Source organism: Variovorax endophyticus, assembly GCF_025376855.1.
Taxonomy (GTDB): Bacteria; Pseudomonadota; Gammaproteobacteria; order Burkholderiales; family Burkholderiaceae_C; genus Variovorax.
Window position 1 is genome coordinate 111,841 of record NZ_JAHUTH010000014.1, and the last position, 54,031, is coordinate 165,871.

Here is a 54,031-nt window from a genome sequence, read left to right on the forward strand (position 1 = left end):
CTGAACAGCCCCATGGCAGCGGACGCCACGCGCATCTACCGCAAGCACATGGACGAGCACCGGCTGAGCGCCGAACAGTGCGCCGCGATGCAGGGACAGACCATCATCGTCAACACGATCGAGGAATCGCGGCGGCTGAACACGCTGGACTTTCCTTCGATCATCGTGTCGGCCAGCGGCATGGCGACGGGCGGGCGGGTGCTGCATCACCTGAAGGCCTACGCGCCCGATCCCAGGAACACGATCCTGTTCACCGGTTTCCAGGCTGCTGGTACGCGCGGGGCAGCCATGGTGGCCGGCGCCGACGCGGTCAAGATCCACGGCGCCTACGTGCCGGTGCGCGCCGAGGTCGCAAGCCTCGAGACCCTGTCTGCCCATGCCGACCGCGACGGCCTGATCGCCTGGCTCGATGCCCAGCGGGCACCACGCCGGGTGTTCGTGACCCATGGAGAGCCGGTGGCTGCCGATGCCCTGCGGCTGGCCATCGAGGAGCGTCATGGCTGGCCGTGCATCGTGCCCAAATACCGGGAGTCGCACGAACTCTAAAACCCGCCGTGTGCTGGCTTCGTCAGGGCACGAGCACCGCGGCGCCCTCGATGCGACCAGCGCGCAGGTCGGCCAGTGCTTCGTTGGCCTGGGCGAGCGGATAGGTCTTCGCGTGCACCTGCAGCGGATGCTCCCGTACGAAATCGAGAAACTCCTTCGCATCGGCACGCGTGAGGTTCGCCACCGAAACCAGACCCCGCTCTTCCCAGAGCAGCCGGTAGGGAAATGCGGGGATGTTGCTCATCTGGATGCCGCCGCACACCACGCGACCGCCCTTGCGCACGACGCGCAGCGCGGCCGGTACCAGTTCACCGGCGGGCGCGAAGATGATGGCCGCGTCCAGCGGCTGCGGCGGTCGCTCGTTTGAGCCGCCGGCCCACGCTGCGCCGAGGCTGCGCGCGAACGCCTGCGTCGTACGGTCCGCGGGCCGGGTGAATGCGAAAACCTCGCGGCCCTGGGCGATGGCGGCCTGTGTCACCAGGTGCGCCGCAGCGCCGAAACCGAAGATGCCCAGCCGACGCGCATCTTCACCGGCCGCCTTCAGACTGTGCCATCCGATCAGTCCGGCGCAGAGCAGGGGCGCGATGCGGACCGCATCGGCCTCGGGCATGTCCAGCGGAAGGCAGAACGCGGCCTCGGCGATCACGTGGCTCGCAAAACCGCCGTCGCGGTGGTAGCCGGTGAAGCGTGGCGCATCGCAAAGGTTCTCGTGGCCGCTCGTGCAGTAGGCGCAGCAGCCGCAACTGTGGCCCAGCCAGGGCACGCCCACGCGGTCGCCCAGGCGATGGCCCGTCCCCCCCGAGCCGATCGCCTCCACGACGCCCACGATCTCGTGGCCGGGCACGATCGGCAGCACAGGCAGCGGCAACTCACCGTCGACGATGTGCAGATCGGTGCGACAGACGGCACAGGCCAGCACGCGCAGACGCAATTCGCCGGGGCCGGGCTCCGGGATGTTGCGCCACTCCATCTCCAGCGGCAGCAGCGGGGCGCTCAGCATCATGGCGCGCATGGTCGGCACGACCACGGCGGAAGCCGCGAAGTCAGCGGGAGTCGGGGAGGTGGAGGTCGTGTGCATGGAAGGTCTCGCTGGACGACGGCTTCGGGCGTTGCCGCCTCAGGCCATGTACTTGCCGCCGTTGATCGGCAGCGTGATGCCGTTGACGAAGCCCGATTCGTCGGCGACGAGAAACACCACGCCGCGCGCGATTTCCGCCGGTGTGGCCAGGCGCCCGGCCGGGATGGTCGTCAGGATGCGCGCCATCACCTCCGGCGCGACCGCGGCCACCATGGCGGTGTCGGTGTATCCCGGGGCCACCACGTTGGCGGTGATGTTGTGCGAGGCGCCCTCGAGTGCGAGCGACTTGGTGAAGCCGACGAGGCCGGCCTTCGTTGCCGCGTAGTTGGCCTGGCCAGCCTGACCGGACTGGCCATTGACCGAACCCATGTTCACGATGCGGCCGAAGCGCCGCTCGCGCATGCCGCCGATCGCGGCACGGCACATGTTGAAGCAGCCGCCGAGGTTCACCTCCAGCACCTCGCGCCATTGCGCGATGCTCATCTTGTGGAGCATCGCATCGCGCGTGATGCCGGCGTTGTTGACCAGCACGTCGATGGGGCCGAGTTCGGCCTCCACGCGCGCGACGCCGGCCTGGCAGGCATCGAAATCTGCGACGTTCCAGCCGAAGGTGGGGATGCCGGTGCGGGCGGCGAAGGCCTGTGCGGCCTCGCTGTGGCTGGCGAAGTTAGCCGCCACGCGGTAGCCCGCGGCCTGCAGCGCCTCGGCCGTGGCTGCGCCGATGCCGCAGGTGCCGCCGGTGACGAGCGCGACGCGCATGCTCAGGCGTCCACGAGCAGGTCGTTCACCACCACCGAGACGCCGGGCGTGGCCCATGCGGCGCCTTGCACCGCGTCGCGCTCGGTCCAGGAATGAACCGTGCCACGCAGCGTGACCTGCGAGCCGTCGACCGTGATGGAGAGTTTGTTGGCTTCGCGCTCGGCCTGGCGCGAGAGCGCCTCGTGGATCTTCTTCTCGACGTCAGCAGGCGTCACCTTGGGCTTGACCTTCACGAGGTTCGACACGCCGGTGACGCCCATCAGGTTGCGCACGGCGATCTCGGCGGCGCTGCGCTGGTATTCCCACTCGACCTCGCCGGTGAGTGTCAGCCAGCCTTTTTCCGCCATGGGGCGGATCTTGCCGTCGGGCACGAGCACGTTCCACTCGAGCGCGCGCTCGGCCGCCAGAGCGATGTCGGCATCGGTGCGCTGGTTGTCGAAGGGCAGCTTGACCGTCAGCTCCACCGCCAGTGCCTTGACGCCATGCACGCGTTGCACCGCGCGCTCGATGGCGTACTTCTCGGCGTAGTGTGCGAGATGGCCGGTGAGGGTGACCACGCCGTCCTTGACGATCACGCCGATGTCGGAGGACTTGACGTCCGGTGCCCAGGCCAGTTCGGCCTGGATGTCGTCGCGCAGTTGGGTATCGGTCTTCATGGGAGTTCCTTGCAGTGGATGGACGAAGGGGCGGTCGGCGCGCGGGATGGGCGGTAACCGTGGGATCCACTGTAGGAAGCGGGCGCCGGGCCCGTATTGCGCTGGATCAAGGAGCGCGCGGCACGTCCGGGCGCCGGGCTCAGGCGATGGCGTCGAGCAGCAGGGCCTGGAGCACGAAGCGCCGGTTGTCGGCCAGAGGGGTCTGGTCTCCGAGCAGTTCGGCGAGCCGGTCGGCAGGATGGGCTTTCATGGCGGCTCCGTTGAATACAGGTATGCCGGCGTGCTGGCCGATGCGCTGCACAAGCGCGGCGTCGAGGCCCTGGCATTCCACGGCGTCATAGAGGCGGCCGAGCATGCGGGCGGTGTCCTGTACTTCCTGCGGCGCGCTCGCGAGCGAAAGACCTGGACGCATGACGGCCACGTGTGCACCCAGTTCCTCGGCCGCGTTGCGGAACAGCGCCTGCGATTCGTCGGGTGCGGCGTCACACAGCAGCCCCAGGTTCTTGCCGCGCAGCAGCCGGGGAACACTCCCGTCCAGCGCCGAGCGCTGGAGCAGCCGGGCGCGACACAGCAGGCTCGTCACCTCCAGGGGAGAGAGCGATGACGGCACGGCCTCGAGGGCGCAGGTCTGCTGGGAGAAGGGCATGGCAATGGTCATATGTGACCTTGCGAGGCTAAGTGCGCCGGAGGCCCCGGACTTGATGCAGGTCAAGGAGCAGGGGCATGCAAATGTGATCTGCTGCACGCCGCGCGCCGCTGATACACGCCGGACACATTCCATTCACCGAGCGTTACCCATCGATTCCGGCCGTTGTCATTGCGTTGCCGATGGCTTCCTAGCATCCATCCATCGACACGCGACCGACCACCAAGGAGTGCCAGATGCTCAACACCGCCACCCCCTCGATGACCGCTGCAGTCCCGCCCGGCCCGGCTCCGTTCGGCATCGGCCGGGAGTGCATGGGACAAAGCACCGCCGACACGCTGAAGCTCCTCGGCGAGCACCTCAAGCCGCAGCGCCGCGTCGTGCACACGGGCGACACGATCTACCAGGCGGGCGAGCGCTTCGGCAACCTCTACATCCTGAACTCGGGCTTCTTCAAGATCATGAATCTTTCGGCCGACGGGCGCGAGCAGGTGGTGGGCCTCAAGTTCCGTGGCGACTGGCTCGGTTTCGACGGCATCGCCAGCGGACGCTATGCGTGCGACGCAGTGGCCATGGACACCGGAGAGATCTGGGTCGTGTCATACGAGGCACTGCTGGTCGCCTGCGCGGCGAATCCCGCCTTGCTGCAGGTGCTGCACGCCGCCATGAGCCGCGAGATCGCACACGACCGGGATTCGCTGATGTCCGTCTGCACGCTGCCGGCCGATGCCCGTGTGGCCGACTTCCTGCGCTACTGGGCCGAGACGCTGGCCGAGCGCGGCATGCGCACAGACGAGATCACCCTGCGCATGACGCGTGCGGAGATCGGCAACTACCTGGGAATGACGCTCGAGAGCGTGAGCCGTGCGCTTTCGCGGCTGGCACGAGACAACGTCATCGGCTTCACCACGAAAGGACGCCGCGACGTGCAGATTCCCGATGTGGGCGCGCTGTCGGCTTTCGTCCAGCGCTGCCTGGCACCGGCGCCTGCGATGCTCCAGTAAGAGAGCGCCGTGCCTGCGCGCTCAGGCGCGGCCGGCCAGCACCTTCGCCATGGCCCGCGCGAGTTCGGAGCGCGCATAGGGTTTGCGCAACAGTTCCCAGCTCTGCGGCACTTCGCGGTCCGCATCGAGAAGTTCCGACGAGAAGCCCGACATCAACAGCACTGCCATGCGCGGAAAGCGTTGTTGCACCTCGGAGGCAAGCCGTGTGCCGCGCATGCCGGCGCCCAAGGCGATATCGCTCAGCAGCAGATCCAGGGGCCCGACGCCCGCATCCAGCGCGGACAACGCCTGCTCGGCCGTGGCAGCGGTGAAGACCTCGCAGCCCAGCGTGGTCAGGAAGGTGTGCACGACTTTGCGGACCTCTGCATCATCCTCGACCAGCATTACGCGCAAGCCGGGCGGAATTGTCTCGTCAGCGCGTTCATCCTCATCGGTGGCCGCGGCCGCGGCGTCTTCCAGCTGCGGCAGGTAGAGCGTCACGGTAGTGCCCTGTCCGACCCTGCTGTCGATCGAGACTGCGCCCCGGGACTGGTTGACGAAGCCGTACACGGTGCTCAGGCCCAGGCCGGTGCCACGGCCGACTTCCTTTGTCGTGAAGAAGGGCTCGAAGGCATGTTCTTTCACCTCCTCGGACATGCCGGTGCCACTGTCGGCGATGGATATCGCGACGAAGCACGCGGTGGCATCGTTGCCCGGATCGTTGCGCTGGCTGCGCAGTGCCGGCGGCAACGCACTGCACAGTTCGGTGCGAAAGCGAAGCATGCCGCCATCGGGCATGGCGTCGCGCGCATTGATCGCGATGTTGAGCAGCGCCGATTCCAGCTGGCCCGGGTCCGCCATCACGGGCGGACAGCCGGGCACGGTGTCGATCTCTATGCGAATGCGCTGGTCCAGCGTGCGACGCAGCATGTCCGCCAGCGAGTGCAGCAGCGCTTGCGTGTCGACGGCGATCGGCTGCAGCACCTGCCGGCGGGAAAACGCAAGCAGCTTGCCGGTGAGCTCCGCGCCGCGCCGCGAAGCGCGGGCGGCGGCGCTCAGCAGCTGTTGAGCATGGCTGTTCTGCTCCAGGGCGGGGAGCTCCTCCAGGACCTGGAGGTTGCCCTGGATGACGGTCAGCAGATTATTGAAGTCGTGCGCGATGCCGCCCGTGAGCTGGCCGACGCTTTCGAGCCGCTGCGCATGGTTGAGCGCCTCCTCGGTCTGCATACGCTGCAGGCTGGTGGCAAGCAGGTTGGAGAGCGATTCGAGGAAGCGCACCTCCTCGTCCCCGAAGCGCTTGGACTCCTTCGAGCGCACCGACAGCATGCCGATCACGCGCCCCCGATCCGACAGCGGCACGGCGAGCGCGCTGACGAGGCCGGCGTCAAGGTAGGCCTGGGGCACGGAGAAACGGTTTTCCTTGCCGTAGTCCGGCACCACGACCGGCCGGCCCTGGGAGAACACGAAGCCCGGCGGGGTGTCGGGGCGGTTGGCGATGCGTGCGCCTATCTCCTCGCCGTCGACCAGGCCGACGCCGCTGGCCACGCGGAACTCCAGGCGGTTGCTGTCGAGCAGCCACACCACTGCGACTTCGACCTGCAAGGCCGTGGTGATGATTCCCGGCACATGCTGGAGCACCACCTGCAGGTCGCGCGTATCCACCGCCAGGCGCCCGAGCTGGGCCAGGTGTTCGCTGTAGCGGGCGCGTTGCAGCGCCTGCTTAACCCGCGGGTAGGCGCCGATGTCCCTGATGGCCGCCACGACGAACGGCAATCCATGGTTCTGCAGCGGGCTGAGCGCAATCTCGACCATGACCTCGCTGCCATCCTTGCGCTTGGCCACCAGCTCCATGTGCGTGCCCATCGGGCGGGGACGGGGAGCGCGGCTATAGGCCTCGCGGTAGGAAGCATGGCGCGGGCGGATGCTGTCGGGCACCAGCACGTCGACGTTCAGGCCTGCGAGCTCGTCTTCTGCATAGCCAAGCAGTGCTGCCGCCGAAGGGTTGGCGAGCATGATGGAGCCGAACTGGTCCACCACCAGGAGCGAATCCGGATAGGCGACGAAGAGCGAACGGAACACGCTGCCTTCGTCGAAGTCCGAGAGCGAGCCGGGGACGACCGCATCGGGCAGGAAGGGCGGGTTGTCCGCAGCGTCAGCCATGGGAAACTGGTAGCACCAGGATGTAGCCCGCGCCTCGCACCGACTTGATGAGTTGCGGGTCGTCCGCATCCGCCTCGATCTTCTTGCGCAGCCGGCCGACCTGCACGTCGATCGTGCGGTCGAATGGGGCAGCCTCGCGCCCGCGTGTCTGCTCGAGCAGGAAGTCGCGCGACAGCACGCGGCCGGGATGGCGGGCAAACGCCTGCAGCAGGTCGAACTCGCCACCGGTCAGGGCCACTTCCTCGCCCCGCGGATTCCTGAGGTTGCGCGCGGCGGTGTCGAGCTGCCAGCCGGCAAAGCGCAGCTTGTCGGGAGACGCCAAAACGCCGGCGGCGAATGCGGGTGTTTCCGGGGTCAAACGCCGCAGTACGGCCTTCACCCGCGCCACCAGTTCTCGCAGGTCGAAGGGCTTGGTCACGTAGTCGTCGGCGCCCACCTCGAGGCCCACCACCTTGTCCACCGCATCGCCCCGGCCGGTGACGATGACGAGGCCGCAACGCCAGCTGTCCCGCAGGCGGCGTGCAATGGAGAAGCCGTCTTCGCCGGGCAGGCCGAGATCGAGCAGCACGAGGTCTGCGGGGTCGGTATCCATCAGCGTGATGAGGCTGCGGCCGTTGTGGATCTGGGTGACGCGGAAGCCGTGGCTCTGCAGGTAGTTGGCCAGCAGCAGCGTGATGTCAGCCTCGTCGTCGAGGACTGCGATATGTGGGGCGGGTTTCATGTGCTGGCAAGGAAATTGAGCACGAATCTCTTGAACATTCTTTCTCAAGATGAGCGTAGCACGCAAGCGACGCCGACAGCACCTTGGGTACCCTTCGGCCGGCAGCTATCGTGTCCAGCGCCAGTTCTCGATCTCCGGCATGTCCCGGCCGTGGCGGGTGATGTAGGCCCTGTGCTCCAGAAGCCGGTCGCGCAGGTGCTGCTGCACATGGCCCGTGCTGTCGCAAAGCCCCGGCGTGCGAGAGATGGCGTCGGCCGCCAAGTGGAAGCGGTCGAGCCGGTTGAGCACCGTCATGTCGAAGGGCGTGGTGGTCGTGCCTTCCTCGCAGTAGCCGTGGACATGGAAGCCGGGGTGGTTGCGCCGCCTGTAGATCAGCCTGTGGATCAGCGCGGGGTAGCCGTGGAACGCGAAGATCACGGGCCGATCGGTGGTGAAGATGGCGTCGAAGTCCTCGTCCGCGATGCCGTGGGGGTGCGCGGAGGGAGACTGCAGCGCCATCAGGTCGATCACGTTCACCACCCGCACCTTCAGCTGCGGCACCTTCTCGCGCAGCAGGTCGACGGCCGCCATCGTCTCCAGCGTGGGCACGTCGCCAGCGCAGGCCATCACGACGTCGGGCGCACCGCCTTCGTCGTTGCTCGCCCAGTCCCAAATACCGAGGCCGGCAGTGCAGTGGCGCATCGCGGCGTCGATGTCCAGCCATTGGGGCGCGGGCTGCTTGCCGGCCACGATCACGTTCACGTAGTCGCGGCTGCGCAGGCAATGGTCGGTGACCGAGAGCAGGGTGTTGGCGTCCGGCGGCAGGTACACGCGCACGACCTCGGCCTTCTTGTTGACCACGTGATCGAGAAAACCCGGGTCCTGGTGGCTGAAGCCGTTGTGGTCCTGGCGCCAGACGTGGCTCGTGAGCAGATAGTTCAGCGATGCGATCGGCCGTCGCCATCCGATATCGCGCGACACCTTGAGCCACTTGGCATGCTGGTTGAACATCGAGTCGACGATGTGGATGAAGGCCTCGTAGCACGAGAAGAAGCCGTGCCGCCCCGTCAGAAGGTAGCCTTCGAGCCAGCCCTGGCAGAGGTGTTCGCTGAGCACCTCCATCACGCGGCCGTCGGGCGAGAGGTGGTCGTCGTCCGGCCATACCTGGGCGGTCGTGGTTCGTCCGGTCACCTCGAACAGGGCGGTGAGCCGGTTCGATGCGGTTTCGTCCGGCCCCATCACCCGGAAGTTGCGCTCCTGCTCATTTGCCCGCATGACTTCGCGAAGAAAGTTGCCCGCGACGCGCGTGGCTTCGGCATCGATGGCGCCCGGCGCTTCCACCGGGACGGCATGCACGCGAAAGGGCGGCATCGCCAGGTCCTTCAGCAGCAGCCCGCCGTTGGCGTGCGGGTTGGCGCTCATGCGGCGCCTGCCTCTGGGGGCAAGCGCGGCAATCTCGGGACGCAAGGCACCGTTCGCATCGAACAACTCCTCGGGTCGGTAGCTGCGCAGCCATTGCTCGAGCAATTCGACGTGGTCCGGTTTGGTGGCGAAGTCGGCCAGCGGCACTTGGTGCGCGCGGAAGGTGCCTTCGACCTGCAGGCTGTCGACCCGGCGCGGGCCGGTCCAGCCCTTGGGAGATCTCAGCACGATCATCGGCCAGCGGGGCCGTGTGCGAAAACCCCCGGTGCGCGCGTTTGCCTGGATGGCGCGAATGCTCTCCAATACGGTGTCGAGCACCGACGCCATCTGCCTGTGCATTTCGGCGGGCTGGTCGCCCACGACGAAGTAGGGCTCGTGGCCGTAGCCGCGCAACAACTGCGCCAGTTCTTCCTCGCCGATGCGCGCGAGCACTGTGGGACCCGCGATCTTGTAACCGTTGAGATGCAGGATCGGCAACACCGCGCCGTCGCGCCGCGGATTCAGGAACTTGTTGGAATGCCAGCTCGCAGCCAGCGCACCGGTCTCGGCCTCGCCGTCGCCGATCACGCAGCAGGCCAGCAGCGAGGGGTTGTCGAAGACCGCGCCGTAGGCGTGCAGCAGCGCGTAGCCCAGTTCGCCGCCCTCGTGGATGGAGCCGGGCGTCTCGGGGGCGACGTGGCTCGGAATGCCGCCGGGGAACGAGAACTGTGTGAACAGGCGTCGCATGCCATCGGCGTCCTGCCCGATCGCCGGATACACCTCGCTGTAGGTGCCTTCGAGCCAGGTGTTGGCCACCACGCCCGGTCCGCCGTGCCCCGGACCGGCGATGAAGATCGCGTCGAGGTCCCGCGCGTTGATCGCGCGGTTCATGTGCGCGTAGATGAAGTTCAGGCCCGGCGTCGTGCCCCAATGCCCCAGCAGACGCGGCTTGATGTGCGAGAGCTCCAGCTTCTCTTGCAGCAGCGGATTGTCCATCAGGTAGATCTGGCCCACCGAAAGGTAGTTGGCGGCACGCCACCAGGCATCGAGCAGCATGAAATCGTCCGGAGCAGCCGGCAAAGGAGTGAAGGCCATGTCGAGTCGCTTTCTCTTTCTGGGTGGACGGAAATTCCAGTATGGGCATGCCGGCGCGCGCGAGGTTGACCGCGATCAAACCGGTAACAACCGATACAGCGGGCGTGGTTTTGCGTTGCCTTGATCACGCGCAAGGCGGGAGGGGTATCGCGGCCTCAGCATCCGTCCAGGCGCCTACCGGGCGAGAGGACACACCATGAGCAACGACCTGACTTTTCCGCTGGCGCTGTGCAAGGCGCAGTTCGGCATCTGGCTGCACTCGCTGGAGATGCTCGAGACGGTCGGATCGCGCATCCTGCAGGACAGCATCGCGCTGACCCGCGCCGGGGCGGACGCCGTCATGCGGGCCGAGGACTGGCCAGCGCTGGCCATGGCGCCGGTGAGGGCGCTGCGAGGCTCTGGCGTGGACGGCACGCCTCGCGCGCCGGCAACTGCCGCAGCGGTGACGCCGACCATCGCTGCTGCTCGTGCGGGTGTCGGGTTGCCGGCCTCCCGGCGGACCGTCGTGACCGACGCGCTGCATACCCTGTACGTGGCGCTTGCCACGGCACCGCCGGCGCGCCCGCCGCGCATCGGCCACAAAAGCCCTGCAAAGCGAGCCAAAGCATGACGCTGCCGATCATCTCCGTGCACCTCGACCACACCGAGCGGTGCGAGGTCCGCACTCGTCTGGCGGCCCGTCTCGCCAGGAGGCATCGCAGCCACCTCATGGACATCGTGCCGACCGGCGTGCCGGAAGATCGTGCACAGGAGCCTTCATGCGCTGGCAGTGAAGGCGCGGCCGGCGTCCTCGTGATTGTCGGGCAGGTGGACGAAGCGGCGGCCGTGGGTGATGCGGAGCGCCGCTTGCCGGAGGACGTGATGCTCGAGGCGGGACGGCCCGTGCTCATCGTTCCGCGCACGGGCCACATCGCGGCGGGACTGGACCGCGTCCTCGTGGCCTGGGATGGGAGCCGCGAGGCGTCGTTGTCGCTGCACCGCGCCATGCCGCTGCTGCGCATGTCACGCTGATTTCGCTCTTGCGCGAAGGCGAAGCCGATTCCGAGATTGCGCCGAACCCTGCGGGGATGAGCGGTTGGCTGATGCGGCACGGCGTGAGGGCCGATGTGGAGCGAACAGTGACGTCGCTGCGCATCGCCGATGCCCTGCTGGATCGCACCGAGGCGCTGGGCAGCGAGTTGCTCGTGATGGGCGGCTACGGCCATGCCCGCATGCACGAGCAGCTGCTGGGCGGCGTGACGCGCGACGTGCTCGCGCAGTCGCGGGTTCCCGTGCTGATGACGCACTGAAACGCGCGGCTACAGCAGTCCCTCGTTGGTGGCCACGGTGACCGCCTGCGCGCGCGTGCGGGCGCGCAGCTTCTGGCAGATGTTCTTCATGTGCGCGCATACCGTCTGGGTGCTGATCGACAACCACCGGGCGATCTCCTGCGTGACGTGACCCTGGGCCACGAGCTGGAGAACTTCGCGTTCCCGGGCCGACAGCATCCTGCGGACGGCACCGTTGTCGCCTGCCCGAGCGGGGACGGGTCGTCCCTGGCGCAAGAGCAGGTGCCGGATCACGTCCGGCGAGACCGCCGCGCCTCCGTTGACGACCTGCAGCACCGCCTGCGTGAAGTTCAGGAACCACGAGTTCTTGACCAGGAAGCCCGAGGCACCAGCGGCGAAGGCCCGACGGACCTGGAGCTCGTCGTCCAGCGTCGAGTGCACGATGACTTCGGCCGAACTGCGGTTGAGCCTGGCGCTCTCGATCAGCTCGAATCCCTTGCCGCCGCCGAGCCGCACGTCGAGGATGAGCACGTCGAACTCCTGCTGCGCCAGCAGCCGCCTGGCTTCGGGCAGGCGGCCCGCTTCGCCGACGACGCACACGCGAGGGTCGACAACCAGTTCATGGGTGATCGCGCGCCGCGCATCGTTGTCTTCGTCTATCAGAAGCACCCTGACCGGCTTCTCTGCCTGACCGGCCAGGAAGCTCGGCCAGGGGGTCAAAGCAGTCGCGTCGGGACTCTTCGCGCGAGAGCTTTCGATGCCTTTGAGCCATTGCGGTGCACCGCGCGTCAACGGCGCCGGTTCGGGCGTGGTCATGTCCAAGGTCAGGTTTCTGTTGTTCTTGGTTGCTTCTGGCCCGATTCTTTTGGCGCACCCGGCGACATGTCTTGATGCATATCAAGGTGTTCGCCAGGAGGGCGAATAGGTCTACCACGTCGGGTGGCAGACGGGGCCCGCTCAGGCCGGATGGATTCCGGCCCTCACGGCGACCGGGCGGACGATGAGTCTGTTCAGCAGCGTCGTCAGGCCCTCGGTGCGGCGAGCCGCGCGCTCGGCCGCTGTGCGCTGGGCCTCGTCGGCCACCTCGCCGCGAAGCGTGACCACCCCGTCCTTCACGCACACGTCGACATCGCAGGCGTTGACGGCGGGGTCCCAGTTGAGTTGCGCGAAGACGTCGTGCCGGAGTTGAATGTCAGGATTCATCGCAGTGCTTTCTGAAGATCGGGGGAGGGATGTCACTTCTTCTCCGCGCTCGCCGGCCGGGCCGCGCGCTTCGCGGCCTCGAGCGTGCGTGCGGATGCGTCGGCGACGGTCTTTGCCGCCGAGCGCATGGCTTCATCGGCCTTGTCGAGCGCCTCGCGCGTGGCCTGCGCCGCCTTTTCGGCTTCTTCCTTGCTGGCCTGGGCGGAACGGCTGACCGATTCCTCGGCGCGCGCAAGGGCCTCCCTGGAGGCCTGTGCAGCCTTGCTGCTTTCTTCCTGGGCCGACCGCGCAATGTCCTTGCTTTCGTCGAGTGCCTTGCCGGCCGACGCGGTGGCCTTTTCCTCCAGACGCGTCGCGGCCTGCGCGGCTTTCTGCGCAGCCTGGCGGATGCGTTCCGCCAAGGCCCTGGACACCTTGCCGGTGGTCAGCTTGCTCTTTTCGGCTGCGGTCCTGGCTGCATCCGCCGCCTTGCGCGCTGCCTTCTCCGCGTCGCGGGCGGCCCGGCCGGCAGCATCTCCCGCTTTCTGCATCGAGCTTTCCGGCGGGCTGAGCTGCCCGGGGGCCGTGTAGTCGGCGGCAAATGCGCAGGCGCTTGCGGCAAGGGCCGCCGATGCCAGCAGGGTACGGAGAGTGTTGTTCGTCATGTTCTTCCTGTCGGGTGAAGTTGATGGAATTCGCAATAGCGGCCGGATCGCAGTGGCCTGGGTCAGTTCGCCGACGCCCCGCGCACGAGCAGCACAGGCACCGGGCTGCTGCGCGCCACACGGTCGGCGTCGCTGCCGAGTGCGAGCCGGCTCAGCCCGCGGCGACCGTGAGTGCCCATCACGATCAGGTCGCAGGAGGCCTTGGCGGCTTCGTCGGTCACGACGTCGGCGATACGGCCCTGCGTGACCTCGCGCAGCACGGTCTCGGCTTCCACGCCGGCGGCGGTGGCCTGGGCCAGCGCCCTGGACAACACCGACTCGCCGTATTCGCGCACCTTCTGGAGGCCTGCCTCGAAGCTGGAGATCGTCGATATCTCCGCCAGCATCGGAAAGTCGTCGATCACATGAAGCAGCCGCAGCTTGCTGTCGAGATCGCCGGCGAGACGGATGGCTTCCTGCAGGCCGCGATCGGCCGTGGGGCTGCCGTCCAGCGGAACCAGCAGGTGCTTGTAGATGGACATTGCTTTCTCCTCGGGACCGCCTGCGATGGGCACCTGCCGCCGGCCCCGGCGCGACGGGCAGGCGAATTCTTCCGCTGCGCGGTGATGCCGGTCTTGCGCCATATCAACATCGTTCCAACTCACCGGCGGCTTGATGCGTGTCAAGCCGGCGCGCCACGGCGCGTGGAGACTTCCGGTCATCGGCGCGCAATGCCGAACGACTGGATACCTGCCATGCACTCACGAATCCTTGTCTATCTGGACAGCTGCCCCGCATCCTTGCGGGGGCTGGATGAAGCCGTCCGCCTGGCCGTGCTCGAGGGAGCGGCCCTGCGACTCATGCACGTCGTCGATGCATCGAGGCTCCGCCTTGGCGATGGCGTCATCGCAGTCCGTGATGCGGACCTGATTCCGTGCATGGAGGAAGCAGCCATTCAGATGCTTCAGCAGGCGAGGGAGCGCGCGGCCGCCACCGGCATCGCGACGCAGACGCTGCTCCTCACCGTGCAAGCGGCCCGTGCCGCGGACGTCATCATCGAACAGGCCTGGGCCTGGAATGCCGATCTGATCGTGGCGGGCACGCACGGAGGCAGTCGCGGGCTGGGGCCTGCATTGCGCGACGGTTCACCGATTCCCGTGCTGCTGGTGCATGCCGCGCGTGCAGAGGAGGCCGGGGTCGCTCCGGCGGATGCCTGTGTCTCAGCCATCGCCTGAATCGCCGCGGTCGGCATGGCCCGCGCGCCTGTGGAAGGCCGTCAGGCCGCGCCTGCCTGTCGCGCTCGTGCTGGCGTCGGCGCTGGCTGCAGGCCTCTGGATGGGGCCGCCACTCCTTTACGGCCCGCGCGTGGAGGTAATGGCCGTGGTGCGGCGGGATTTTGTCCAATCGGTCGTGGCCAGCGGGCATGTCGAGACGCCGCACCGCGTGAACATCGGCACCCAGATCACCGGCAAGGTGAAGCGCGTACCGGTGACCGAAGGCCAGAGCGTGCGTGTGGGGCAGGTGCTGATCGAACTCGAAAGCGCCGAGTGGTCGGCAGCACTCGCGCAGGCCGACGCAGCTGTGTCACAGGCACGGGCCCGCCTGCGGCAATTGCGCGAGGTGCAGGCGCCGGTGGCGGTGCAGGTCGTGCGCCAGGCGCAGGTGAACCTCGACAACGCGCGCGCGCAACTGCGCCGCAACACCGACCTTTTCCGGCAGGGCTTCGTCGGACAGGCGGCACTGGACGACGTGCACAAGAGCGTCGACCTCGCCGAGTCGCAGCTACGGTCCAGCCAGAGCCAACTCGACGGCACACGCGTCGGCGGCAGCGACTACGCCATGGCCGAGACCGCGCTCGCGCAGGCGATGGCGGGCGCGGCCATGGCGCATTCGCGCCTGGTCTACGCCACCATCGCGGCGCCCGTGGACGGCACGCTGATCGACCGCGCCGTGGAGCCCGGCGACGTGGTTCAGCCGGGCAAGGCACTGATGGTTCTCTCTCCGGCCGGCAAGACCCAACTGGTGGTGCAGATCGACGAGAAGAACCTGCAGTTGCTCGCGCCTGGCCAGAAGGCGGTCGCCTCGGCCGATGCCTACCCCGAGAAGCGACTGACGGCCGAACTGGTCTACATCAACCCGGGCGTGGACGTGCAGCGCGGCTCGGTCGAGGTCAAGCTGGACGTTCCCGAGGCGCCGGCCTACTTGCGGCAGGACATGACGGTGTCGGTCGATATCCAGGTCGCACAACGGTCGCAGGCCGTGCTGGTGGCTTCCGACGCGCTGCACGACGCAGACCGGGCTGAACCCTGGGTGCTCAAGGTGGACGGGCGCCACGCGCGGCGCCAGCCGGTGCGACTGGGGCTGCGCGGTGGCGGCTTCAGCGAGGTGCTCGAAGGCCTGCGCCCGGGCGATCTGGTGCTGCCCGCGAAGACGGCGGACATTCATGACGGATCTCGTCTGCGCGCGGTGCTCGCCGCGCCGGTCGATACGCGCCCAGCATGGCCATGAGAAACCGCTGGCTGCCCTTCGAATGGATCGTCGCGCTGCGCTTCCTGCGCGAAGGGCGCATGCAGACCCTGTTCATCCTCGCCGGCATTGCGATCGGAGTGGCTGTGATCGTGTTCATGTCGGCGTTGCTTACGGGCCTGCAGTCCAATTTCATCCGTCGCGTGCTCACGGCGCAATCGCATATCCAGCTGCTGCCGCCCAAGGAGGCGGCGCGAACGCTCGGCGCCGGGCGCGCGGATGGCGCTCTCCCGCTCGAAGACGCCATCGTGCAGGCACCGCTTCAGCGTCTGAAGTCGATCGATCAATGGCAGTCGATCGCGGCGCAAGTCCGCGCCATGCCCGACGTGGAAGTGGTGGCGCCCGCGGCGGGCGGCTCCGCGTTGGTGATCCGTGGCGAGGCGAGCCGCGCGGTCTCGGTGAACGGCATCGACCCGGCGCCGTATTTCCTCATCGTGGCGCTGCCCGAGAAGATGGTGCGCGGCAGCACGCGCCTCACGCCGACCGACATCCTGATTGGCACCGATCTCGCCATCGACCTGGGCGTGGGCATCGGCGACAAGCTGCGCGTGTCTTCCGCCAGCGGTGCTGACCAGACGCTCATGGTCACAGGCCTGTTCGACCTGGGCAGCAAGCCCGCCAACCAGCGCACCACCTTCGTGGCGCTGCGCACGGCGCAGAGCCTGCTGGGTCTCGTCGGCGGTGTCTCCAGCCTGGAGGTGAAGGTGAAGGACATCTATGCCGCCGAGACCGTCGCGCAGCGCATCACCGCGGCCACCGGTGTGGAAGCCGACAGCTGGATCGCGACCAACGCACAATTCTTCACCGCCGTGCAGGCGCAGAAGACGTCGAACACCACCATCCGCTTCTTCGTCGGTCTCTCGGTGGCTTTCGGCATCGCCAGCGTGCTGGTGGTGTCGGTGGTGCAGAAGTCGCGGGAGATCGGCATCCTGCGCGCCATGGGCATCTCGCGCGGGCAGGTGCTGCGGGTCTTCCTGTTGCAGGGCGGGCTGCTCGGGCTGCTGGGTTCCTTTGGCGGCGCGGGCATCGGGCTGATGGCGCTGCTGCTGTGGCAACGCTACGCGCTCAACCCCGACGGCACGCCGCTTTTTCCGCTGGCCGTCGAGCCGGGCCTGTTCGTGGCGTCGCTCCTGCTGGCCACGCTCACCGGTCTGGCAGCCGCATTCGCGCCGGCGCTGCGCGCGGCGCGCCTTGACCCCGTGGTGGCGATCCGTGGTTGAACCCGTCGTCAGCCTGCACGGCGTGCACAAGGCTTTCAATCTCGGTCTGCCGAACGAGACCGAGGTGCTGCACGGCATCGACCTCACCCTGGCGCGCGGCGAATTCTGCGCGGTCATGGGGCCGTCGGGTTCGGGCAAGAGCACGCTTCTCAATATCGTCGGTCTGCTGGACCGGCCCACGAGCGGATCGCTGCGCATCGGCGGTAAAGAGACCCGCGTGCTCGACGAGCGCGCGCTCACGCGCCTGCGCGGGCACAACATCGGTTTCATCTTCCAATATCACAACCTGCTCGCTGGCTTCACCGCTGTGGAGAACGTGATGATGCCGATGCTCGGCGATGCAGGCTTCCTCAACGAGGACATGGAGCGGCGCGCGGCTGAGCTGCTCGACAACGTAGGCCTGGAGAGATGGCGCGACAGCATGGTCACCCAGCTCAGCGGCGGCCAGCAACAGCGCGTGGCCGTGGCCCGGTCGCTCGCCATGGACCCGCCGCTGCTGCTCGCGGACGAACCCACGGGGAACCTCGACACCAAGGCGGCCGACGCGGTGTTCGAGCTCCTGCAAAAAGCCAATCGCGAGCGTGGCATGGCGATCCTGTTCGTCACCCACAACCCGGAACTCGCCCGGCGTTGCGACCGCATCATCCAAGTCGTAGACGGTCAGATCCAGGCCTGAGCCGGGCCGCCCCGGTCCTCACAGGCGGAAGGGCTGGATCGATTTCGTCCTCCTTGCACCGGATGTTCATGCGGCTCCGCGTCCATTGATGCATGTCAAGCCATCGCCGCGGGCCATGTACAGAATGAGACGACATTCAATGCAACCCGGAAAGAAGATGACGTCATGAACAGCATGATTGCCAGGACCGCCACTGCATCGATCGAGAAATCGAGCAGGGCACGGCACGGCCGCTTCGTGTCTGCGCTTCGATGAGCTTCGTGCTCACGGCAAGCCCGTTCCCGGCGAAGAAGTCTCTTGTGTATCGACGAATACTCGTTCCCATCGACGGCAGCCCGGCGGCGGTCCGGGCAGTCGAGGAAGCGACTCGCCTTGCCAGAGCGATGAATAGCCAGATCCGGCTTCTTCATGTGATCGACGAGTTGTCCATTGCGCAAGCCGGCTATGCGCGCAATGGGCCTGCGGACCTGCGCGCCGAGGCCACGCGCCTGGTCGACCGGAGCATCGATCTCGTGCGCCACGCGGATGTCGAGGTCGACTCTGTGCTCTACAACGAATGGGACGGCACCGTCTCCAGCCTGGTCGCCGACGAAGCAAGGCGGTGGCATGCCGATCTTGTCGTGGCCGGCACACACGGCCGGCGCGACCTGGGCGAGGTGCTGCTGGGAAGCAGTGCGGAGCGGATCTTGCGTGGTTCGTCGGTGCCCGTGATGCTCGTGCACGCGACGGCGAACGAGTCGGCAGCTCTTACTGCTTGAGTTCGATCGACGGCGGCCTCAACCCCCAAGCAAGGAATAGCCATGAAGAAACTGTTCGCACTGTGCCTGGCGCCTTTCCGGCGACGCGCGCCTATGCGGCGGCAGGAGGACGAATCCGACTTCCTGAAGCGCGTGCGTGAAGCGGGCCTCTGACTGCACTGGCTCCTTCAACGATGGAGCCGTTCGAGGATTTCGAAGATTCCCATGCCCGTCAGCATCGCGGCCACGAAGATGAGGGCCTTGCCTTCGCCCATTCCGAGAGCGACCAGGCCCGGACCGGGACAGAATCCGGCGAGACCCCAGCCGATGCCGAAGAGCAGGCTGCCTCCGATGAGGCGGCGGTCGAGGCGGCGCGCCGAGGGCAGACACATCTCGGCACCGAGGATCGATACCCTGCGACGTCCCGCCACCATGAACGCCGCCATGGCGACCGCGATGGCGCCAGCCATGACGAAGGCAAGGGACGGGTCCCAGGCACCGGAAAGGTCGAGGAAGCCGAGCACCTTGGCCGGATTGGCCATGCCGGAAACGATGAGGCCGAGCCCGAAGACCAGGCCGGCGAGCAGTGAAGCGAAAACGAGCATGGCGTCTCCTCAGGCCCCGAGCAGATGACGTGTCACGAACACAGTGGCAAAGCCGGTGCCCATGAACGCCAACGTGGCCACGAGCGAGCGTGGCGACAGGCGGGAAATGCCGCAGACCCCATGACCGCTCGTGCAGCCGGACCCGTAGCGCGTGCCCACGCCGACGAGCAGCCCGGCGAGGATCAGCGTGCCGTATCCTGCGTCGATCTGCGGCCTGGGCAGCGCCGCGAAGAGCAGATAGACCAGAGGTGCACCGACGAGTCCCAGCGTGAAGGCGCCGCGCCATGCCACGTCGCCCCTGAGCGGCCTGAGCAGTCCCCCGAGCACGCCGCTGATGCCTGCGATGCGCCCGTTGAGCAGCAAGAACATCGCCGCGGCGATGCCGATGAGCACGCCACCGGCCAGCGCTGCGAGCGGGGTGAAGTGCTGCCAGTCGATGGTCATCATTCTTCCTTCGGGCAGTAGAGGCGATACAGGACCGCGAGGATTTCCAGCATTGCAGGGTCGGCCACGCTGTAGAAGATGTTCTTGCCTTCGCGGCGGGTGTTGACGACGCCCTCGTTGCGCAGCACGCCCAGTTGCTGCGACAGCGTGGGCTGGTGGATACCTAGTGTCTGCTCCAGGTCGCTGACGCACATTTCGCCTTGCGACATCTGGCACAGGAGAAGGAGGCGGTCTTCGTTGGCCAGGAGCTTGAGTGCCGTGACCGCCTTGCCGGCGGCTGAGCGCAGGAGCGCAGGGTCAATGACCAGGGACAAAGTCTTCATGGGTTCGAAGTTTCGCTTTCGATTGACATATTATATTTAAGTATATATTGTTTGTGCGAACAACGGAACATCCCTGAATGGAGCACTCATGGCAACCCGCACGATGATTGAAGGCTTCTTCGACCCCGGGACAGGGACGATTTCCTACGTTTTGTGGGAGGAGGCCACAAGGCATGCTGCGGTCATCGACCCGGTGCTGGACTACGACTTCAAGTCAGGGCATACCAGCACCGCGTCGGCCGACAAGCTGCTCGCCTATGTCCGCGACCACGGCCTGAGCATCGACTGGATCCTGGAGACCCATGCGCATGCAGATCACCTGTCCGGAGCCCGCCACATCCAGGAGCGGGTGGGCGGAAGAATCGCCATCGGCAAGAACATCCGCGTCGTCCAGTCGACCTTCCAGAAGCTCTTCAACCTCGAACGCGGCTTCCTGCCCGACGGAAGTCAGTTCGACCACCTGTTCAAGGACGGCGAGGTATTCAAGATCGGCGACGTCGAGGCCACCGCCTTGCTGGTGCCGGGGCACACCCCTGCGGACATGGCCTATCTGGTGGACGGCGCCGTATTCGTCGGCGACACGCTCTTCATGCCCGATCTCGGCAGCGCACGCGCCGACTTTCCCGGCGGCGATGCCCGCCAGCTCTATGGGTCGATGCGCAGGCTGCTGGCGCTGCCGCCCGACACCGCCATGTACGTCTGCCACGACTACCCGCCGGCGTCGCGGCAGGCCCGCTGGCAGACCACGGTTGCGGAACAGCGTGCGCACAACATCCATGTGCGCGACGGCATCGGCGTCGACGAGTTCGTCGCGATGCGCACGGCCCGCGACGCGACCCTGGATGTACCGACGCTCATCCTCCCGTCGATCCAGGTGAACGTGCGGGCGGGGCGGTTTCCGCCTGTCGACGACAACGGCGTCGCGTACCTGCGCATTCCGTTGAATGCGCTCCCGGTGCACCGCGCCCCGGCCCGGGGGTAGCAGGGCAGGCTCAGTGCGCCTCGGTCAACTGGTCGAGGATCGCCGGGTTCTCCAGCGTCGACACGTCCTGTGTGATCGCTTCGCCCTTGGCCACAGAGCGCAGCAGGCGGCGCATGATCTTGCCGCTGCGCGTCTTGGGCAGGTTGTCCGCGAAGCGGATCTCCCTGGGCTTGGCGATGGGGCCGATCTCCTTGCCGATCCAGGCGCGCAACTCGCCCGCCAGCCGGTTGGCCTCCGGCCCCTGGGGTCGAGGCTGCTTGAGCACCACGAACGCGCAGATCGCCTCGCCTGTGGTGTCGTCGGGTCGCCCGACCACCGCTGCCTCGGCCACCAGCGCCGTGCAGGCCACAAGCGCCGACTCGATCTCCATCGTGCCCATGCGGTGACCGCTGACGTTCAGCACGTCGTCGATGCGCCCGCCGATGGTGAAATAGCCCGTGAGCGCGTCGCGCGAGGCACCGTCGCCCGCCAGGTAGTAGCCGCGCAGCTCGGGCGGGTAGTAGCTTGAACGGTAGCGCGCGTCGTCGCCCCACACCCCGCGGATCATGCTCGGCCAGGGCTTCTTGATGACCAACAGGCCACTCTCGCCGTTGGGCACGTCGTTGCCGGTCTCGTCGACGATGGCCGCGGCGATGCCCGGGAAGGGCAAGGTGCAGGAGCCCGGCACGAGATCGGTGGCACCCGGCAGCGGCGCGATCATGTGGCCGCCGGTCTCGGTCTGCCACCAGGTGTCGAGCACCGGGCAACGGCCGCCGCCCACATGCTGGCGATACCACTCCCAGGCAGCCGGGTTGATCGGCTCGCCGACCGAGCCCAGCACGCGCAGGCTGCCCAGGTCGTAGCGGTCGGGGTGCACGGCCGGGTCGCCTTCGGCGGCCTTGATGAGCGAGCGGATTGCCGTGGGTGCGGTGTAGAAGGCCGTCACGCCGTGCCGCTCGATCATCTGCCAGAAGCGGCCTGCGTCGGGGTAGGTGGGCACGCCCTCGAACACCACCTCCGTGGCACCGATCGCCAGCGGGCCGTAGGCGATGTAGGTGTGACCCGTGACCCAGCCGATGTCGGCCGTGCACCAGAACACGTCGTCGTCGTGCATGTCGAAAGTCCACTTGGTTGTGAGCGCCGCGTGCAGCAGGTAGCCGCCGCTGCAATGCTGCACGCCCTTGGGCTTGCCGGTGGAGCCGGACGTGTAGAGCAGGAACAAGGGGTGTTCGGCGCCCACCCATTCGGGCGAGCAACGATCGTCCTGCACTTGCGTGATCTCATGCATCCAGAGGTCGCGCTGAGTCCACGCGATGGGGGCGCCGGTGCGCCGATAGACGATGACGGACGCCACCGCCTCGCAGCCGCCAAGCGCGAGCGCTTCGTCGACCAGCGCCTTGAGCGGTAATTGCTTGCCCGCGCGCACCTGCTGGTCGGCGGTGATGACCACTGCGGCACCGGTGTCTGCGATGCGGTCGCGCAACGCATGCGCCGAGAAGCCGCCGAACACCACCGAGTGCACCGCACCGAGCCGCGCGCAAGCCTGCATCGCCACCACGCCCTCGACCGACATCGGCATGTAGATGACGACGCGGTCGCTTTTCTTCACGCCGCGCGCCTTCAGCGCGTTGGCCATGCGGCAAGTCTGTGCGAGCAGTTGCGAATAGGTCGTGCGGGTGACCTTGCCATCGTCCGACTCGAAGACGATCGCCACCTTGTCGCCCTTGCCGGCCGTCACCTGGCGGTCCAGGCAGTTCCACGACACGTTGAGGGTACCGTCCTCGAACCAGCGGTAGTGGGGCGCATCGCTGCTGTCCAGCGTCCTGGTGAACGGTGTCTTCCAGCCGACGAATTCGCGCGCCAGACGGGCCCAGTAGCCCTCGTGGTCGGCATCGGCTTCGGCCACCAGTGCGTCATAAGCGGCACGGCCTGCAACATGGGCGTTGCGGGCGAGTGCTTCCGGCGGCGCATAGGTCGGAAGGCGGGACGGGAGGTCGGGAGCGTTCATGTCTCGTGTCTTTCGCAGGGAAGTGGAGCCAGGTGAAGTGACGCGATCTTGCAGGCGGCGAAGAACAAAACCTTGCGCCAGCGCAAGCTTCGGCGAGGCGCGCGCGCTCCTAATCCGCCCATTGCAAAACAGGAGACCTCGATGGAAGACGAACTGGTCGCGCGCATCGCCGCGCATCCCCAATACAGGCAACTCAAGCGCCGGCGTGACCGCTTCGGCTGGACGCTGGCGGTGCTGATGCTCATCGCGTATTACGGATTCGTGCTGCTGGTGGCCTTCGACAAGGAGTTCCTGGCGCGGCGTATCGGCGACGGCGTCATGACCCTGGGCATGCCGATCGGCTTCGGGGTGATTGTCTTCACCGTGGCCATCACCGGCTACTACGTGCGCCGGGCGAACGCGGAGTTCGACACCCTCTCCGACGCCGTGGTCAAGGCGGTACAGAAAGCGGCCAAGCCATGAGCGCCCATCTTCCGAGTCCATCCCGCGTGCGATCCGCCGCCGCCTTCTTCGCGCTGTGTGCCGTGTCGGCAGGTGCTTTCGCGGCCGGTGCCGACCTGGGCCAGTTGCAGCGGCAGGCCACCAACTGGACCGCGATCGGCATGTTCGGGCTCTTCGTGGTGGCGACCCTCTTCATCACGAAGTGGGCCGCGGCGCGCACACGGTCTGCATCCGACTTCTACACGGCCGGCGGCGGCATCACGGGCTTCCAGAACGGGCTCGCGATTGCCGGCGACTACATGTCGGCGGCATCGTTCCTCGGAATCTCGGCCGCGGTGATGGCCACCGGCTACGACGGGTTGATCTATTCCATCGGCTTTCTCGTCGGCTGGCCGGTCATCACCTTCCTGATGGCCGAGCGGCTGCGCAACCTCGGCAAGTTCACCTTCGCCGACGTGGCGGCCTTCCGCTTCAAGCAGTCGCCGGTGCGCATCTTCGCGGCCTCGGGCACGCTGGTGGTGGTGGCGTTCTACCTCATCGCGCAGATGGTGGGGGCGGGGCAGCTCATCAAGCTGCTGTTCGGCCTGGAATACTGGGTGGCGGTGGTCATCGTCGGCTCGCTCATGATGGTCTACGTGCTCTTCGGCGGCATGACGGCCACCACCTGGGTGCAGATCATCAAGGCCGGCCTGCTGCTGGGCGGCGCGAGCTTCATGGCTCTCTCGGTGTTGTGGCACTTCGGCTTCAGCCCCGAGGCGATGTTCGCCGGCGCGGTCAAGGTCAAGACAGACCTGGCACTCAAGGACGGCAAGACCGCCCAGGTGGCCGCGAGCATCGGGCAGTCGATCATGGGGCCGGGCAACTTCGTGAAGGACCCGATCTCGGCGATCTCCTTCGGCATGGCACTGATGTTCGGCACGGCCGGCCTGCCGCACATCCTGATGCGCTTCTTCACCGTGCCCAGCGCCAAGGAGGCGCGCAAGTCCGTCATGTGGGCCACGGGCTGGATCGGATACTTCTACCTGCTGACCTTCATCATCGGCTTCGGCGCCATCACCTTCGTGCTGACCAACCCCGACTTCCTCGACGCCAAGGGCGTGCTCAGGGGCGGCGGCAACATGGCGGCGATTCACCTGGCCAATGCGGTGGGCGGCAACGTGTTCCTGGGCTTCATCTCGGCGGTGGCGTTCGCGACCATCCTCGCGGTGGTGGCAGGCCTCACGCTGTCGGGTGCCTCGGCGGTGTCGCACGACCTGTATGCCACCGTCATCAGGAAAGGCGACGCGGGCAGCGCGGCCGAACTGCGCGTGTCGAAGATCACCACGCTGGCGCTCGGTGCGCTAGCGGTGCTGCTGGGCATCGTGTTCGAGAAACAGAATATCGCCTTCATGGTGTCGCTGGCCTTCGCGATCGCGGCCTCGGCCAACTTCCCGGTGCTCTTCATGTCGGTGCTCTGGAAGGGCTGCACCACGCGCGGCGCGGTGGTCGGCGGCTTCCTGGGGCTGGTCTCTTCGGTGGCCCTGACCGTGGTGTCGCCCTCGGTCTGGGAGGCCACTCTCGGCTACCCGGCAGGCTCGGCACCGTTCCCGTACACATCGCCGTGTCTTTTCTCGATGAGCATCGCATTCGTGGGCATCTGGCTGTTCTCGATGCTCGACCGAAGTGCACGGGCCCAGATGGACCGCGGTGGCTTCCTCGCGCAGCAGGTGCGTTCGGAGACCGGCATCGGAGCACACGGCGCGAGCGGGCACTGAGCCCTGCACGCTGACCGCTGCCTCGCGCAGTGGTCAGTCGGCGCCGATCAAGACCTTGACGTGGGCTGCGGCGCTGCGGGCGAGGGCACTGAGCGCATAGCCGCCTTCCAGGCACGAAACGACGCGACCCTGGCAGTGCCGTTGCGCCACGTCCATGATCTGTCGCGTGACCCTGACGTAGTCATTCTCCACCAAGCCAAGATTGCCCATGTCGTCCTCCCGATGCCCGTCGAAGCCCGCCGAGACGTAGACGAACTGCGGCGCGAAGGCGTCCAGCGCCGGCAGCCAGCGCCCGGTGACGGCTGCGCGGAACGCATCGCCGCCGGAGCGCGCGTGAAGGCCTACGTTCACCATGCGCGGGCCGTTGTCTTCCTCGCCGGAGAAGGGGTAGATCCCTCTCTCGAAGATGGAGCACATGAGCACGCGGTCGTCATCGCGGAAGATGTCGGCGCTGCCGTTGCCGTGGTGAACGTCGAAGTCGATCAGTGCCACGCGCTGCAGGCCGTGCACGTCCAGCGCATGCCGGATGCCCACCGCCACGTTGTTGGAGAAGCAAAAGCCCATGGCTGCGTCGCGCGTGGCGTGGTGCCCGGGGGGGACGCACGTTGCAGAAGGCCGTCGACGCCTTGCCCGCCAGCACCAGGTCGGTGGCCAGCACAGCGGCCCCCGTGGCGCGAAGAGCGGCCCGCACCGTGTGCGGGTTCATGAGGGTGTCGGGATCGACGAAGCGATGGCCCTCCGCCGGAGCTTCGGCAATGAGTTCGCGCACGTACGCCATCGTGTGCGCGCGCACCAGCTGGGTATGGGTCGCAAGAGGCGCGTCGTGCGGGACCATGCAGTCCAGCAGGCCCGCGATCAGCAGCCGGTCATGAATGGCGGAAAGCCGCTCGGGGCATTCCGGGTGGCCTGCGCCCATGTCGTGGCGGGCGCAGTCGGGATGGGTGATGTAGGCGCCGAGCATGCGGGCTCCTCGGAAGACCAGGGCGGTCCGCGCGGGAAGCCCGCTGCCGGCGGCGCCGGTCGGGCTGTGGTTACTGGATCTTCAGTACGTTGTGGGTACTGTTCGCGCGCTTGGGCAGCGTCAGGTGCAGCACGCCGTCTTCGAGCTTCGCCATGGCGTTCTTGTCGTCGACCTCGCTGGCCAGCGAGAAGCCGCGCGACACGCTGCCGCGATAGGTTTCGCGGACGATCGAGCGGCCGTGCTTCTTCTCCTCGTCCTTCCTGATCTCGGCGGAGATCGAGACATAGCTTCCATCGACCGACACGCGCACGTCTTCCTTCTTCGCGCCGGGAATTTCAGCGGTGACGAGGTATTCCTTGTCGTTTTCGGTGACGTCGACGCGGATGTCAGCCGGCAGTTCAGCTTCGTCGATCAGCTGCAGCGGCCGTGCCCAGCGGCGCAGCATGTCGGGAAAGAGGTTTTCGATACGGTCCAGGCGGGACAGTGCGGTGTTCATGCGCGGTGCTCCATGAATGAGTTGAGGAGCCTTCAATTTAAGTACTCGCATCGCAGGCTTCGTTGCGCTGGATCAAGCGAATGTCTGGTTACCAGGGGAGGATGGAGCCTTAGCCGACTACGCCCCAAAGGGGAGTCCCATGCGCCTCATGTTCACCTCGTTCCTTCGTTGCGGCATGCCGAGCCTGGCCACGCCGGCGGCGGTCGCGCTGGCGGCCTTCGCGGCCCTGCACGGGAGTGCGGCCCAGGCACAGTCGCCATCGCGCGGCGAACTGCTCTACAACGCGAACTGCGTGGCCTGTCACAACGAGAAGATGCACTGGCGCGGCAGGAAGCTGGTCTACGACTGGGACAGCCTCGAGGAGCAGGTGCGGCGCTGGCAGCAGGCCTCCTCGCTCGGCTGGCGCGACGAAGACATCAGAGAGGTCGCCCGCTATCTCAACGATCGCTTCTACGGATTCACACCGACGAACACGACGGGTTTGCTGAGGTCTTCAGTTCCAGCCCCATCCGGCGCAGGCCCTACGAAGGTGGCTCTGCCGGATCGACCATGAAGCCCATTGTGGCGGACAGCTTCAGCATGCGGGTGTTTTGCGCGGCACCAGTCCGAGGCGCAAGGCGCGCAAAACGGCGAGGGCGGAGCGGCAAGACCCGGCGAGTCATCTCGCACATGGATGCCACGCGCAACGCGCATTGACCTGCATCAATCCCCAGGGCGGGCGCGGTCCGCAGAATCGCGCGATTGTCCAAGAGGTACGAATGCAATCCCTGCTTTATTCCGGCGTTCTCGATCTTCCCTGGTGGGGCGCTGTGCTCGCGGCACTGGCGCTCACCCACGTCACCATCGCGTCGGTCACCATCTTCCTGCACCGTCACCAGGCGCATCGCGCGCTCGAGCTCCATCCGGCGGTGAGCCATCTCTTCCGCTTCTGGCTGTGGCTCACCACCGGCATGGTGACCAGGGAGTGGGCCGCGGTGCACCGCAAGCACCACGCCAGGTGCGAAACCCCCGAAGACCCGCACAGCCCGCAGATTCATGGGCTCAACCGGGTGCTGTGGGGCGGCGTGTTCCTCTACGTGCGCGAGGCCCGGCATGCGGAAACCCTCGAACGCTACGGCCATGGCACGCCCGACGACTGGCTGGAGCGCAATCTCTATTCGAAGCACAAGATCCTCGGCATCGTTCTGATGGGCATCGTCGACATGGCGCTTTTCGGAGTGTTGCCGGGCGGCCTGATCCTGCTCACGCAGATCGTGTGGATTCCGTTCTGGGCGGCGGGCGTCGTCAATGGCATCGGCCACTACTGGGGGTACCGCAACTGGCCGGCACGCGACGCCAGCACGAACATCTTTCCGATCGGCATCCTGATCGGCGGGGAGGAGCTGCACAACAACCACCACGCCTTTCCTGCCTCGGCCAAGCTCTCGAACAGGTGGTTCGAATTCGACATCGGCTGGCTCTACATCCGTACCCTGCAGGCCTTTGGTCTGGCGAAGGTGAAGCACGTGGCGCCGACGCCGCGCCTCGTTGCACCGAAGGCGAACGTCGACCTTGCAACCGTGCAGGCGGTCATCCGCTGCCATTACGACGTGCTGTCGAACTACACCCGCTCGCTGAAGAAGGCCTGCACCACGGAACTCGGCCGCCTGCGCCGCCTGTCGCCGGAAGCCGCGCGCACCCTCAAGGCGGTGAAGCCATGGCTCGGCAAGGACCAAGAGTTGCTCGGCCCCTCCCGCTACCAACAGGTGATTCAGGCATTGAATGCCTCGCAGGCGCTGGCTACGATGTATTCGATGCGTGGGGAACTGACGGCGCTGTGGAGCCGATCCACCGCTACCGGCGAGCAGCTCGCGAAGCAGTTGCAGGACTGGTGCCTGCGCGCCGAGGCGAGCGGCATCGCGCCTCTTGCAGACTTTTCGCGCCGCCTGCGTTCCTACGCTTGAGCTAGGCGGCGCCACGGAGATGCAGATGAAGAAAGTTGCGCCGGTTCTTTGCGTTTCGTGTACGGCGCTGGTGCTGGCCGGATGCAGCGGTCTCTTCTCGCGGGAGCCGGCAGGCGGCACGCTCACCGGATCTTTCGGTGCCGTACCGGGCAGCGTGGCAGCCAGGGCGATGGGCGACGATGACCGTCGCCGCGTGGCAAACGCACTGGACGCCCTGGCGAACGGCGAATCCTCGGCATGGCGCAACCGCGAGACGGGCGACAGCTTCGTGTTCACGCCCACGCGCAGCTTCGAGCGCGGCAGCATCCGGTGCCGCGACTTCAGGCTCGAAGTAGTGGCCGGTGGGCGGCCCGACAGCATCGGCGGCAGCGCATGCCGGCAGGCCGATGGCAACTGGCGCCTTCCGGCCTGAGTCAAGCGGGCCCGAGGCTGCGCCATGGTCCGGCGATTCGATGTCTGCAACGGCGACGCCGACGGGCTGTGTGCCGTCTTGCAATGGCGGCTGCACGAGCCCGGGCCTGCCGAACTCGTGACGGGGCTCAAGCGCGACATCGCGCTGCTCGGGCGCGTCCGCGCGGGCGCGGGCGACGAAGTCAACGTGTTCGACATCTCGATGCAGCGCAACCGCTCCAGCCTGACGCATCTGCTTGGCGACGGCGTTCGCGTGCGTTACTTCGACCACCACGCTGCCGGCGAGATGTCGGTGCATCCGAATCTCGAGACGCACGTCGACGAGTCGAGCGACGTCTGCACCAGCCTGCTGGTCAATCGCTACCTGGGCGGCGCGCATCGCGCCTGGGCGCTGGTCGGCATCTACGGCGACAACATGGGCGCGGTGGCGGACCGCCTGGCGCTCGACGGCGGCTTCGAGCCCGGCGACTGCGCGGGGCTGCGCCGGCTGGGCGTGCTAATCAACTACAACGCCTACGGCGAGTACGAGCACGACGTGTGCATCGCCCCCGCGTGCTGTTCACGCGGATGGCGCGTTACGCGGACCCGCGCGACATGCTGGCCCACGAGAATGTCGTCGATGAGATCGATGCGCTGCGCCACGAAGACCTTCATCAGGCCGCTGCAGCCGCCATGTTGTGGCAGGGCCCCCAGGGCAACGTGCGCGTGCTGCCCGACGCGCCCTGGAGCCGGCGCGTAATGGGCTGTCTCGCCAACGAACTGGCCAACGCGGAACCCGGTCTCGCGCATGCTGTGCTGAAAGCGCAGGGCGCTGGCTATGTCGTCAGCGTGCGTGCGCCGCTGGCGCTTCCGCGCGGTGCCCACGCGCTGTGCAGCAGCTTCGGCGGTGCCGGCCGGTCGCGCGCCGCGGGCATCGACCGGCTGCCGCGCGCCGAGCTGTCGCGCTTCGTCGATGCATTCGCGAAGGCATCCTGGGGCTAGCCGGAGCCTGGGCCCGGGAGGCCGCTCAATGCGCCATCCAGACCGGAATCGTGGCTGATTCGAGCACGGTGCGGGTGGCCCCACCGAGCACGAGCTCGCGCGCCGGGCTGTGGCCGTAGGCGCCCATGACGATCAGGCCGGCGCCGGTCTTTTCCGCCAGCAACAGCAGCGCCTCGCCGGCGTGCCTTCCTTCGTCCGGCGCCCGATGTTCCAGTACCGGCCCGATGCCGTGCAGTCGCAGGTAGCCGCGCAGCCTCGACAACGACGAGGCAAAGTCGTCGCCGTGTGCGAAGGGCGCCAGATGAACTTCCTGCGCCGCCTGCAGCAGGGGCAAAGCGGTCTCGAGCGCCCGGGCGGATTCGCGCGTCGGCCGCCAGGCGAGCAGTACCTTCTCCGGCCTCGGAGAGACCCGGCCGGCAGCGGGCACGACCAGCGCCGGCTTGCCGCTGCCGAGCAGGACAGCCTCGACGAAATCGGACGGCACGTCGAAGCCGGCCGTGTCGCGCGGATTGCGCTGTCCGAGCACCATGAGATCGCAGGTGAGCGCATGGCCGATGAAGCTCTCGACAACGGGCTCGCCGCGCAATTCGCGCCAGTCGCTTCGGCTGGCGTGGTCCTGCAGAAGACGCTCGAACACCGCGACTGCGTGGGCGCGGTGTTCGGGATCGATATCGCCGGCCGTGGGCATGGGTGGGAGCCCTCCCATCATCGGCAGCACGGCCAGCACGCGCGGCGACACCGCGAAGAGCGCGGCCAATGTCGAGTCGTACAGTGCCGCCAGCCGGTGCGCGAGGCGCAGCCGCACTTCGGCCCGGTCGGTACCGTCCAGGTGGACGAGGATCGAACGCAGTGTGTTCATCCGGAGACCCGCTCGACAATTTTTTGCAGCGGGGCATGCCCGGAGGCTGCCGCGACTGGGCCGGCCGCGTCGCCACTCGCGTCCAGCCAGCGGAAGATGGAGCCGTCGCCGAACCTGCCGGGCCGGCGTTCATACAGGAAGCCCCCCGCAAGCTCGCCGCCGGCGTCCAGCGGAATGCCGGCGGCCTGCAACAGTGCGATGCGCTCCGGTTCCGTGGTCCCGAAAGGAACCCTGATAGTGATGTCGGGTGTGCGAAAACTGCGAACCATGCCGTCCTTTCTCCCGTCCGGGCGATGCGATGAATGTCGGAGCACTCTAGGAGTTCACGCTTTCCAGCGGCTTGCGCTGGATCAAGTTTCGCGGGAAGCAGCCGCTCATCATGGGCATCTCATACGAACCGGCAGCCATCCCCATGGCAAGCGACATCACCCACGCCCAGCCGCCTTCCGCGCCGCCCGCTCAGCAGATCAGCGGTGACGTGCTGATGGAGAAGTACGCCCGGGAGGACGAGCATGGCATCGACGATATCCACCGTCGCGTGGCCCGGGCTCTGGCGCAGGCCGAGAAGCCGCAGGACAGGGAGGCATGGGCATCGCGTTTCCTCCAGGCCTCGCGCGATGGCTTCGTGCCCGCGGGGCGCATTCAGTCGGCCGCCGGCACGACGCTGGCGGCCACGCTCATCAACTGCTTCGTGCAACCCGTGGGCGATTCGATCACCGGCGACGACGAGGGGTACCCGGGCATCTAGGTCGCGTTGGCCGAGGCGGCCGAGACCATGCGCAGGGGAGGGGGCGTGGGCTACGATTTCTCGCGCATCCGGCCTCGCGGCGCGTGGGTGGCCGGAACGCGGTCGAGTGCCTCGGGGCCCGTGCCGTTCATGCGTGTTTTCGACGCTTCGTGCAGGACCGTGGAGTCCGCGGGCGCTCGCCGGGGAGCGCAGATGGGCGTGCTGCGCTGCGATCACCCCGACATCGAGGGTTTCATCGGCGCGAAGGACGGCGGCGAGCTGACCAACTTCAATCTGTCCGTGGGGCTGACCGACGTCTTCATGCGGGCGGTGCGCGACGACCGGGTGGTCGAGTTGGTGCACCGGGCCGAACCCGGGCCGCGCATCCGCACCGACGCCCACCACCGGCGCGACGACGGCCTGTGGGTCTACGGCGCGCGCCCCGCGCGGGCGCTGTGAGAACGGATCATGCGATCGGCTTACGCCCATGCGGAGCCCGGCGCGTTGTTCCTGGACCGTATCAACACCGACAACAATCTCTCCTGGTGCGAGACGATCGCGGCCACCAACCCATGCGGCGAGCAGCCCCTGCCGCCCTACGGATGCTGCTGTCTCGGCTCGATCGACCTGACCCGCTTCGTCGAGAACCCGTTCGAGCCGTCCGCGCGCTTCGACGAAGCAGGCTTCTCGCGCCTTGCCGGCATGGCCGTGCGCATGCTGGACAACGTGCTGGACATCACCGTCTGGCCGCTGGCGCGCCAGCGGCGGGAAGCTCTGGACAAGCGGCGCATCGGCCTCGGCTTCACCGGCCTGGGCGATGCCCTGGTCATGCTGAATTTGCGCTACGACATGCCCGAGGGCCGCGATGCGGCGCAGCGCATCGCCCGGGCCTTGCGGGACGCGGCCTACGCCGCATCGTGCGAACTCGCCCGCGAGCGGGGTACCTTTCCTCTCTTCGAGGCCGATCCCTACCTCCGCCCGGGCACCTTCGCCTCCCGTCTTCCTGATCCGCTGAAGGCGCTGATTCGCGCGCACGGCGTGCGCAACTCGCACCTGCTGTCGATCGCGCCCACCGGCACCATCAGCCTGGCCTTCTCGGACAACGCGAGCAACGGCATCGAGCCCGCCTACGCATGGACTTTCGCGCGGCGCAGGCGGTTGCCGGACGGGCGGATCGGGGAATACAGGGTCGAGGACCACGCGATGCGGCTGTATCGCGAACGCAAGGGGCCGCAGGCGGTGCCCGGTCCCGCTTTCGTCTCCGCCCTGCAGATGAGCGCGCTGGCGCAGGTGGAGATGGTGGCCGCCGTGGCGCCTTGCATCGACGCGGGCATCTCGAAAACGGTCAACGTGCCAGCGGATTGTCCATACGAAGAATTCGAGGAGCTGTACATGCACGCATGGCGCCTCGGACTGAAGGGGCTGGCGACCTACCGGCCCAACGACCAGCTGAGGGCGGTGCTGGAAGCCCGCCCGGGGCCGTCATGCACCGGGTGCGCGACCCCGCTTCCATCGGCGTGAGGCTCAGCCCTTGAGCCAGACGGAGGCAACGCCCGCGCAGGCCAGGCTGGCCAGCAGCTCGGCCGCCACGCGCAGGGCGTAAGCCCAGCCACCGGCTGCCAGGGCCACTGCGCAGCGTGTGAGCGTGTTGGTTCCCACCGCCAGGAGCACGCCGCGCACGAAATGGTCCGTGGACAGGGTGCCGGCCGCATGCAGCGAAGCGAGCGAGGCCACGGGGGCATGCGCATCGGCCAGCGCCGCGAGCGCGATGCCGATCTGCAGCCCCGCGTCGCCGAAGTGCCGCTGCGCCGTGCCCACCAGCAATGCAACCAGCGCCAGCGCGGTCGCAACGACCAGCGCCTCGCGGGGCCGCAGCGCACTGCGCGTGTCGGCTCGCGCCTCGATCGCGATGCGAGGCTGGGGCGACAACAGAGGCAGCAGACCCGCGGCAGCCGCGCCCGCCGCACCGGCGAACGCCACCGGAAGCAGCGCAAGACCGGCCTGCGGCGAAAGTGCCGCAGCCATCGTCAGAGCCAGCACCCATGTTGCGACCGCGGACAGGGCCGCGGCGCCAGCCAGCAGGCCGGTGTGCGAAGGCTGTTCGCGCGCGCGGCTGCCCAACGACGCCACGGTCGCCGTGCTCGACACGAAGCCGGACGCGAAGCCTGTTCCCAGCAGGCCGCCGCGCACACCGAGCCAGCGTACGGCCGCCTGTCCCGCGGCCTGTACCGACATGATCAGCAGCACCATCGCGGCCAGCGGCCGTGGCGCGATGCCGCCGAGCATCGCGACAGGCTGGGACGGAATGAGCGGCAGCGCGATCAGAGCGAGCGCCGCCAGCAGCACGCCGTCGCGCAGCTCCTGTTCGCTGAGCAGTTCCGTGGCGAAGCGGTGCAGCCCGCGGCGCGCCGCCAGCAGCAGCGCCAGGCCCGTTCCGCACGCCGCACCCAGCGACGGCTCGATGACGCTCAGCACGCCGATCAGGTAGGTGGCGAACAGCGCGATCTCGGTGGTCATGCCCGGGTCCGGCGAGCGGCTCTTCCAGTGGGACACGGCCGCCAGCGCGGCGACGAGCGCCCCCCCGATGGGAACGAGCGCCAGGCCCGGCAGGATCTGCGCCACCGCGCCGGCCAGCGCCACGATGGCGAAGGTGCGCAATCCCGCGGCCGCGCGCCGGTCGCCGTCGCCCTTGCGGCGCTCGCGCTCGATGCCGACGATGAGGCCGATGCCCAGCGCCACGGCGAGCCCGACGATCGCGGCCGATGGGCTGATGGTGCTCATGCCTTCAGTGTCGCCCCGGGCGGCGCGGCGTCAAGACTCGATGGCCATCGGACATTGCCCGAGATCGCTTGGGCTTGATCTCGCGCAAACCGGGAGCATCGCGCGATGCCGAGGATGGCTTCATCTCCGTTGCGCTGAACACCATGCCTAGACAAATCCTCCTGCTTCAGGGCCATCCCGATGCGTCGGCCCCGCATTTCGGCCATTCGCTCGCCCAGGCCTATGCGCAGGGCGCGCGGGCAGCGGGCCATGAAGTCCGGGTCATCCACGTTGCCGAGCTGGACTTCCCGCTGCTGGGCAGCAAGACGTCATGGGACACCGAAGCCGTGCCGGTGGCGCTGCAGCCGGCGCAGGAGGCGATCCTGCGGGCCGGGCACATCGTGCTGTTCTTTCCCCTGTGGCTCGGCGGCATGCCCGCCGTCACCAGGGCCTTCCTCGAGCAGGTGCTTCGCCCGGGGTTTGCGCTCGGGCGGCCATCGGAAGGCGGCATCGGCGCGAAGCTGCTCAGGGGACGTTCGGCACGCATCGTCGTGACCATGGGAATGCCGGCGCTGGTCTATCGCTGGTACTTCCGCGCCCACAGCCTGAAGGCGCTGGAGCGGAACATTCTCGGCTTCGTGGGCATTGCGCCGGTTCACGAAACCCTGGTCGGACAGGTCGAGAGCATGAGCGATGTCCAGCGCGAGCAGTGGCTGCGCCGGTTCATTGTCCTGGGACGCGAGGGCCGGTAGAGGGCTTCTTGCGCGACGATTCGGAGATTCCTTGCGCTATCTCAAAGAAAGAGCGCGCCCGGACGCATAACGTGGCGGCATGAAAGCACTCGTATACCAGGGCCCCGGTCTCAAGTCGCTCGAAGACCGTCCAAAGCCTGAAATCCAGACGCCGGGCGACGCCATCGTGCGGATTCTCAAGACGACCATCTGCGGCACCGACCTGCACATCCTCAAGGGGGACGTGGCGAGCTGCGCGCCTGGCCGCATCCTCGGACACGAGGGCGTGGGCGTCGTCGAGACTGTCGGCGCAGGCGTGACGGCCTTCCTCCCCGGCGATCATGTGCTGATCTCGTGCATCTCATCGTGCGGCAAGTGCGAGAACTGCCGCCGCGGCATGTATTCGCACTGCGCCACCGGTGGCTGGATCCTGGGCAACACCATCGACGGTACGCAGGCCGAGTACGTGCGCATCCCGCATGCGGACACCAGCCTCTACCCCGTGCCGCCCGGTGCGGACGAGGAGGCGCTGGTGATGCTCAGCGACATCCTGCCGACCGGCTTCGAATGCGGCGTGCTCAACGGCAAGGTTTCGCCGGGCAGCACGGTGGCCATCGTGGGCGCGGGGCCGATCGGCCTGGCCACGCTGCTCACGGCCCAGTTCTACTCGCCGTCGCAGGTCATCCTGATCGATCTGGACGACGGCCGGCTCGAGGTGGCGCGCCGGTTCGGCGCGACGCACACCATCAACAGCGCTGATGGCAAGGCCGCGGAGGCGGTGCTCGCGCTGACCGGCGGCCGGGGCGTCGACGTGTCGATCGAGGCCGTGGGCATACCGGCGACCTTCGTGCTGTGCCAGGACATCGCGGCGCCCGGCGGCATCATCGCGAACATCGGTGTCCATGGACACCCGGCAGACGTTCACCTGGAGCGGCTGTGGTCGCAGAACATCGCGATCACCACGCGGCTGGTCGACACCGTTTCGACACCGATGCTGCTCAAGACGGTGCAGTCCCACAAGGTGGACCCGGCGCGGCTGATCACGCACCGGTTCAAGCTGGACCAGGTGATGGACGCCTACGACACCTTCGGGCGCGCCGCCGAGACGCATGCGCTGAAGGTGATCATCGAAGCCTAGGGCGCGGCTTCCGCAGGACCTTTGCGCTCCCTTTCATTCGTGTTCATTCTTTCAACGGGTTTCTCATGCCGCTCTATCACGCCGTCGCCTGGGTCGATCACCACGCCGCGCAAGTCTTCCAGTTCGATGCCTCGCAGGTTCTTGCGCAGCAGGTCAGGGAGCACGTCCACTGCACCCGCCAGCATGGCAGCAGTGTGCGCAGCGAGCACGAGTTCTTCGGTGAGGTGTGCGACGCAATCAAGGACATCACCGAAGTGCTCGTCGCCGGCTCGCGCACGGCGCAGGCGGATTTCCGCCATTACGTGGAGAAGCACCGTCCCGAGATGGCGAGCCGCATCGTCGGCTGGGAGACCGTGGGGCACATGAGCACCAACGAGCTGGTGGCGATGGCTCGCCGCTATTTCTCGGTGCACGCCTTCATGGCTGCGCCCATGAAGGCCGGATGAGCCGGGAGATGCAAGTGCCGGGAGCCTGCCACATCGCCGCCCTGGGCATGGTGCTTGCGCTGTCGCTTGCCGGCACGGCGGGCGCGCAGGTGGCCGGCGTCCGCCGCCTGGGCGCCACGACGACCGAGACCGAGCAGGTGATCGCAGGCTGGAGCGCGAAGCAGAGCATTCTTGGGCGCACCGTGTACAACGCCGCGGGCGACAGGCTGGGCAAGGCGCTCGACCTGATCGTGGACACCGACAAGCGCGTGAGCTTCCTGATCATCGACACGAGCGGCCCTGTCGACCTCGTCGGGGCATCCCGGCATCTGATCGCCGTTCCCGTGGCGCAACTGCAGGTGCACGGCGGCCGCCTCCTGCTGCCCGATGCGGACAGGCAGGCGCTGGCGTCGCAGCCGGCCTTCGTCCATGCACCCGTCACCCGCACCCAGAGCTCGATCGTCGAGCGGGCACAGCAGGACGTGGACAGGGCGCGCAAGACCATCGCCCAGCTCGAGCGAATGTCCGCGCACAGCAGCGGCGACGCCAGGGCGAACCTGGAGCGACAGATCCTTTCGCTGCGGCAGGACCAGCGGGCGGTGGAGGACAAGATGGCCGAAATGGAAGCCGCCGACGCCACGCAATGGCAGGCCGTGGAGGCCGAAGTCGGCCGGGCCTCCGCGCGCCTGCGCAATGCGATCCGCAACGCACCGACCTGAGGAACGCCCGCCCGTTGCCCAACAAGACCTTTAGCTCGTGGAGACACTTCCCATGCCCGACGACACTCTTTCGACGACGCCGCTGGCCTTCGGCAACGGCTATCTTCAATCCGTGATGAACTGGCAGATGGTCGTCGGCAAAAGCCTGGTGCTGGCGCAATGCCAGCAGCTCGAAATGATGACCGCATGGCAGCGCTCGATCAGCGCCGTGCAGCACGAACTCATGGACCATTGGGTCTGCCGCTTCGGTGGCGGCGTGCCGCTGGACGGCTAGGTGCGCGAAACCGGATGCGCACCATGATGTTGTCCCCTCCCCTGTGCAACATGCTCGACGGCATCGGCCAGCGTGCCGCGACCCGCTTCGCCGTCGTCATGCCCGACGGCAGCCGCCACGAGGTCGGTGAGGGCGAGCCGGTCTTCACCATCGTCCTGCACACCGATGCCGCACTGTTCGCCACGGCGACCCGCGGCCATATCGGGCTGATGGAGTCCTACTTCGACCAGGAGGTGGATGTCGAAGGCAACTTCGGAGCTGCCCTGGCCGTCGGCTTCGACCAGCAGGCCGGTGCGCTCAACGGCATCGAGAACATCCTGCACGAATTGCGCCATTCCAACCGCGACCCAGCCCGTGCCAAGGCCAACGCACGCGCGCATTACGGGCTGGGCACCGGCTTCTACCGGCCGTGGCTGGACGATCCGCTGATGATGTACACGTGCGGCTACTGGCCCGAGGGAACCCGCAGCCTGGAAGAGGCGCAGCGCCACAAGATCGACCACGTGTGCCGCAAGATCCTGCTGAAACCCGAAGACCGGTTCATCGACATCGGCTGTGGCTTCGGCGGTTTCATGTTCCGTGCGCACCAGAAGATCGGTGCGACGGGCGTAGGCCTCAACACCACCACCGAGCAGGTCGAGTGGTTGCGCGAGGAGATCGAGCGGCGCGGGCTGGAAGCCTCGCTGCAGGTGCGCGAAGCCGACTTCCGCGACGTCGACCAGTGCTACGACAAGGTCGTCTCCATCGGCACGCTGGAGCATGCCGGCCGCGACCAGTTGCCCGAGGTGATCCGCGCGCACGCGCAGTTCCTCAAGCCCGGCGGGCTCGGCGTCCTGCACTTCATCGGCCATGTGGGTCGCTTCGAGACGGAGCTGTTCATCCGCAAGCACGTGTTTCCCGGCGGCTGGATTCCCAGCCTGGCCGATGTGATCGTGGAGATGGAGCGCAGCGGCCTGGAGGTGGTGGACATCGAGAACCTGCGTCGCCATTACGCGCCCACGCTCGACGCCTGGGCCGAGCGCTTCGAGAAGCACTGGCCCGCGATCCAGGCACGCGACCCGCAGCGTTTCGACGAGCGCTTCCGCCGCATCTGGCGCACCTACCTGATCGGCTGCGCCGAGATGTTCCGCTCGCCGGCGGGCTACACGCACCTGTTCCAGATCGTTTTCAGCAAGGGCAATGTGACGCCGGACAGCTACCCGATGGGCCGGGGGCACCTGTGTGCACCCGAGCCTTGAGGCGCAGGCCCATGCGGCGCGCAGGCGCCGCCTCCTGGCAGCGCTGCAGGGGGACGGCGCGGCGCCGGCGGCGCCGATCGCGCTGGCCAAGCGGACGTCCAACCTGTTCCGCGACCGCGATGGCAAGGGCGGCCCGAGGCGCCACCTCGACCTCGGGGATTTCGACCACGTCATCGGCATCGACGCCTCGTACAACACCGTCGAGGTCGAGGGCATGGCGACCGACGAGACCCTGGTGGCCGCCACGCTGCAGCACGGCATGATGCCGGCGGTGGTGCCGCAGCTCAAGACCATCACGGCGGGGGGCGCGGTGGCGGGCGTGGGCATCGAGGCGACATCGATGCGCCAGGGCCTGGTCCACCATTCGATGCGCGAGCTCGATGTCCTGCTGCCGGACGGGCACATCGTGCATTGCACGCCCGACAACGAACACCGCGACCTGTTTTTCGGCTTTCCCAACTCCTACGGCTCGCTCGGCTACGCGCTGCGGCTGGTGCTGCGCACGCTACCGGTGCTGCCCTGCGTGCGGGTGGAACACATCGGATTCGACAAGCCCGCGGACTTCTTCGCGGCGCTGGCCGAGGCCTGCGAGGGCGATGCCGATTTCGTCGATGGCGTGGTGTTCGGGCTCGGCTCGCTGGTGCTGAACATCGGGCGCTTCGCGCATGCCGCCCTTTGGCTGAGCAACTACGAGTTCGAGCGCATCTACTACCGCTCGCTGCTGGAGATGCCGGTCGACTACCTGCGTACGCACGACTACCTGTGGCGCTGGGACACGGACTGGTTCTGGTGCTCGCGCAACTTCGGCGCGCAGAACCGGCTGGTGCGCCGGCTGTTGGGCCGCGGGCACCTGAACTCCCGCACCTACACGCGGCTCATGCGTCTGAACGCCCGCTGGGGCGTGACCAGGCGCCTGGCCGAATGCCGCGGGCTGCACACCGAGTCGGTGATCCAGGACGTGGACATCCCGCTGCGCGCGGCACCGGACTTTCTCGAATTCCTGCTGCGCGAGATCGGCATCCTGCCGGTCTGGATCTGTCCGCTTCGGGTGCCCGACCCGCACGCGCACTTTGCGCTGTACCCGCTCGAGGCCGGCACGCTGTACGTGAACTTCGGCTTCTGGGATGTGGTCGAGCGCCGTGAGGCGCATGAGGCCGGGCATTTCAACCGGCTGGTCGAGCAGGAGGTGCTGCGCCTGGGCGGCATCAAGTCGCTCTATTCGGACAGCTTCTTCACGCGCGAGGAGTTCGACCGCGCCTACGGGGCGGACGTCTACGCCGGGCTCAAGCAGCGCTACGACCCCGAAGGCCGCGCGCCGCACCTGTACGACAAGTGCGTGCTCGGGCGCTGACCCGATGTGGCCCGACGCCGACCTGGTGCTGGTTTGATCGCCGTCAACACTCGCACGCGCCCGGTGGCCGACCATGCACCCGACATCGTTTTTCCTGCGCCGGGACGCGGCGCATCACCTCGCGAGGCCTTCCATGAATTTCAAAACCATCCTTGTTCACCTGGACCATTCGGACCGCAGCCCCGTGCGCGCCGCGATGGCGGCCCGGTGGTCGCGCGCCCACGAAAGCCACCTGGTCGGGCTGGTTCCCACGGGCCTGTACGACGGCGTGATTCCGGCAGACGCCATCGCCACCGGCATGACCGATTACATCGCGGAGTCGGCCGACTACCTGCGCCGGCGCGCCGAGTGCATCTCGCGGGAGTTCAGGGAAGACATCGCCGCTTCGGGGCCCATGTCCTACGAGATGCGACTGGTCGACGGCGCCACGGTGGACGCCGTGGTGCGCTACGGCCATGCGAGCGACCTCGTGGTACTCGGGCAGGACGACGACGCCAACAAGCGGGACACCATCGTCCGCGCACTCGCCGAGCGCGTGCTGATGGAAGTGGGCCGGCCGGTGCTGGTCGTGCCCTCGGCCGGCACTTTCGACAAGATGCCCAAACACATCGTCGCGGCCTGGGACGGCTCGCGCGAAGCCGCCATGGCCATGCAGGCGGCACTGCCGGCGCTGCATCGCTCCGGGCATGTCACGCTGGTATCGATGCGCCACCCGCGCGATGAGGACAACGCGCAGCAGCTCCTGGTGCCGGACATGTGCCAGTACCTCCTACGGCATGGCGTGCAAGCGCGCGCAGAGACGCAGGTGACCGAGATCGGCTTTGCCGACGCGTTGCTGTCGCGGATCTCGGACCTTGGCGCCGACCTGCTCGTGATGGGGGCCTACGGCCATTCGCGCCTGCGCGAGCGCGTGCTGGGCGGTGTGACGCGGCAGGTCCTCGCGCAGATGACCGTGCCGGTCCTGATGGCGCACTGAGGTGGCGGCCCGCGCCGACGCCTGGGTGGAAAAGCTGGGCCGTCTCGCGCGCGACGAAGGCCAGGCGCGCGTGCGTGTCGGCGACATCGTGGCCGCTGCAGGCGAGGGCGGCCTCGCCGCTGCAATCCTGTTCTTCGCGCTGCCCAATGCGCTGCCCTCCCTGCCGGGTATGTCGAGCGTGCTTGGCGCGCCGCTGCTGCTGTTTACCGCGCAACAACTCCTGGGTCGCCCCGCTTGGGTGCCGCAATGGCTGGCAGGCTTGTCGATCTCGCGCATGCATCTGGAAGCCGCTATGGCCCGGCTGGAGGCGATGGCTGCATGGCGCCACGGCATCAGCCGCCCGAGACTGCATGCGTTCGCCGGGCCGCTGGCCATGCGCTTGGCCGGCGGCCTGGGCTGCGTGCTGGCGTTGCTGCTGGTGCTCCCGCTACCTCTGGTCAACATCCCGATCGGCATGACGCTGAGCCTGCTGTCGTTCGGCGGGTTGCGGGGGCGATGGGCTGGCGGTGGTGCTGGGTTTTGCCGCGGGCATCGCCTCGCTGGCATTGGCGGGCAGCGTGCTGTGGGGCCTTCGGACGCTGCTTTGACGGAAGTCAAGGCCGGCTCGGCCAGCGGTGGCACGCTCGGCCCACGCCAATGAGGAGCCCACCGTGCCCGACAACCCGCCCGCAGGCCTGACCGACGAAGAAGCAGCACAGCGCCTTCGCAGCGACGGTCCGAACGTGCTGCCTTCCGTGTCGCGCAAGGGAGTGGTGCGCATCGCCTGGAACGCGCTGACGCAGCCGATGTTCCTGCTGCTGCTGGCGACCGCCGCGCTGTATGCGCTGCTTGGCGACCTGGGCGATGCCGGCATGCTCGCGGCCTCGGTGCTGATGGTGGGTGGGCTGTCGATCTACCAGGAGCAACGCACCGAACGCGTGCTCGAAGCGCTGAAGGATCTCTCCAGTCCCCGCTGCACCGTCGTGCGCCGGGGCCGCGTGCTGCGCATCGCGAGCCGTGAACTGGTGCGCGGCGACCGCCTGCTGGTGAACGAGGGCGACCGGCTGTCCGCCGATGCGCGGCTTCTCGAAGCGGTCGGGCTGCAGGTCGACGAGTCGCTTCGCACCGGCGAGTCGGCGCCGCAGGGCAAGCAAGCAGGCGGTGCCGACGATGACGACGAGGCCGACAGCCGTCGGCTCTACGCGGGCAGCCTGGTGGTGCGCGGCGACGGCGTGGCCGAGGTGACCGCCACCGGCGCGCACACCGCGCTGGGCGCCATTCATCGCTCCATCGCGCAGCTCGCGCCCCGCGCGAGCCGGCTTCAGGACGAGCTGCGCCGGCTGGTCGGTCGTGTCGCATGGCTTGCCGCCTTCACCTGCGTCGTCGCGGCGACCGTGTTCGCGCTGCGCGAAGGCGCGTGGACGCAGGGCCTGCTGGTCGGGCTGACCCTGGCGATGTCGTTGATTCCCGAGGAGTTCGCCGTCGTCTGGAGCGTGATGCTCGCGCTGGGCAGCTGGCGGCTCGCGAAGTCGAATGTGCTGACCCGCCAGCCTCAGGCCATCAAGGCGCTGGGCACGACCACGGTCCTGTGCGTGGACAAAACCGGGACGCTCACGCACAACCGCATGGCTCTGGCGATGCTGCATGACGGCGAGACGGAATGCACGCCGGGCGCGCAGGCGTTGACGTCGCGCTTTCAAGGCCTGTTGCGGGGCGCGCTGCGCGCGAGCAGCACGGGCGGTGTCGAGCCGATGGACCATGCGGTGCGGGTCACCGCGCAAGTCGCCGGCCTGGACGGCGGAGATGCGGGATGGACACCCGGCCCGCGCCGGGGCATCCGCGACGGCTCGCCCTATGTCGTGCACTGGTGGCATGTGGCCGGCGAGTCCGGCCGGACGGTGGCGGTCAAGGGCGCCGCGGAGGCCGTGCTGGCCCTGTGCGATGCCGACCCTGCGCGCATGCAACTGTTGCGAGAGACCGCCGACCGCTGGAGCGTGGCCGGCCTCCGTGTGCTCGCGGCGGCCGAGGGGCACGCCGGGCAGACGGGCGACGACGCCGCGTTGCCCGACGGGTTGCGCCTGTCGCCCCTGGGCCTGCTCGGCTTCATGGACCCCTTGCGCGAGGAGGTGCCCCGTGTCATCGAGGAGTGCCGGCGCGCGGGCGTGCGCGTGGTGATGATCACCGGCGACGCGGCGCTGACGGCCCGGTCGATCGCGCGGCAGGCGGGACTCCTCGACGGCGGCGACGCCCAGGTCCTGAGCGGCAAGGCGCTGGCCGCGATGGACGACGAGGCGCTGCGCCGCTGCGTGCGCGAGGTGCAGGTGTTCGCGCGGGTCGACCCCGCTCAGAAACTGCGCATCGTGCGGGCGCTCCAGCAGCAGGGCGACATCGTGGCGATGACCGGCGACGGTGTGAACGACGCCCCCGCGCTCAAGGCGGCCGACATCGGCGTCGCGATGGGCCGGCGCGGCACCGACGTCGCGCGCGAAGCCGCCTCGCTGGTCCTGCTGGACGACAACTTCGCCTCGCTCGTGGAGGCGGTGCGCGCGGGACGGCGCATCTTCACTAACCTGCGCAAGGCGCTGGGGTATCTCTTCGCGGTGCATGTGCCGATCGTCGGCGTGGCGCTGATCCCGGTGGTGATGGGCGGGCCGGTGCTGCTGCTGCCACTGCATGTGGTACTGCTCGAGCTGCTGATCGATCCGGCCTGCTCGCTGGTGTTCGAGGCCGAGCGGGCGCCGGACGACAGCATGACGGTGCCGCCGCGGCCGCGCGACGAGGCGCTGTTCTCGCCGGCCTCGGCAGCGCGCGCGTTCGCGATGGGCGCGCTGGTCTTCGCCGGCGTGGTGGCGGTGCAGTGGGCTTGCCGCGCGCTGGATGCCACGCAGGAAGAATTGCGCATGGCGAGCCTCGGCTCGATCGTGCTGGGCAACCTGCTGCTGCTTCTGTGGTTCCGCGGCGCGGGCTTACGGCTTGCGCACACTAACACGGTGTTCCATGCGCTGCTGATCGGGGTGTGCGTGGTCTGGGGCCTGCTCACGGCGGTGCCGGGCGTGGGTCGCATTTTCGGCCTGCCGATCGCACCGTCGCCGTGGGCGCTGTGGGTGGTGCTGCCCGCGGGCTGGGCGCTGTGGCGCCTTTTCGCGGCTTCACGAAATCAGTGAGCCGGGAGCGCGACACATGGACATGGACACCACCCTGGTCGATGCATTGCGCGAAGCGCTCCGGCTGGAGACCGGGAAGCCGGTCGCGCTGGTCGAGACGCACATCTCCTGGATCCTGCTCACGCAGACGCTCGCCTTCAAGCTCAAGAAGCCGGTGCGTCTGCCGTTCCTGGATTTCGGCAGCGTAGAGGCTCGCAAGCATTTCTGCGAGGAGGAGCTGCGCCTCAACCGGCGCTTTGCTCCCTCGCTCTACATCGACGTGGCACCGGTCTGCGGCACGCGCGAGGCACCGCGCATCGGCGGAGATGGCACTCCGATCGACCATGTGGTGCGGATGCGGCGGTTTCCGGCCTCGTCGCTGCTGCTCGACCTGCTCGAGACAGGCCGGCTCGAACCCGTGCAGCTCGACGGCTTCGCGCAACGGCTCGCGGTCTTGCACGGGAGCGCGGAGCGCGCGACGCCGTTGTCCGATTTCGGCAGCCCGGAGCGGGTCGTTCGCGCCGCGACGGACGTGCTCGCCGCATTGCGGGTGCAGGGCAGTGACATCCGTCTCGACGCGGTAGACGCATGGGTGCGGGAGCAGGGGCAGGTGCTGCACGCGGCCTGGACCGTCCGCCAGCAGGACGGCGCCGTGCGCGAATGCCATGGCGACCTGCACATGGCCAACGTGGTCCTGGTGGACGGCGCGCTCACGCCTTTCGACTGCATCGAGTTCGACCCAGCGCTGCGCTGGATCGACATGATGAACGACGTCGCCTTTCTCACTATGGACCTGAAGGCCCATGGCCGCTCCGACCTAGCGTTCCGCTTCCTGGACGCATGGCTGCAGCACAGCGGTGACTGCGCGGGCCTGCGAGTGTGGCGCTTCTACGAGGTGTATCGGGCGCTTGTGCGCGTCATGGCATCCGGCCTGGGACCGCGAGGCCCGCTGGCGGCGGTGCGGCCCGACTACCTGGCGTGCGCGGCGCAGCTCGCGCAGCAACCTCGGGGCGACGCGCGCCTGATGATCACGCACGGTTTCTCCGGCGCCGGAAAATCCAGCGTCGCCTCGCAACTGCTGTGCGCGGCGGGCGCTGTTCGCCTGCGCTCGGATGTAGAGCGCAAGCGGCTGCATGGCCTCGGTCCGCAGGCGCGCTCCGCCGGCCTCGGGCTCGACATCTATGACGCGGAAGCGACCCGCAGGACATTCGAGCGGCTGCAGGCCTGCGCACGCGACGCGCTGCTGGCGGGCTACCCGGTGATCGTGGATGCGGCGTTCCTGCGCATTGCCGAGCGGCAGCGCTTCCGTGCGCTGGCCGCCGAGTTGCGCATACCCTTCACGATCCTGGATTGCCACGCCGAGTCGGAAACGCTGCGCCGCCGCGTGGCCGCGCGGATTGCCGCGGGCACGGATGCCTCGGAAGCAGGGCTGGCGGTGCTCGAGTGCCAACTGGCAAGCCACGATCCGCTGGAGGCCGACGAGCGCGGCCTGACCATCGAGGTCTCCACGCAAGGGCCGGTGAACATCGCCCTGATCGCGGCGCGCTGGCGCGCCGCGGCCCCAGGCCCGTGAACCCATTACTGGATGGCGACCTCTCCGCTGGGCAGCGTGAACCGCTCGTGCTCGGTTCGCGCCTCCTCGGGTGCTCGCACCAGTAACACCGGCACGGGCGCCATGCGCAGGATGTGCTCGGCAGTGCTGCCCATCACCCAGCGGCCGATGCCACGACGGCCGTGGGTGCCGATCACGATCAGGTCGGCATCCGAGGCTTGCGCTTCGGCGATGACCTGGTCGTGCACCGCGCCCTTGAAGCGGTCGATCAATACCGTGTCGGCCTCGATGCCTTCCCCGGCCGCCTTGGCCCGCGCGGTCTCCAGCAGCTTCGTGGCATTGGCGCGAAGTTCTTCGAGCCAATTGCCGGCATAGCCCGAGTAGGCGTCCATGGCGAGCGCGAACGACAGCTCGTCGATTACGTGCACCAGGCGCAAGCGCCCGCCGGTGAGCTTCGCCAGCTGGATGGCTTCGGCCAGGCCGCGGCTGGATGTGGAACTGCCGTCGATGGGAACAAGGATTCGCTGGTACATGGCATGACTCCGGTGTGTGAATGGGATGGAGCCAGTATCCGGACAGAGGCGCTGTGCGGCTTGACATCGATCAAGCGGTGTGCCCGCCCGGTGGGTGTACGGCTTGATCTGGCGCAAGCCGGCACAAGGCGAAAGCGCGACCCTTCAGGCATGCCAAAGGAAGAACTCGTGACCCACGCCACCGTCCGCATCATTCGCCAGGAGCACGCCGCGCTCGCCGCCATGCTGCGCTCCATCGTCCTGCTGCTCGAGCAGCACCGAAAGAAGGGGACTTTGCCCGATTTCGCGACGCTGCGCGCCATGCTTTTCTATGTCGACGAGTTTCCCGAGAAGCGCCATCACCGCAAGGAGACCGAGCTGCTGTTTCCCAAGCTGCGCGCGAAGACGCCGATTTCGCGCGACCTGCTGGACAAGCTCGACAGCGATCACGCCCGCGGCGAGCGCAGGATCCGCGACGTCGAGCACGCGCTGCTTGCGTTCGAGATGCTCGGCGAATCGCGGCGCGAAGCCTTCGAGCGGACGATCGGCGAGTACGTCGACTTCTACCTGAACCACATGGCGCTGGAGGAGCGCGAGATCCTGCCGCTGGCCGAACGCGTGCTGACCGGTGACGACTGGCGCGATCTGGACGAAGCCTTCGCGCAGAACCGCGACCCGATGACCGGGCACGTGGCGGACTTCGAATACAACGCGCTCTTTACGCGCATCGTCAACGTCGTGCCCGCTCCCATCGGTCTGGGGCCGGCTCTTTAGGCCATCGCCTGTTCAGCGCGCCAGTACGTAGCTGCCGGGTGCACTGCACAAGGGAGGCAGGCCGCGATGCGGTGCGCCTATCGCCGGTGGACGGCGTCTCGGGCCCGACCGCGCGGCTAGCCATTGCTGCAGGCACGGCCACCACGAACCTTCGATGTCGCGAGACACGCCGAGGAAACTGTCCGGTGGCACATAGGCGCCGTTTCCTGCGCGCCGAAGCACGCGGTAGCTGCGGTGCGCATGGCCGGGCTCGCTCACGATGCCTGCGTTGTGGCCTCCCGTGGCGAGCACGAAGGTCACCTCGGTATCGCTCAGCAGGTTGAACTTGTAAACCGAGCGCCAGGGCGCCACGTGGTCGGTGCTGGTGCCGAGCAGGAAAACCGGCACGTCGATGTCTTTCAGCGAAACCGGCTTTCCGTCGACCAGGTAGTGGCCCTCTGCCAAAGCGTTGTCGAGGAAGAGGCTGCGCAGGTAGTCCGCGTGCATGCGATAGGGCATGCGCGTGCCGTCGGCATTCCACGCCATCAGGTTGGTCATGGGCGCACGCTCTCCGAGGAGCCACGTTCGAACCATCGGCCCCCAGATCAGGTCGCCAGGACGCAGCGCCTGGAAGGCGGCCGTCATCTGCTGCGCCCCCAGGAATCCTTCGTGCGCCATGAGGTCCTCCAGGAACGCCAATTGGCTCTCGTCGATGAACAGGCCGATCTCCCCGGGTTCGGTGAAGTCGGTCTGGGCGGCCAGCAGCGTGAGCGAAGCCAGGCGGTCGTCGTGATCGCGCGCCATGGCTGCCGCGGCAATCGCCATCAGGGTACCGCCCAGACAATACCCGACGGCGTGCACGCGGCGCCCGTGCACCACGGCTTCAATGGCATCGAGGCTGGCGCGAATGCCCAGCCGCAGGTAGTCGTCCATGCCGAGCTGCGCGTCGGCGGTGCCGGGATTCTTCCAGGAGACCGCGAACACTGTGTGGCCCTGAGCGACCAGGTAGCGAATGAGCGAGTTGTGCGGCGAAAGATCGAGCACGTAGTACTTCATGATCCACGCGCTCACGATGAGCACCGGCTCGGCGTGCACCGTCGACGTGGTCGGTGCGTACTGGATGAGCTCGATGAGTTCGTTGCGCAGGATCACCTTGCCCGGCGTGATGGCGACCTCATGTCCGGGCCTGAACGCCTCGGTACCGGCAGGCGGCAGTCCCAGGGCCCCGCGAGCGAAGTCTTCCACCCCTAGGGCAGCGCCGGTGGCCAGGTTGACGCCGCAGGTGGCCGCGGTTCTTTGCAGCACCTGCGGATTGGTCGCGAAGATGTTGGCGGGCGAGACCATTTCCAGCCATTGCCGCACCATGAACGCCACCAATTGCTCGTGATGCCGATCGACGCCTGGAACGCCGCGCACCATCTCGAGCAGCCGGTGTCCGGTGGTTTCGAAGGCCTCGCGGTACATGCTGAAGGGCCAGGCCGTCCATTCGTCCGCGCCGAGCCGGGAATCGTGTGCCCGCAGCCGCGCGGGCGGCGGAGCCTGATGCAGTGCGATCTGCGCATTGCGCCCGGGCTGCGTGGCGAAATGGAGCACCCAGTCGGACCAGGCAAGCATCCATGCCGCCGGCGACATGCCACCGACGAGCCGGCCCCAGGCCGCGTGGAGGGATCGATCGAGTTCGTTGTGCTCCGCGTTCACTTGGGTCCTTGCTGGAGAGTCGCGGCATCTGGTCTTCGGGTGCCGCGCATCCAAGTCTGCGGGCTCGCGCGCAGTCGGCCTTGCGCGGCATCAAGGTCCTGCCACTCAATGTGCATACGCTGTGGGAGCCCCCTCTTTTGCAACCCACCGGAGTTCAACATGCCGACCCACATCGTCGATTTCTCCGCCCGGTCCAAGGTGATCCGGGCCGAACCCTTCAACGCGCATTTCTGGCAATGCACACCCGCCGAATTCAGGACCTACCTGGGGAGGCCGCGCGAATTCCTGCGTAAGCTGGGCATCGTGGTGCCGCGCGAATGCCGCATCGAGACGACCATCGAGAACCACGACTGGCTCGAAGACCAGGCGCCCGAATTCGAGAGCGAGAGCGGCAACGACACGGTGATCTGCAACATGGGCAGCGGCGCGGCCGCCCGCTCGGTGTACCGGGTCGTGAGCTATGGGCGCGACGAGGCCGCGACCGGAAATGTCAAGAAGGCCTTGCTGCATACCGTGGACCACCAGCAGGTCGGCGATGAAAAAGGCAAGGCATCGCGCAAGGCAAAAAAGGACGGAAAGTCGAAGAAGAGGAAGGAGAACGCCGACCTCCGCGGCAAGGGCAATTGATGCAGCGTTGCCGGTTCAGTGCCGGCGGCGCGCTTCCGCCGCCGTCTGGCAGGCCGTGCAACGGATGGCGGTGGGCCGGGCCAGGAGCCGTGCGCGCGGGATCTCGTTGGCGCAGTCTTCGCAGATGCCGTAGCGTCCGCTCGCCAGACGCGCGATCGCCTGCTCGATCTCCTCGAGCCTGGCGCGATCGATCTCCACTTCGGCCATGTGCACGTCGCCGGCGCGCTCCGCTTCGGCTTCATCGGCATGGGTCTTCACTTCATGGCCGTTCTCGGCCAGCGCCGCTTCGGCCGAAGGCGCCGAGGCGCGCAGTTCGTCGAACACCTGGCGCCTCATCGTGTCCAGCTGAAGACGCAGTGCGCGGCGGTCGGTGGTGCCCAGATGTCTCATGGCGATGTCCTTTGCGATGTATGGATGAATGAATGGGTATTCGGGGGTGACGGTCTTGCGTTCAGGAGCGTTTGCTGGGCGAGGCCGGCAGGCGCACCGCCACGTAGGCGAACCGGTGATCGCGCATCACCAGCAGGGCGACCGTCTTTCCAGGCGACACCCGCGCAAGGCCTTGCCTGAAATCGTCCATGCGATAGAGCTTCACCGTGTTCAGGGCCACCACGACGTCGCCCGCCCGGATGCCTTCGCTGCGCGCGGGGCCAGAGGCCTCGCGCACCAGCAGGCCGCTGTCGACGCGCAGTTGCTGGCGTTGCACGGGCGAAAGCTCGCCCAGGCTCAAGCCCAGTCCGTCGTTCCATTCGGGCGCGGCCGCCGTGAAGCTGCTCTGGGGCGGCGCGGACTGCGCCCTCAACGACACCTGGAGCATGCGGCGGATACCGTGTCGCCAGACCTCCAGCTGCATGCGGCTGCCGGGCTGGCGTTGCGCGATCTGCTGGGGAAGATCGGCAAAGTGCGCAAGCGGCTTGCCGTCCAGCGACAGCACCGTATCGCCCTGCGCCAGGCCCGCGGCCTGTGCCGGGCTGTCCGCCTCGACGCGCACGACCAGCGCGCCGGTTGCCGACGGCAATTCGAAGGATTGGGCCAGGGCCGGGGTCACCTCCTGGAACTCGGCGCCCAGGTAGGCCCGGCGCACGGTGCCGTGCTCGCGCAGTTGCCCGGCGATCTGCATCGCCAGGTTGATCGGCACCGCGAAGGACAACCCCATGTACCCGCCATTGCCGCTGTAGATCATGGAATTGATGCCCATCACCTCACCGCGGCTGTTGAAGAGCGGGCTGCCCGAGCTGCCGGGGTTGATCGCGACATCGGTCTGTATGAAGGGAATGTCGCCGGCGCCCGCCAAGACGCGCCCGACCGCGCTGACAACACCGGCTGTCACGCTGCCATGAAAGCCGAAGGGCGAGCTGATTGCGGCCACCCAGTCGCCGGGCTCGAGTGTCGATGAGTCGCCGATGACAGCCACAGGCAACGCGGTGGCATCGATTTTCAGGAGGCCAACGTCGGTGCGCTTGTCGACACCCACCACGCGTGCCGTGAAGCGGCGCCCGTCGTCCAGTCGCACCTGGGCCTCGTCGATGTGGGTGACCACGTGGGCGTTCGTGAGGATCAGCCCGTTGCTGTCGATGATCACGCCCGAGGCGAGATCGCGGATCTGGCTTATCCGGGCGCTGGCCGGCAGCGGCCAGGCCAACCGGTCGGCGAAGTCGTATTCGGGGGCGATTTCGAGTTCAATGCTCTCCAGGCTTTCGTCGCGCCCGATGCGCAGCGTGCTGATGTCGACCACTGAGGTGCTGCGGCTGGCGGCCAGCGACGAGAAACCGGGCGCGGCAGCCCCGGCGCGCTCGACCGCAGTCGGCGCTGCCATGGCCTGGTCTGCAGGTGTCGACGCCGCCGCTGCGCAGGCGCCCAGCAGCGAAACGCCGGCAACAAGCGTGCAGACGAGGCGGATGGCGCGGTTCATGGCGCACGTGGAAGAGAAGGCCGTCACGTCGCTTCGAATCCGGTCTTCAGATCGACTGCGGCGACAGCGTGACAGGCCGTACCACGGCGTGTGAATCCTCGGCGTTGGCGATGGCGGTGCCGAAGGCCTGCAGCCGGGCTGCACAGCTGCCGTCATCGACTTCGCGCATGGTGACGGCGGAGCTCAGGACCGGGGAGCGGCCGAGAAGTTTGCCGATCTCGGCCACCGCATTCGGGGCGCCTTGGCCGCCCATGACCGAGAGGACCGCGACTTCGGGCAGGCGGTCGCGTTGGCGCGCGACGAAGCTGCGCATGGGGCCGGCCAGTTGCAGCATCCAGATCGGCGACACCAACACCACCGCGTCGAAGTCGCTGGGCGGTGGGCCGTCGTAGCCAATGGCGGGTTGCCGCCGGAAGAACGAGTCGAGCATGCATCGCGAACTGCCCAGCGCATCGCTGCGCGGCCGCGCATCGGTGATCTGGGCCATGGGCCAGCCCTGCTGGCTGCACAGGAGTTCGGCGACCCGGCGGGACGTGCCGGTGTAGGAATAGACGATGACCAGGACGTTGTTCATGGCTGCCTCTGTCTCTCGGTTTCATTCACGGGCAACCAATGTAGGCAGCCAAGGGCAGCGTGACCTTGCGCTGAATCAAGAACGCACGCCGTTGCGCAGGCGCGCTGCGCAACCCCGGCTTTCTTGATGTGGCGCAAGGCAGGCCTCGAGCCGCACAACGATCATTCGTGCATCGGGAAGCGTCCCGGCAAAGGAGCCATCATGAAAATCCTGCTCGCCGTCGATGGCAGCAATTACACGAATCGCATGCTGTCCTACCTGGTCGCCCACAAGGAATGGGCGAGCGTGGGCCATGCATTCACTGTCTTCTATGCGGTGCTGCCGGTGCCGCACCGTGCCGCGGCCTTTGCCGGGCCGGACCTTGTGCATGGTTACTACGAGGACGATGCGCGCGTGGTGCTCGAACCGGTTCGCGCCTTGCTGACCGAGCACGGCATCGAGGCGCGCTTCGAGCACCGCATTGGCCATCCTGCTGAAGAGATTGCATCGTTCGCCCAGAAGGAACAGTTCGATCTACTGGTGATGGGATCGCGCGGCCACGGCGCACTGGCGAATTTGGTACTGGGGTCGGTCGCCACCAAGGTGCTGGCCGCGTGCACGGTGCCGGTGCTGCTGGTGCGCTGAATGAACGCCGGCACCCTGGCGCGAAGGACCATCGGCGCAGTCGCGGGCGCACTCGCGATGACGGCCGGTATGGGGGCCTGGTCGCAGACGCGCTCGTGCCTAGACCGTGCGCCGTCGGCCTCACAGGGCACTGACTTCGTGGCGGCAGCAGCACGACAGTCTCCTGCGGTTGTGAGCATCACAGTCGCGGGCGCGGGCAACGAATGGGCAGCCGCTGGCGAGATGCCACCGCCGACGCGTTGGGGGCAAGGCGTGGGGCGTGGTTTCGCATCTGGGTTCGTCTTCGATCCCGATGGGTACATTTTGACCAGCGCGCATGCGGTGACGGGGGCGCAGGCGGTTTCCGTCGCCACGGCGGATCAGCGTCGCTTCGACGCGGAGGTGGTGGGCATCGACCGCCGCACCGACGTCGCGCTATTGCGGATTGCGGCATCCAATCTGCCGGTGGTGGCCGTCGGACAGAGCGGCGAACTCTGTCCAGGCGAATGGGTTGCGGCAATGGGCGCGCCGTTCGGCTTCGAACGCAGCGTGACCGCCGGCGTCGTGAGCGCCAATCCGCGCTACGTGCCGGGCGGCAACGGCGTGCCGCTGATCCAGACCGATGTCGCGCTCAATCCCGGCAACTCGGGCGGCCCGCTGTTCGACGAACGGGGGAACGTGGTGGGCATGAACTCGATGATCTATTCCGCCGGCGGCGGGTACTTCGGCGTGTCGTTCAGCCTGCCCATCGATACCGCGATGCGGGTGGCGGACGAACTTCGCGCAACGGGGCGGGTGACGCGCGGCCACATTGGCGCGCGTACCCAGCCGCTGACGGCCGACCTGGCGCCGGCTTTCGGCCTGGATGCCGGCCTGGGCGCGCTGGTGGTGCGCGTCGATGCGGACAGTCCGGCCGAGACCGCGGGCCTTCGCAGTGGCGATGTGGTGCTGGCTGTCGGCGCCGCCGCAGCGGCGATGCCCTATGCCGAAATCCAGGAGCGTGTGGCCAGCGCCACCCAGGGCAGCCGGCTGGCCCTGCTTATCTGGCGCCACAGGGCGCCGTTGACGGTGCAGGTGGGCGTGGTTCAGAGCGCGCCGGACATGCCGCCCAAGCTCGTTGCGCGTGCGGACGCGCATGAAGTCCGCTTCGGACTCGAGCTTACGGAACGCAAGGGCGTGCTCGGCATCAGCCTGCAGGACCCCGGCCTCTATGTGCAGGGCGTGTCGGGGTCGGCCCAGCGGGCAGGGCTGCGCTATGGCGACGCGCTGATCGCGGTCAACGACGTGCGCGTGGCCGGCCTGGCGGATTTCGATGCGGCGATCCGGGCCATTCCGGAGAGCGATACCGTGGCGCTGCTGGTCATGCGCGGCGCGAACCGGAGCTACGTCGCGATTCCTCCCCGAGTGTCGAAGCGCGCGGCATTGACGCCCTCCGTGAGGCCATCGCCATGAAGTCGGAGAGTTGCGGCGTTCTGGTGTTCGATCCCGCGGGAAACCTGCTGCTCGGCCATGCAAATGAGAGCCACTACTGGGACATTCCGAAAGGCGAGGGTGCAGCGCAGGAGCAGAGCGCACAGACCGCCGTGCGCGAGGCCTTCGAAGAATTCGGGCTGCAGCTCTTGCCGGGGCAATTGAGGGAGATCGGAATTTTCGAGTACCGCAGGGACAAAGACTTGCGGCTCTTCACAGTTCTGGTGACTCCATTCGACACGAAACGCTGCGTATGCACCAGCTTCTACACAGACCGCCACAGGCGGTGGTGCCCGGAGATGAATGGATTCCGCTGGGCGCAGCCGGACGACCTGCCGCAACTGTGCGCGCCCAGCCTCGTTGCCGTGCTCACGCAGGCGATATCGCTGCCTGCGATCCACGGGC

The 54,031-nt window shown here is 67.6% G+C and carries 58 protein-coding genes and 2 pseudogenes (2 of these 60 running past the window's edge); 35 read left to right on the plus strand and 25 right to left on the minus strand.

Features of this window, described 5'->3' with window-relative positions; translation table 11 throughout:
• A protein-coding gene (locus KV106_RS19495) for an MBL fold metallo-hydrolase RNA specificity domain-containing protein (protein ID WP_261211811.1) crosses the window boundary here: on the plus strand, positions 1 to 546 show its end. 807 nt of this gene lie to the left of the window's left edge; 546 of the gene's 1,353 nt are visible here — the last part of the coding sequence; its start codon lies off the left edge, out of view; the stop codon is at positions 544 to 546.
• 22 nt (positions 547 to 568) lie between these two features.
• Here KV106_RS19495 and KV106_RS19500 read toward each other — a convergent pair whose 3' ends face one another.
• The 4 genes from KV106_RS19500 to KV106_RS19515 all read right to left on the minus strand — a co-directional run bounded on the left by KV106_RS19500 (position 569) and on the right by KV106_RS19515 (position 3,685).
• A complete protein-coding gene (locus KV106_RS19500; protein ID WP_261211913.1) occupies positions 569 to 1,558 on the minus strand; it encodes a zinc-dependent alcohol dehydrogenase family protein in 990 nt (329 codons plus the stop codon).
• Positions 1,559 to 1,663: 105 nt separating this feature from the next.
• Complete coding sequence (phbB, locus tag KV106_RS19505; RefSeq protein WP_057590518.1) at positions 1,664 to 2,383, minus strand: acetoacetyl-CoA reductase; 720 nt, start codon at positions 2,381 to 2,383, stop codon at positions 1,664 to 1,666.
• Between the two features lie 2 nt (positions 2,384 to 2,385).
• Positions 2,386 to 3,039, minus strand: coding sequence for a BON domain-containing protein (locus KV106_RS19510; RefSeq protein ID WP_261211813.1), 654 nt, complete (start codon positions 3,037 to 3,039; stop codon positions 2,386 to 2,388).
• Between the two features lie 139 nt (positions 3,040 to 3,178).
• Positions 3,179 to 3,685: a Rossmann-fold NAD(P)-binding domain-containing protein gene (locus tag KV106_RS19515; RefSeq protein WP_057590516.1), complete on the minus strand. Its 507-nt coding sequence runs from the start codon at positions 3,683 to 3,685 to the stop codon at positions 3,179 to 3,181.
• 236 nt (positions 3,686 to 3,921) lie between these two features.
• On the opposite strand from KV106_RS19515, the gene KV106_RS19520 reads away from it, so the two are divergent.
• Positions 3,922 to 4,689: a Crp/Fnr family transcriptional regulator gene (locus KV106_RS19520; RefSeq protein ID WP_261211814.1), complete on the plus strand. Its 768-nt coding sequence runs from the start codon at positions 3,922 to 3,924 to the stop codon at positions 4,687 to 4,689.
• 21 nt (positions 4,690 to 4,710) lie between these two features.
• On the opposite strand, the gene KV106_RS19525 is transcribed toward KV106_RS19520, so the two are convergent.
• The 3 genes from KV106_RS19525 to KV106_RS19535 form a co-directional block, all read right to left on the minus strand.
• Positions 4,711 to 6,828, minus strand: coding sequence for a PAS domain S-box protein (locus tag KV106_RS19525; protein WP_261211815.1), 2,118 nt, complete (start codon positions 6,826 to 6,828; stop codon positions 4,711 to 4,713).
• Positions 6,821 to 7,549 carry a winged helix-turn-helix domain-containing protein gene (locus KV106_RS19530; protein ID WP_057590513.1) on the minus strand — a complete coding sequence of 243 codons (729 nt, stop codon included), beginning with the start codon at positions 7,547 to 7,549 and terminating at the stop codon, positions 6,821 to 6,823. Before KV106_RS19530 ends, KV106_RS19525 begins: the two co-directional genes overlap by 8 nt.
• A gap of 105 nt (positions 7,550 to 7,654) precedes the next feature.
• On the minus strand, positions 7,655 to 10,024 hold the full coding sequence (locus KV106_RS19535) for a phosphoketolase family protein (protein ID WP_261211816.1): 2,370 nt from the start codon (positions 10,022 to 10,024) through the stop codon (positions 7,655 to 7,657).
• A 196-nt stretch (positions 10,025 to 10,220) separates the two neighbouring features.
• Here KV106_RS19535 and KV106_RS19540 point away from each other — a divergent pair, with 196 nt between their 5' ends.
• The 3 genes from KV106_RS19540 to KV106_RS19550 all read left to right on the plus strand — a co-directional run bounded on the left by KV106_RS19540 (position 10,221) and on the right by KV106_RS19550 (position 11,313).
• Positions 10,221 to 10,634 carry a hypothetical protein gene (locus tag KV106_RS19540; RefSeq protein ID WP_261211817.1) on the plus strand — a complete coding sequence of 138 codons (414 nt, stop codon included), beginning with the start codon at positions 10,221 to 10,223 and terminating at the stop codon, positions 10,632 to 10,634.
• A complete protein-coding gene (locus KV106_RS19545) occupies positions 10,631 to 11,035 on the plus strand; it encodes a hypothetical protein (protein WP_261211818.1) in 405 nt (134 codons plus the stop codon). Before KV106_RS19540 ends, KV106_RS19545 begins: the two co-directional genes overlap by 4 nt.
• 107 nt (positions 11,036 to 11,142) lie before the next feature.
• On the plus strand, positions 11,143 to 11,313 hold the full coding sequence (locus KV106_RS19550; protein ID WP_261211820.1) for a universal stress protein: 171 nt from the start codon (positions 11,143 to 11,145) through the stop codon (positions 11,311 to 11,313).
• Between the two features lie 9 nt (positions 11,314 to 11,322).
• On the opposite strand, the gene KV106_RS19555 is transcribed toward KV106_RS19550, so the two are convergent.
• The 4 genes from KV106_RS19555 to KV106_RS19570 form a co-directional block, all read right to left on the minus strand.
• Positions 11,323 to 12,108, minus strand: coding sequence for a LuxR C-terminal-related transcriptional regulator (locus tag KV106_RS19555; protein WP_261211914.1), 786 nt, complete (start codon positions 12,106 to 12,108; stop codon positions 11,323 to 11,325).
• A gap of 141 nt (positions 12,109 to 12,249) precedes the next feature.
• Positions 12,250 to 12,495 carry a BON domain-containing protein gene (locus KV106_RS19560; RefSeq protein ID WP_057590507.1) on the minus strand — a complete coding sequence of 82 codons (246 nt, stop codon included), beginning with the start codon at positions 12,493 to 12,495 and terminating at the stop codon, positions 12,250 to 12,252.
• Between the two features lie 32 nt (positions 12,496 to 12,527).
• Positions 12,528 to 13,139, minus strand: a complete 612-nt coding sequence (locus KV106_RS19565; RefSeq protein ID WP_261211823.1) for a hypothetical protein — start codon at positions 13,137 to 13,139, stop codon at positions 12,528 to 12,530.
• Between the two features lie 62 nt (positions 13,140 to 13,201).
• Entirely contained in the window at positions 13,202 to 13,660 is a 459-nt protein-coding gene (locus KV106_RS19570; RefSeq protein WP_261211825.1) for a universal stress protein, read from the minus strand.
• A 213-nt stretch (positions 13,661 to 13,873) separates the two neighbouring features.
• Between KV106_RS19570 and KV106_RS19575 the strand changes: the two genes are divergently transcribed.
• From KV106_RS19575 to KV106_RS19595, 5 genes are all read left to right on the plus strand, one after another.
• Positions 13,874 to 14,353, plus strand: a complete 480-nt coding sequence (locus KV106_RS19575; protein ID WP_057590504.1) for a universal stress protein — start codon at positions 13,874 to 13,876, stop codon at positions 14,351 to 14,353.
• Positions 14,354 to 14,561: 208 nt separating this feature from the next.
• Positions 14,562 to 15,626 carry an efflux RND transporter periplasmic adaptor subunit gene (locus tag KV106_RS19580; protein ID WP_409976540.1) on the plus strand — a complete coding sequence of 355 codons (1,065 nt, stop codon included), beginning with the start codon at positions 14,562 to 14,564 and terminating at the stop codon, positions 15,624 to 15,626.
• A gap of 59 nt (positions 15,627 to 15,685) precedes the next feature.
• Complete coding sequence (locus KV106_RS19585) at positions 15,686 to 16,864, plus strand: ABC transporter permease (protein ID WP_261211830.1); 1,179 nt, start codon at positions 15,686 to 15,688, stop codon at positions 16,862 to 16,864.
• The gene (locus tag KV106_RS19590; RefSeq protein ID WP_261211832.1) at positions 16,857 to 17,540 is read left to right on the plus strand and encodes an ABC transporter ATP-binding protein; all 684 of its coding nucleotides are present in this window, start codon (positions 16,857 to 16,859) and stop codon (positions 17,538 to 17,540) included. The genes KV106_RS19585 and KV106_RS19590 overlap by 8 nt, the downstream gene beginning before the upstream one ends.
• Positions 17,541 to 17,791: 251 nt before the next feature.
• Entirely contained in the window at positions 17,792 to 18,298 is a 507-nt protein-coding gene (locus KV106_RS19595) for a universal stress protein (RefSeq protein WP_057590502.1), read from the plus strand.
• Positions 18,299 to 18,465: 167 nt separating this feature from the next.
• Here KV106_RS19595 and KV106_RS19600 read toward each other — a convergent pair whose 3' ends face one another.
• Genes KV106_RS19600 through KV106_RS19610 form a run of 3 tightly spaced genes read right to left on the minus strand, consistent with a single transcriptional unit; the run spans position 18,466 to position 19,649 of the window.
• A complete protein-coding gene (locus KV106_RS19600; RefSeq protein WP_057590501.1) occupies positions 18,466 to 18,882 on the minus strand; it encodes a DUF6691 family protein in 417 nt (138 codons plus the stop codon).
• A 9-nt stretch (positions 18,883 to 18,891) separates the two neighbouring features.
• Positions 18,892 to 19,326 carry a YeeE/YedE family protein gene (locus tag KV106_RS19605; protein WP_261211834.1) on the minus strand — a complete coding sequence of 145 codons (435 nt, stop codon included), beginning with the start codon at positions 19,324 to 19,326 and terminating at the stop codon, positions 18,892 to 18,894.
• Entirely contained in the window at positions 19,326 to 19,649 is a 324-nt protein-coding gene (locus KV106_RS19610; RefSeq protein WP_057590500.1) for an ArsR/SmtB family transcription factor, read from the minus strand. Before KV106_RS19610 ends, KV106_RS19605 begins: the two co-directional genes overlap by 1 nt.
• Before the next feature lie 88 nt (positions 19,650 to 19,737).
• On the opposite strand from KV106_RS19610, the gene KV106_RS19615 reads away from it, so the two are divergent.
• Positions 19,738 to 20,631 (plus strand): MBL fold metallo-hydrolase, encoded by an 894-nt coding sequence (locus KV106_RS19615; RefSeq protein WP_261211836.1) that lies wholly within the window; start codon positions 19,738 to 19,740, stop codon positions 20,629 to 20,631.
• A gap of 10 nt (positions 20,632 to 20,641) precedes the next feature.
• Here KV106_RS19615 and acs read toward each other — a convergent pair whose 3' ends face one another.
• Positions 20,642 to 22,618: an acetate--CoA ligase gene (gene acs / locus KV106_RS19620; RefSeq protein WP_261211837.1), complete on the minus strand. Its 1,977-nt coding sequence runs from the start codon at positions 22,616 to 22,618 to the stop codon at positions 20,642 to 20,644.
• A 141-nt stretch (positions 22,619 to 22,759) separates the two neighbouring features.
• Here acs and KV106_RS19625 point away from each other — a divergent pair, with 141 nt between their 5' ends.
• Together KV106_RS19625 and KV106_RS19630 are read left to right on the plus strand one after the other, a co-directional pair.
• Positions 22,760 to 23,080, plus strand: a complete 321-nt coding sequence (locus KV106_RS19625; RefSeq protein WP_057590497.1) for a DUF485 domain-containing protein — start codon at positions 22,760 to 22,762, stop codon at positions 23,078 to 23,080.
• Positions 23,077 to 24,813, plus strand: a complete 1,737-nt coding sequence (locus tag KV106_RS19630) for a cation acetate symporter (protein ID WP_261211838.1) — start codon at positions 23,077 to 23,079, stop codon at positions 24,811 to 24,813. Before KV106_RS19625 ends, KV106_RS19630 begins: the two co-directional genes overlap by 4 nt.
• A 33-nt stretch (positions 24,814 to 24,846) precedes the next feature.
• Here KV106_RS19630 and KV106_RS19635 read toward each other — a convergent pair.
• Positions 24,847 to 25,774: pseudogene (locus tag KV106_RS19635) on the minus strand (histone deacetylase family protein).
• A gap of 70 nt (positions 25,775 to 25,844) precedes the next feature.
• Complete coding sequence (locus KV106_RS19640) at positions 25,845 to 26,270, minus strand: Hsp20/alpha crystallin family protein (protein WP_261211839.1); 426 nt, start codon at positions 26,268 to 26,270, stop codon at positions 25,845 to 25,847.
• A 139-nt stretch (positions 26,271 to 26,409) separates the two neighbouring features.
• Here KV106_RS19640 and KV106_RS19645 point away from each other — a divergent pair, with 139 nt between their 5' ends.
• The 5 genes from KV106_RS19645 to KV106_RS19665 all read left to right on the plus strand — a co-directional run bounded on the left by KV106_RS19645 (position 26,410) and on the right by KV106_RS19665 (position 29,605).
• A complete protein-coding gene (locus tag KV106_RS19645; protein WP_261211840.1) occupies positions 26,410 to 26,823 on the plus strand; it encodes a c-type cytochrome in 414 nt (137 codons plus the stop codon).
• 205 nt (positions 26,824 to 27,028) lie between these two features.
• Positions 27,029 to 28,213: a DesA family fatty acid desaturase gene (locus KV106_RS19650; RefSeq protein ID WP_057590494.1), complete on the plus strand. Its 1,185-nt coding sequence runs from the start codon at positions 27,029 to 27,031 to the stop codon at positions 28,211 to 28,213.
• 25 nt (positions 28,214 to 28,238) lie between these two features.
• Entirely contained in the window at positions 28,239 to 28,625 is a 387-nt protein-coding gene (locus KV106_RS19655) for an RT0821/Lpp0805 family surface protein (protein ID WP_057590574.1), read from the plus strand.
• Positions 28,626 to 28,649: 24 nt separating this feature from the next.
• The gene (locus KV106_RS19660; protein ID WP_261211842.1) at positions 28,650 to 29,363 is read left to right on the plus strand and encodes a hypothetical protein; all 714 of its coding nucleotides are present in this window, start codon (positions 28,650 to 28,652) and stop codon (positions 29,361 to 29,363) included.
• Positions 29,363 to 29,605, plus strand: a complete 243-nt coding sequence (locus KV106_RS19665; protein WP_261211844.1) for a hypothetical protein — start codon at positions 29,363 to 29,365, stop codon at positions 29,603 to 29,605. The genes KV106_RS19660 and KV106_RS19665 overlap by 1 nt, the downstream gene beginning before the upstream one ends.
• A gap of 25 nt (positions 29,606 to 29,630) precedes the next feature.
• Here the strand turns inward: KV106_RS19665 and KV106_RS19670 are convergent, their stop codons facing one another.
• Both KV106_RS19670 and KV106_RS19675 read right to left on the minus strand, forming a co-directional pair.
• Positions 29,631 to 30,464: a universal stress protein gene (locus KV106_RS19670; protein WP_261211846.1), complete on the minus strand. Its 834-nt coding sequence runs from the start codon at positions 30,462 to 30,464 to the stop codon at positions 29,631 to 29,633.
• Positions 30,461 to 30,733 (minus strand): hypothetical protein, encoded by a 273-nt coding sequence (locus KV106_RS19675; protein ID WP_261211847.1) that lies wholly within the window; start codon positions 30,731 to 30,733, stop codon positions 30,461 to 30,463. The genes KV106_RS19670 and KV106_RS19675 overlap by 4 nt, the downstream gene beginning before the upstream one ends.
• Positions 30,734 to 30,876: 143 nt before the next feature.
• Here KV106_RS19675 and KV106_RS19680 point away from each other — a divergent pair.
• Positions 30,877 to 32,712: pseudogene (locus KV106_RS19680) on the plus strand (adenosylcobalamin-dependent ribonucleoside-diphosphate reductase).
• A gap of 3 nt (positions 32,713 to 32,715) precedes the next feature.
• Here the strand turns inward: KV106_RS19680 and KV106_RS19685 are convergent.
• The gene (locus KV106_RS19685; protein ID WP_261211848.1) at positions 32,716 to 33,972 is read right to left on the minus strand and encodes an MgtC/SapB family protein; all 1,257 of its coding nucleotides are present in this window, start codon (positions 33,970 to 33,972) and stop codon (positions 32,716 to 32,718) included.
• 68 nt (positions 33,973 to 34,040) lie between these two features.
• Here KV106_RS19685 and KV106_RS19690 point away from each other — a divergent pair, with 68 nt between their 5' ends.
• The 11 genes from KV106_RS19690 to KV106_RS19740 all read left to right on the plus strand — a co-directional run bounded on the left by KV106_RS19690 (position 34,041) and on the right by KV106_RS19740 (position 45,498).
• On the plus strand, positions 34,041 to 34,703 hold the full coding sequence (locus tag KV106_RS19690; protein ID WP_314733644.1) for an NAD(P)H-dependent oxidoreductase: 663 nt from the start codon (positions 34,041 to 34,043) through the stop codon (positions 34,701 to 34,703).
• 79 nt (positions 34,704 to 34,782) lie between these two features.
• Positions 34,783 to 35,820 (plus strand): zinc-dependent alcohol dehydrogenase family protein, encoded by a 1,038-nt coding sequence (locus KV106_RS19695; RefSeq protein WP_261211849.1) that lies wholly within the window; start codon positions 34,783 to 34,785, stop codon positions 35,818 to 35,820.
• Positions 35,821 to 35,885: 65 nt separating this feature from the next.
• Positions 35,886 to 36,266, plus strand: a complete 381-nt coding sequence (locus tag KV106_RS19700) for a hypothetical protein (RefSeq protein WP_057590487.1) — start codon at positions 35,886 to 35,888, stop codon at positions 36,264 to 36,266.
• Between the two features lie 8 nt (positions 36,267 to 36,274).
• The gene (locus tag KV106_RS19705) at positions 36,275 to 36,964 is read left to right on the plus strand and encodes a PRC-barrel domain-containing protein (protein WP_261211850.1); all 690 of its coding nucleotides are present in this window, start codon (positions 36,275 to 36,277) and stop codon (positions 36,962 to 36,964) included.
• A gap of 52 nt (positions 36,965 to 37,016) precedes the next feature.
• Positions 37,017 to 37,238: a hypothetical protein gene (locus KV106_RS19710; RefSeq protein WP_261211851.1), complete on the plus strand. Its 222-nt coding sequence runs from the start codon at positions 37,017 to 37,019 to the stop codon at positions 37,236 to 37,238.
• A 50-nt stretch (positions 37,239 to 37,288) separates the two neighbouring features.
• Positions 37,289 to 38,476, plus strand: a complete 1,188-nt coding sequence (locus KV106_RS19715) for an SAM-dependent methyltransferase (RefSeq protein WP_261211852.1) — start codon at positions 37,289 to 37,291, stop codon at positions 38,474 to 38,476.
• Positions 38,460 to 39,827 (plus strand): FAD-binding oxidoreductase, encoded by a 1,368-nt coding sequence (locus KV106_RS19720; protein WP_261211853.1) that lies wholly within the window; start codon positions 38,460 to 38,462, stop codon positions 39,825 to 39,827. The genes KV106_RS19715 and KV106_RS19720 overlap by 17 nt, the downstream gene beginning before the upstream one ends.
• Before the next feature lie 133 nt (positions 39,828 to 39,960).
• Positions 39,961 to 40,803 (plus strand): universal stress protein, encoded by an 843-nt coding sequence (locus tag KV106_RS19725; RefSeq protein ID WP_261211854.1) that lies wholly within the window; start codon positions 39,961 to 39,963, stop codon positions 40,801 to 40,803.
• 1 nt (position 40,804) lies between these two features.
• Positions 40,805 to 41,443 (plus strand): exopolysaccharide biosynthesis protein, encoded by a 639-nt coding sequence (locus KV106_RS19730; protein WP_261211855.1) that lies wholly within the window; start codon positions 40,805 to 40,807, stop codon positions 41,441 to 41,443.
• Between the two features lie 10 nt (positions 41,444 to 41,453).
• Positions 41,454 to 43,946 carry a cation-translocating P-type ATPase gene (locus KV106_RS19735; protein ID WP_261211857.1) on the plus strand — a complete coding sequence of 831 codons (2,493 nt, stop codon included), beginning with the start codon at positions 41,454 to 41,456 and terminating at the stop codon, positions 43,944 to 43,946.
• A 22-nt stretch (positions 43,947 to 43,968) separates the two neighbouring features.
• Positions 43,969 to 45,498, plus strand: coding sequence for a bifunctional aminoglycoside phosphotransferase/ATP-binding protein (locus KV106_RS19740; RefSeq protein WP_261211917.1), 1,530 nt, complete (start codon positions 43,969 to 43,971; stop codon positions 45,496 to 45,498).
• A 5-nt stretch (positions 45,499 to 45,503) separates the two neighbouring features.
• On the opposite strand, the gene KV106_RS19745 is transcribed toward KV106_RS19740, so the two are convergent.
• A complete protein-coding gene (locus KV106_RS19745; protein WP_261211859.1) occupies positions 45,504 to 46,010 on the minus strand; it encodes a universal stress protein in 507 nt (168 codons plus the stop codon).
• A gap of 168 nt (positions 46,011 to 46,178) precedes the next feature.
• Between KV106_RS19745 and KV106_RS19750 the strand changes: the two genes are divergently transcribed.
• The gene (locus KV106_RS19750; protein WP_261211861.1) at positions 46,179 to 46,763 is read left to right on the plus strand and encodes a hemerythrin domain-containing protein; all 585 of its coding nucleotides are present in this window, start codon (positions 46,179 to 46,181) and stop codon (positions 46,761 to 46,763) included.
• Between the two features lie 12 nt (positions 46,764 to 46,775).
• Here KV106_RS19750 and KV106_RS19755 read toward each other — a convergent pair whose 3' ends face one another.
• Positions 46,776 to 48,440 (minus strand): PHA/PHB synthase family protein, encoded by a 1,665-nt coding sequence (locus tag KV106_RS19755; RefSeq protein ID WP_261211862.1) that lies wholly within the window; start codon positions 48,438 to 48,440, stop codon positions 46,776 to 46,778.
• 159 nt (positions 48,441 to 48,599) lie between these two features.
• Between KV106_RS19755 and KV106_RS19760 the strand changes: the two genes are divergently transcribed.
• On the plus strand, positions 48,600 to 49,067 hold the full coding sequence (locus KV106_RS19760; RefSeq protein WP_261211863.1) for a hypothetical protein: 468 nt from the start codon (positions 48,600 to 48,602) through the stop codon (positions 49,065 to 49,067).
• A gap of 15 nt (positions 49,068 to 49,082) precedes the next feature.
• On the opposite strand, the gene KV106_RS19765 is transcribed toward KV106_RS19760, so the two are convergent.
• From KV106_RS19765 to KV106_RS19775, 3 genes are all read right to left on the minus strand, one after another.
• Positions 49,083 to 49,457, minus strand: a complete 375-nt coding sequence (locus KV106_RS19765; RefSeq protein WP_261211864.1) for a TraR/DksA family transcriptional regulator — start codon at positions 49,455 to 49,457, stop codon at positions 49,083 to 49,085.
• 61 nt (positions 49,458 to 49,518) lie between these two features.
• On the minus strand, positions 49,519 to 50,979 hold the full coding sequence (locus KV106_RS19770) for a trypsin-like peptidase domain-containing protein (RefSeq protein ID WP_261211865.1): 1,461 nt from the start codon (positions 50,977 to 50,979) through the stop codon (positions 49,519 to 49,521).
• A gap of 46 nt (positions 50,980 to 51,025) precedes the next feature.
• Positions 51,026 to 51,553 carry a flavodoxin family protein gene (locus KV106_RS19775; RefSeq protein WP_261211867.1) on the minus strand — a complete coding sequence of 176 codons (528 nt, stop codon included), beginning with the start codon at positions 51,551 to 51,553 and terminating at the stop codon, positions 51,026 to 51,028.
• A 201-nt stretch (positions 51,554 to 51,754) separates the two neighbouring features.
• Here KV106_RS19775 and KV106_RS19780 point away from each other — a divergent pair, with 201 nt between their 5' ends.
• The 3 genes in view from KV106_RS19780 to KV106_RS19790 are tightly spaced (each overlapping or abutting the next) and all read left to right on the plus strand, a layout consistent with a single transcriptional unit that may run on beyond the window.
• Entirely contained in the window at positions 51,755 to 52,177 is a 423-nt protein-coding gene (locus KV106_RS19780; protein WP_261211868.1) for a universal stress protein, read from the plus strand.
• Positions 52,178 to 53,608, plus strand: coding sequence for a trypsin-like peptidase domain-containing protein (locus KV106_RS19785; RefSeq protein WP_261211869.1), 1,431 nt, complete (start codon positions 52,178 to 52,180; stop codon positions 53,606 to 53,608). It abuts the gene before it with no gap.
• Positions 53,605 to 54,031: the 5' portion of an NUDIX domain-containing protein gene (locus tag KV106_RS19790; RefSeq protein WP_261211870.1), read on the plus strand. 65 nt of this gene lie beyond the right edge of the window; only the first 427 of its 492 coding nucleotides appear in the window; its start codon is at positions 53,605 to 53,607; the stop codon falls past the right edge of the window. The genes KV106_RS19785 and KV106_RS19790 overlap by 4 nt, the downstream gene beginning before the upstream one ends.

What these genes read in the sequence shown, in the direction of transcription:
- KV106_RS19500 (WP_261211913.1), bottom strand. Translation starts at nt 1,558, where the DNA reads ATGCGCGCCATGATGCTGAGCGCCCCGCTGCTGCCGCTGGAGATGGAG.
- phbB (WP_057590518.1), bottom strand. Translation starts at nt 2,383, where the DNA reads ATGCGCGTCGCGCTCGTCACCGGCGGCACCTGCGGCATCGGCGCAGCC.
- KV106_RS19510 (WP_261211813.1), bottom strand. Translation starts at nt 3,039, where the DNA reads ATGAAGACCGATACCCAACTGCGCGACGACATCCAGGCCGAACTGGCC.
- KV106_RS19515 (WP_057590516.1), bottom strand. Translation starts at nt 3,685, where the DNA reads ATGCCCTTCTCCCAGCAGACCTGCGCCCTCGAGGCCGTGCCGTCATCG.
- KV106_RS19520 (WP_261211814.1), top strand. Translation starts at nt 3,922, where the DNA reads ATGCTCAACACCGCCACCCCCTCGATGACCGCTGCAGTCCCGCCCGGC.
- KV106_RS19525 (WP_261211815.1), bottom strand. Translation starts at nt 6,828, where the DNA reads ATGGCTGACGCTGCGGACAACCCGCCCTTCCTGCCCGATGCGGTCGTC.
- KV106_RS19530 (WP_057590513.1), bottom strand. Translation starts at nt 7,549, where the DNA reads ATGAAACCCGCCCCACATATCGCAGTCCTCGACGACGAGGCTGACATC.
- KV106_RS19535 (WP_261211816.1), bottom strand. Translation starts at nt 10,024, where the DNA reads ATGGCCTTCACTCCTTTGCCGGCTGCTCCGGACGATTTCATGCTGCTC.
- KV106_RS19540 (WP_261211817.1), top strand. Translation starts at nt 10,221, where the DNA reads ATGAGCAACGACCTGACTTTTCCGCTGGCGCTGTGCAAGGCGCAGTTC.
- KV106_RS19545 (WP_261211818.1), top strand. Translation starts at nt 10,631, where the DNA reads ATGACGCTGCCGATCATCTCCGTGCACCTCGACCACACCGAGCGGTGC.
- KV106_RS19555 (WP_261211914.1), bottom strand. Translation starts at nt 12,108, where the DNA reads ATGACCACGCCCGAACCGGCGCCGTTGACGCGCGGTGCACCGCAATGG.
- KV106_RS19560 (WP_057590507.1), bottom strand. Translation starts at nt 12,495, where the DNA reads ATGAATCCTGACATTCAACTCCGGCACGACGTCTTCGCGCAACTCAAC.
- KV106_RS19565 (WP_261211823.1), bottom strand. Translation starts at nt 13,139, where the DNA reads ATGACGAACAACACTCTCCGTACCCTGCTGGCATCGGCGGCCCTTGCC.
- KV106_RS19570 (WP_261211825.1), bottom strand. Translation starts at nt 13,660, where the DNA reads ATGTCCATCTACAAGCACCTGCTGGTTCCGCTGGACGGCAGCCCCACG.
- KV106_RS19575 (WP_057590504.1), top strand. Translation starts at nt 13,874, where the DNA reads ATGCACTCACGAATCCTTGTCTATCTGGACAGCTGCCCCGCATCCTTG.
- KV106_RS19585 (WP_261211830.1), top strand. Translation starts at nt 15,686, where the DNA reads ATGCAGACCCTGTTCATCCTCGCCGGCATTGCGATCGGAGTGGCTGTG.
- KV106_RS19595 (WP_057590502.1), top strand. Translation starts at nt 17,792, where the DNA reads ATGAGCTTCGTGCTCACGGCAAGCCCGTTCCCGGCGAAGAAGTCTCTT.
- KV106_RS19600 (WP_057590501.1), bottom strand. Translation starts at nt 18,882, where the DNA reads ATGCTCGTTTTCGCTTCACTGCTCGCCGGCCTGGTCTTCGGGCTCGGC.
- KV106_RS19605 (WP_261211834.1), bottom strand. Translation starts at nt 19,326, where the DNA reads ATGACCATCGACTGGCAGCACTTCACCCCGCTCGCAGCGCTGGCCGGT.
- KV106_RS19610 (WP_057590500.1), bottom strand. Translation starts at nt 19,649, where the DNA reads ATGAAGACTTTGTCCCTGGTCATTGACCCTGCGCTCCTGCGCTCAGCC.
- KV106_RS19615 (WP_261211836.1), top strand. Translation starts at nt 19,738, where the DNA reads ATGGCAACCCGCACGATGATTGAAGGCTTCTTCGACCCCGGGACAGGG.
- acs (WP_261211837.1), bottom strand. Translation starts at nt 22,618, where the DNA reads ATGAACGCTCCCGACCTCCCGTCCCGCCTTCCGACCTATGCGCCGCCG.
- KV106_RS19625 (WP_057590497.1), top strand. Translation starts at nt 22,760, where the DNA reads ATGGAAGACGAACTGGTCGCGCGCATCGCCGCGCATCCCCAATACAGG.
- KV106_RS19630 (WP_261211838.1), top strand. Translation starts at nt 23,077, where the DNA reads ATGAGCGCCCATCTTCCGAGTCCATCCCGCGTGCGATCCGCCGCCGCC.
- KV106_RS19640 (WP_261211839.1), bottom strand. Translation starts at nt 26,270, where the DNA reads ATGAACACCGCACTGTCCCGCCTGGACCGTATCGAAAACCTCTTTCCC.
- KV106_RS19645 (WP_261211840.1), top strand. Translation starts at nt 26,410, where the DNA reads ATGCGCCTCATGTTCACCTCGTTCCTTCGTTGCGGCATGCCGAGCCTG.
- KV106_RS19650 (WP_057590494.1), top strand. Translation starts at nt 27,029, where the DNA reads ATGCAATCCCTGCTTTATTCCGGCGTTCTCGATCTTCCCTGGTGGGGC.
- KV106_RS19655 (WP_057590574.1), top strand. Translation starts at nt 28,239, where the DNA reads ATGAAGAAAGTTGCGCCGGTTCTTTGCGTTTCGTGTACGGCGCTGGTG.
- KV106_RS19660 (WP_261211842.1), top strand. Translation starts at nt 28,650, where the DNA reads ATGGTCCGGCGATTCGATGTCTGCAACGGCGACGCCGACGGGCTGTGT.
- KV106_RS19665 (WP_261211844.1), top strand. Translation starts at nt 29,363, where the DNA reads ATGGGCTGTCTCGCCAACGAACTGGCCAACGCGGAACCCGGTCTCGCG.
- KV106_RS19670 (WP_261211846.1), bottom strand. Translation starts at nt 30,464, where the DNA reads ATGAACACACTGCGTTCGATCCTCGTCCACCTGGACGGTACCGACCGG.
- KV106_RS19675 (WP_261211847.1), bottom strand. Translation starts at nt 30,733, where the DNA reads ATGGTTCGCAGTTTTCGCACACCCGACATCACTATCAGGGTTCCTTTC.
- KV106_RS19685 (WP_261211848.1), bottom strand. Translation starts at nt 33,972, where the DNA reads ATGAGCACCATCAGCCCATCGGCCGCGATCGTCGGGCTCGCCGTGGCG.
- KV106_RS19695 (WP_261211849.1), top strand. Translation starts at nt 34,783, where the DNA reads ATGAAAGCACTCGTATACCAGGGCCCCGGTCTCAAGTCGCTCGAAGAC.
- KV106_RS19700 (WP_057590487.1), top strand. Translation starts at nt 35,886, where the DNA reads ATGCCGCTCTATCACGCCGTCGCCTGGGTCGATCACCACGCCGCGCAA.
- KV106_RS19705 (WP_261211850.1), top strand. Translation starts at nt 36,275, where the DNA reads ATGCAAGTGCCGGGAGCCTGCCACATCGCCGCCCTGGGCATGGTGCTT.
- KV106_RS19710 (WP_261211851.1), top strand. Translation starts at nt 37,017, where the DNA reads ATGCCCGACGACACTCTTTCGACGACGCCGCTGGCCTTCGGCAACGGC.
- KV106_RS19715 (WP_261211852.1), top strand. Translation starts at nt 37,289, where the DNA reads ATGCTCGACGGCATCGGCCAGCGTGCCGCGACCCGCTTCGCCGTCGTC.
- KV106_RS19725 (WP_261211854.1), top strand. Translation starts at nt 39,961, where the DNA reads ATGAATTTCAAAACCATCCTTGTTCACCTGGACCATTCGGACCGCAGC.
- KV106_RS19740 (WP_261211917.1), top strand. Translation starts at nt 43,969, where the DNA reads ATGGACACCACCCTGGTCGATGCATTGCGCGAAGCGCTCCGGCTGGAG.
- KV106_RS19745 (WP_261211859.1), bottom strand. Translation starts at nt 46,010, where the DNA reads ATGTACCAGCGAATCCTTGTTCCCATCGACGGCAGTTCCACATCCAGC.
- KV106_RS19760 (WP_261211863.1), top strand. Translation starts at nt 48,600, where the DNA reads ATGCCGACCCACATCGTCGATTTCTCCGCCCGGTCCAAGGTGATCCGG.
- KV106_RS19765 (WP_261211864.1), bottom strand. Translation starts at nt 49,457, where the DNA reads ATGAGACATCTGGGCACCACCGACCGCCGCGCACTGCGTCTTCAGCTG.
- KV106_RS19770 (WP_261211865.1), bottom strand. Translation starts at nt 50,979, where the DNA reads ATGAACCGCGCCATCCGCCTCGTCTGCACGCTTGTTGCCGGCGTTTCG.
- KV106_RS19775 (WP_261211867.1), bottom strand. Translation starts at nt 51,553, where the DNA reads ATGAACAACGTCCTGGTCATCGTCTATTCCTACACCGGCACGTCCCGC.
- KV106_RS19780 (WP_261211868.1), top strand. Translation starts at nt 51,755, where the DNA reads ATGAAAATCCTGCTCGCCGTCGATGGCAGCAATTACACGAATCGCATG.
- KV106_RS19785 (WP_261211869.1), top strand. Translation starts at nt 52,178, where the DNA reads ATGAACGCCGGCACCCTGGCGCGAAGGACCATCGGCGCAGTCGCGGGC.